This window comes from Amycolatopsis sp. NPDC114478 (assembly GCF_055633805.1).
Map to the genome: position 1 here is coordinate 1 of NZ_JBVKDO010000038.1, position 55,847 is coordinate 55,847.

General features: G+C 71.3%; 52 protein-coding genes (1 of these 52 running past the window's edge). 30 read left to right on the forward strand and 22 right to left on the reverse strand.

What is annotated here, in order from left to right:
- Nucleotides 1–230: 230 nt before the first annotated feature.
- The 3 genes from ACZ7OH_RS49025 to ACZ7OH_RS49035 all read right to left on the reverse strand — a co-directional run bounded on the left by ACZ7OH_RS49025 (nucleotide 231) and on the right by ACZ7OH_RS49035 (nucleotide 2,153).
- Nucleotides 231–503, reverse strand: a complete 273-nt coding sequence (locus ACZ7OH_RS49025) for a hypothetical protein (RefSeq protein WP_470287231.1) — start codon at nucleotides 501–503, stop codon at nucleotides 231–233.
- An 86-nt stretch (nucleotides 504–589) separates the two neighbouring features.
- Entirely contained in the window at nucleotides 590–1,366 is a 777-nt protein-coding gene (locus ACZ7OH_RS49030; RefSeq protein WP_470287232.1) for an exodeoxyribonuclease III, read from the reverse strand.
- 64 nt (nucleotides 1,367–1,430) lie between these two features.
- Complete coding sequence (locus ACZ7OH_RS49035; protein WP_470287233.1) at nucleotides 1,431–2,153, reverse strand: S1 family peptidase; 723 nt, start codon at nucleotides 2,151–2,153, stop codon at nucleotides 1,431–1,433.
- 164 nt (nucleotides 2,154–2,317) lie between these two features.
- On the opposite strand from ACZ7OH_RS49035, the gene uvrC reads away from it, so the two are divergent.
- From uvrC to whiA, 4 genes are read left to right on the forward strand one after another with little or no spacing between them, the layout of a single operon-like run.
- On the forward strand, nucleotides 2,318–4,273 hold the full coding sequence (uvrC, locus tag ACZ7OH_RS49040) for an excinuclease ABC subunit UvrC (protein ID WP_470287234.1): 1,956 nt from the start codon (nucleotides 2,318–2,320) through the stop codon (nucleotides 4,271–4,273).
- A 42-nt stretch (nucleotides 4,274–4,315) separates the two neighbouring features.
- Nucleotides 4,316–5,173, forward strand: a complete 858-nt coding sequence (gene rapZ / locus ACZ7OH_RS49045; protein ID WP_003101350.1) for an RNase adapter RapZ — start codon at nucleotides 4,316–4,318, stop codon at nucleotides 5,171–5,173.
- Nucleotide 5,174: 1 nt separating this feature from the next.
- Nucleotides 5,175–6,170 carry a gluconeogenesis factor YvcK family protein gene (locus ACZ7OH_RS49050; RefSeq protein ID WP_400893364.1) on the forward strand — a complete coding sequence of 332 codons (996 nt, stop codon included), beginning with the start codon at nucleotides 5,175–5,177 and terminating at the stop codon, nucleotides 6,168–6,170.
- A complete protein-coding gene (gene whiA, locus ACZ7OH_RS49055) occupies nucleotides 6,161–7,153 on the forward strand; it encodes a DNA-binding protein WhiA (RefSeq protein ID WP_086671216.1) in 993 nt (330 codons plus the stop codon). The genes ACZ7OH_RS49050 and whiA overlap by 10 nt, the downstream gene beginning before the upstream one ends.
- Before the next feature lie 393 nt (nucleotides 7,154–7,546).
- On the opposite strand, the gene ACZ7OH_RS49060 is transcribed toward whiA, so the two are convergent.
- Nucleotides 7,547–7,954, reverse strand: a complete 408-nt coding sequence (locus tag ACZ7OH_RS49060) for a DUF6086 family protein (protein WP_470287235.1) — start codon at nucleotides 7,952–7,954, stop codon at nucleotides 7,547–7,549.
- Between the two features lie 158 nt (nucleotides 7,955–8,112).
- On the opposite strand from ACZ7OH_RS49060, the gene ACZ7OH_RS49065 reads away from it, so the two are divergent.
- Nucleotides 8,113–9,117, forward strand: a complete 1,005-nt coding sequence (locus ACZ7OH_RS49065; RefSeq protein WP_470287236.1) for a glucosyl-3-phosphoglycerate synthase — start codon at nucleotides 8,113–8,115, stop codon at nucleotides 9,115–9,117.
- 42 nt (nucleotides 9,118–9,159) lie between these two features.
- Here ACZ7OH_RS49065 and ACZ7OH_RS49070 read toward each other — a convergent pair whose 3' ends face one another.
- On the reverse strand, nucleotides 9,160–9,510 hold the full coding sequence (locus ACZ7OH_RS49070; protein ID WP_470287237.1) for an ArsR/SmtB family transcription factor: 351 nt from the start codon (nucleotides 9,508–9,510) through the stop codon (nucleotides 9,160–9,162).
- A 118-nt stretch (nucleotides 9,511–9,628) separates the two neighbouring features.
- The gene (locus ACZ7OH_RS49075; RefSeq protein ID WP_470287238.1) at nucleotides 9,629–10,078 is read right to left on the reverse strand and encodes a MarR family winged helix-turn-helix transcriptional regulator; all 450 of its coding nucleotides are present in this window, start codon (nucleotides 10,076–10,078) and stop codon (nucleotides 9,629–9,631) included.
- Between the two features lie 62 nt (nucleotides 10,079–10,140).
- Here ACZ7OH_RS49075 and ACZ7OH_RS49080 point away from each other — a divergent pair, with 62 nt between their 5' ends.
- A complete protein-coding gene (locus ACZ7OH_RS49080) occupies nucleotides 10,141–10,509 on the forward strand; it encodes a VOC family protein (RefSeq protein ID WP_470287239.1) in 369 nt (122 codons plus the stop codon).
- Between the two features lie 69 nt (nucleotides 10,510–10,578).
- Here the strand turns inward: ACZ7OH_RS49080 and ACZ7OH_RS49085 are convergent, their stop codons facing one another.
- Nucleotides 10,579–11,991 carry an MFS transporter gene (locus tag ACZ7OH_RS49085; protein WP_470287240.1) on the reverse strand — a complete coding sequence of 471 codons (1,413 nt, stop codon included), beginning with the start codon at nucleotides 11,989–11,991 and terminating at the stop codon, nucleotides 10,579–10,581.
- Nucleotides 11,992–12,154: 163 nt separating this feature from the next.
- On the opposite strand from ACZ7OH_RS49085, the gene ACZ7OH_RS49090 reads away from it, so the two are divergent.
- Nucleotides 12,155–13,054 carry a helix-turn-helix transcriptional regulator gene (locus ACZ7OH_RS49090; RefSeq protein WP_470287241.1) on the forward strand — a complete coding sequence of 300 codons (900 nt, stop codon included), beginning with the start codon at nucleotides 12,155–12,157 and terminating at the stop codon, nucleotides 13,052–13,054.
- Here ACZ7OH_RS49090 and ACZ7OH_RS49095 read toward each other — a convergent pair.
- On the reverse strand, nucleotides 12,940–13,866 hold the full coding sequence (locus ACZ7OH_RS49095) for a sterol desaturase family protein (RefSeq protein ID WP_470287242.1): 927 nt from the start codon (nucleotides 13,864–13,866) through the stop codon (nucleotides 12,940–12,942). The two genes, ACZ7OH_RS49090 and ACZ7OH_RS49095, sit on opposite strands and share 115 nt — an antisense overlap.
- Before the next feature lie 69 nt (nucleotides 13,867–13,935).
- Here ACZ7OH_RS49095 and ACZ7OH_RS49100 point away from each other — a divergent pair, with 69 nt between their 5' ends.
- Complete coding sequence (locus tag ACZ7OH_RS49100; protein WP_470287243.1) at nucleotides 13,936–14,544, forward strand: TetR/AcrR family transcriptional regulator; 609 nt, start codon at nucleotides 13,936–13,938, stop codon at nucleotides 14,542–14,544.
- A gap of 810 nt (nucleotides 14,545–15,354) precedes the next feature.
- Complete coding sequence (locus tag ACZ7OH_RS49105) at nucleotides 15,355–15,723, forward strand: hypothetical protein (protein ID WP_400890033.1); 369 nt, start codon at nucleotides 15,355–15,357, stop codon at nucleotides 15,721–15,723.
- A gap of 45 nt (nucleotides 15,724–15,768) precedes the next feature.
- Here ACZ7OH_RS49105 and ACZ7OH_RS49110 read toward each other — a convergent pair whose 3' ends face one another.
- The 3 genes from ACZ7OH_RS49110 to ACZ7OH_RS49120 all read right to left on the reverse strand — a co-directional run bounded on the left by ACZ7OH_RS49110 (nucleotide 15,769) and on the right by ACZ7OH_RS49120 (nucleotide 19,872).
- Nucleotides 15,769–18,336: a PQQ-dependent sugar dehydrogenase gene (locus tag ACZ7OH_RS49110; RefSeq protein ID WP_470287244.1), complete on the reverse strand. Its 2,568-nt coding sequence runs from the start codon at nucleotides 18,334–18,336 to the stop codon at nucleotides 15,769–15,771.
- A 206-nt stretch (nucleotides 18,337–18,542) separates the two neighbouring features.
- Entirely contained in the window at nucleotides 18,543–19,394 is an 852-nt protein-coding gene (locus ACZ7OH_RS49115) for a coproporphyrinogen III oxidase (protein ID WP_470287245.1), read from the reverse strand.
- 40 nt (nucleotides 19,395–19,434) lie between these two features.
- A complete protein-coding gene (locus tag ACZ7OH_RS49120) occupies nucleotides 19,435–19,872 on the reverse strand; it encodes a PPOX class F420-dependent oxidoreductase (RefSeq protein WP_470287246.1) in 438 nt (145 codons plus the stop codon).
- Nucleotides 19,873–19,990: 118 nt separating this feature from the next.
- On the opposite strand from ACZ7OH_RS49120, the gene ACZ7OH_RS49125 reads away from it, so the two are divergent.
- Genes ACZ7OH_RS49125 through ACZ7OH_RS49145 form a run of 5 tightly spaced genes read left to right on the forward strand, consistent with a single transcriptional unit; the run spans nucleotide 19,991 to nucleotide 27,884 of the window.
- The gene (locus ACZ7OH_RS49125) at nucleotides 19,991–21,463 is read left to right on the forward strand and encodes a hypothetical protein (RefSeq protein ID WP_400890041.1); all 1,473 of its coding nucleotides are present in this window, start codon (nucleotides 19,991–19,993) and stop codon (nucleotides 21,461–21,463) included.
- Entirely contained in the window at nucleotides 21,463–22,263 is an 801-nt protein-coding gene (locus tag ACZ7OH_RS49130; RefSeq protein ID WP_400890043.1) for a hypothetical protein, read from the forward strand. Before ACZ7OH_RS49125 ends, ACZ7OH_RS49130 begins: the two co-directional genes overlap by 1 nt.
- An 11-nt stretch (nucleotides 22,264–22,274) precedes the next feature.
- Nucleotides 22,275–26,735 (forward strand): coiled-coil domain-containing protein, encoded by a 4,461-nt coding sequence (locus ACZ7OH_RS49135; protein ID WP_470287247.1) that lies wholly within the window; start codon nucleotides 22,275–22,277, stop codon nucleotides 26,733–26,735.
- Between the two features lie 37 nt (nucleotides 26,736–26,772).
- A complete protein-coding gene (locus ACZ7OH_RS49140; RefSeq protein WP_470287248.1) occupies nucleotides 26,773–27,561 on the forward strand; it encodes a TIGR03620 family F420-dependent LLM class oxidoreductase in 789 nt (262 codons plus the stop codon).
- Nucleotides 27,528–27,884: an ArsR/SmtB family transcription factor gene (locus ACZ7OH_RS49145; protein WP_470287249.1), complete on the forward strand. Its 357-nt coding sequence runs from the start codon at nucleotides 27,528–27,530 to the stop codon at nucleotides 27,882–27,884. Before ACZ7OH_RS49140 ends, ACZ7OH_RS49145 begins: the two co-directional genes overlap by 34 nt.
- Here the strand turns inward: ACZ7OH_RS49145 and ACZ7OH_RS49150 are convergent.
- Nucleotides 27,865–28,509, reverse strand: a complete 645-nt coding sequence (locus tag ACZ7OH_RS49150; protein ID WP_470287250.1) for a LysE family translocator — start codon at nucleotides 28,507–28,509, stop codon at nucleotides 27,865–27,867. The two genes, ACZ7OH_RS49145 and ACZ7OH_RS49150, sit on opposite strands and share 20 nt — an antisense overlap.
- Nucleotides 28,510–28,581: 72 nt before the next feature.
- On the opposite strand from ACZ7OH_RS49150, the gene ACZ7OH_RS49155 reads away from it, so the two are divergent.
- From ACZ7OH_RS49155 to ACZ7OH_RS49180, 6 genes are all read left to right on the forward strand, one after another.
- Nucleotides 28,582–29,760 (forward strand): winged helix DNA-binding domain-containing protein, encoded by a 1,179-nt coding sequence (locus ACZ7OH_RS49155; RefSeq protein WP_470287251.1) that lies wholly within the window; start codon nucleotides 28,582–28,584, stop codon nucleotides 29,758–29,760.
- A 960-nt stretch (nucleotides 29,761–30,720) separates the two neighbouring features.
- On the forward strand, nucleotides 30,721–31,725 hold the full coding sequence (gene gap / locus ACZ7OH_RS49160; RefSeq protein WP_103336099.1) for a type I glyceraldehyde-3-phosphate dehydrogenase: 1,005 nt from the start codon (nucleotides 30,721–30,723) through the stop codon (nucleotides 31,723–31,725).
- A 4-nt stretch (nucleotides 31,726–31,729) separates the two neighbouring features.
- Nucleotides 31,730–32,944 (forward strand): phosphoglycerate kinase, encoded by a 1,215-nt coding sequence (locus ACZ7OH_RS49165; protein ID WP_470287252.1) that lies wholly within the window; start codon nucleotides 31,730–31,732, stop codon nucleotides 32,942–32,944.
- Nucleotides 32,944–33,729, forward strand: a complete 786-nt coding sequence (gene tpiA, locus ACZ7OH_RS49170) for a triose-phosphate isomerase (RefSeq protein ID WP_470287253.1) — start codon at nucleotides 32,944–32,946, stop codon at nucleotides 33,727–33,729. Before ACZ7OH_RS49165 ends, tpiA begins: the two co-directional genes overlap by 1 nt.
- A gap of 127 nt (nucleotides 33,730–33,856) precedes the next feature.
- Entirely contained in the window at nucleotides 33,857–34,087 is a 231-nt protein-coding gene (secG, locus tag ACZ7OH_RS49175; RefSeq protein WP_086845181.1) for a preprotein translocase subunit SecG, read from the forward strand.
- A gap of 107 nt (nucleotides 34,088–34,194) precedes the next feature.
- Nucleotides 34,195–34,539 carry an RNA polymerase-binding protein RbpA gene (locus ACZ7OH_RS49180; protein ID WP_086671261.1) on the forward strand — a complete coding sequence of 115 codons (345 nt, stop codon included), beginning with the start codon at nucleotides 34,195–34,197 and terminating at the stop codon, nucleotides 34,537–34,539.
- 519 nt (nucleotides 34,540–35,058) lie between these two features.
- Here ACZ7OH_RS49180 and ACZ7OH_RS49185 read toward each other — a convergent pair.
- Both ACZ7OH_RS49185 and ACZ7OH_RS49190 read right to left on the reverse strand, forming a co-directional pair.
- Entirely contained in the window at nucleotides 35,059–36,258 is a 1,200-nt protein-coding gene (locus tag ACZ7OH_RS49185) for a sensor histidine kinase (RefSeq protein WP_400890058.1), read from the reverse strand.
- A gap of 291 nt (nucleotides 36,259–36,549) precedes the next feature.
- On the reverse strand, nucleotides 36,550–37,650 hold the full coding sequence (locus tag ACZ7OH_RS49190; protein WP_470287254.1) for an FAD-dependent oxidoreductase: 1,101 nt from the start codon (nucleotides 37,648–37,650) through the stop codon (nucleotides 36,550–36,552).
- 124 nt (nucleotides 37,651–37,774) lie between these two features.
- On the opposite strand from ACZ7OH_RS49190, the gene ACZ7OH_RS49195 reads away from it, so the two are divergent.
- Nucleotides 37,775–38,347 carry a TetR/AcrR family transcriptional regulator gene (locus ACZ7OH_RS49195; RefSeq protein WP_470287255.1) on the forward strand — a complete coding sequence of 191 codons (573 nt, stop codon included), beginning with the start codon at nucleotides 37,775–37,777 and terminating at the stop codon, nucleotides 38,345–38,347.
- 43 nt (nucleotides 38,348–38,390) lie between these two features.
- Here the strand turns inward: ACZ7OH_RS49195 and pgl are convergent, their stop codons facing one another.
- Genes pgl through tkt form a run of 6 tightly spaced genes read right to left on the reverse strand, consistent with a single transcriptional unit; the run spans nucleotide 38,391 to nucleotide 46,595 of the window.
- On the reverse strand, nucleotides 38,391–39,170 hold the full coding sequence (gene pgl, locus ACZ7OH_RS49200; protein WP_470287256.1) for a 6-phosphogluconolactonase: 780 nt from the start codon (nucleotides 39,168–39,170) through the stop codon (nucleotides 38,391–38,393).
- Entirely contained in the window at nucleotides 39,167–40,174 is a 1,008-nt protein-coding gene (gene opcA, locus ACZ7OH_RS49205; protein ID WP_470287257.1) for a glucose-6-phosphate dehydrogenase assembly protein OpcA, read from the reverse strand. The genes pgl and opcA overlap by 4 nt, the downstream gene beginning before the upstream one ends.
- Nucleotides 40,171–41,694 (reverse strand): glucose-6-phosphate dehydrogenase, encoded by a 1,524-nt coding sequence (gene zwf / locus ACZ7OH_RS49210; protein WP_470287258.1) that lies wholly within the window; start codon nucleotides 41,692–41,694, stop codon nucleotides 40,171–40,173. Before zwf ends, opcA begins: the two co-directional genes overlap by 4 nt.
- The gene (locus ACZ7OH_RS49215; protein ID WP_470287259.1) at nucleotides 41,691–43,313 is read right to left on the reverse strand and encodes a glucose-6-phosphate isomerase; all 1,623 of its coding nucleotides are present in this window, start codon (nucleotides 43,311–43,313) and stop codon (nucleotides 41,691–41,693) included. The genes zwf and ACZ7OH_RS49215 overlap by 4 nt, the downstream gene beginning before the upstream one ends.
- Nucleotides 43,314–43,321: 8 nt before the next feature.
- On the reverse strand, nucleotides 43,322–44,434 hold the full coding sequence (gene tal / locus ACZ7OH_RS49220) for a transaldolase (protein WP_470287260.1): 1,113 nt from the start codon (nucleotides 44,432–44,434) through the stop codon (nucleotides 43,322–43,324).
- Between the two features lie 58 nt (nucleotides 44,435–44,492).
- The gene (tkt, locus tag ACZ7OH_RS49225) at nucleotides 44,493–46,595 is read right to left on the reverse strand and encodes a transketolase (protein WP_470287261.1); all 2,103 of its coding nucleotides are present in this window, start codon (nucleotides 46,593–46,595) and stop codon (nucleotides 44,493–44,495) included.
- Nucleotides 46,596–46,878: 283 nt separating this feature from the next.
- Between tkt and ACZ7OH_RS49230 the strand changes: the two genes are divergently transcribed.
- The 6 genes from ACZ7OH_RS49230 (at nucleotide 46,879) to ACZ7OH_RS49255 (ending at nucleotide 52,289) form a co-directional block, all read left to right on the forward strand.
- Nucleotides 46,879–47,859, forward strand: coding sequence for a heme o synthase (locus ACZ7OH_RS49230; RefSeq protein WP_400890076.1), 981 nt, complete (start codon nucleotides 46,879–46,881; stop codon nucleotides 47,857–47,859).
- Nucleotides 47,860–47,936: 77 nt separating this feature from the next.
- Nucleotides 47,937–48,347, forward strand: coding sequence for a hypothetical protein (locus ACZ7OH_RS49235; RefSeq protein ID WP_470287262.1), 411 nt, complete (start codon nucleotides 47,937–47,939; stop codon nucleotides 48,345–48,347).
- Nucleotides 48,344–48,967 (forward strand): hypothetical protein, encoded by a 624-nt coding sequence (locus ACZ7OH_RS49240; RefSeq protein WP_470287263.1) that lies wholly within the window; start codon nucleotides 48,344–48,346, stop codon nucleotides 48,965–48,967. Before ACZ7OH_RS49235 ends, ACZ7OH_RS49240 begins: the two co-directional genes overlap by 4 nt.
- A gap of 274 nt (nucleotides 48,968–49,241) precedes the next feature.
- Entirely contained in the window at nucleotides 49,242–51,491 is a 2,250-nt protein-coding gene (locus ACZ7OH_RS49245; RefSeq protein ID WP_470287264.1) for a HelD family protein, read from the forward strand.
- A gap of 10 nt (nucleotides 51,492–51,501) precedes the next feature.
- Entirely contained in the window at nucleotides 51,502–52,062 is a 561-nt protein-coding gene (locus ACZ7OH_RS49250) for an FKBP-type peptidyl-prolyl cis-trans isomerase (protein ID WP_470287265.1), read from the forward strand.
- 5 nt (nucleotides 52,063–52,067) lie between these two features.
- Complete coding sequence (locus ACZ7OH_RS49255) at nucleotides 52,068–52,289, forward strand: cold-shock protein (RefSeq protein ID WP_470287266.1); 222 nt, start codon at nucleotides 52,068–52,070, stop codon at nucleotides 52,287–52,289.
- Here ACZ7OH_RS49255 and ACZ7OH_RS49260 read toward each other — a convergent pair.
- Nucleotides 52,279–53,247, reverse strand: a complete 969-nt coding sequence (locus tag ACZ7OH_RS49260) for a quinone oxidoreductase family protein (RefSeq protein ID WP_470287267.1) — start codon at nucleotides 53,245–53,247, stop codon at nucleotides 52,279–52,281. The genes ACZ7OH_RS49255 and ACZ7OH_RS49260 overlap by 11 nt on opposite strands.
- A 79-nt stretch (nucleotides 53,248–53,326) precedes the next feature.
- On the opposite strand from ACZ7OH_RS49260, the gene ACZ7OH_RS49265 reads away from it, so the two are divergent.
- Nucleotides 53,327–53,641, forward strand: coding sequence for a hypothetical protein (locus tag ACZ7OH_RS49265; RefSeq protein WP_470287268.1), 315 nt, complete (start codon nucleotides 53,327–53,329; stop codon nucleotides 53,639–53,641).
- Nucleotides 53,638–54,498, forward strand: a complete 861-nt coding sequence (locus ACZ7OH_RS49270) for an ATP-grasp domain-containing protein (RefSeq protein ID WP_470287269.1) — start codon at nucleotides 53,638–53,640, stop codon at nucleotides 54,496–54,498. The genes ACZ7OH_RS49265 and ACZ7OH_RS49270 overlap by 4 nt, the downstream gene beginning before the upstream one ends.
- Here the strand turns inward: ACZ7OH_RS49270 and ACZ7OH_RS49275 are convergent, their stop codons facing one another.
- On the reverse strand, nucleotides 54,499–54,660 hold the full coding sequence (locus ACZ7OH_RS49275; RefSeq protein WP_470287270.1) for a hypothetical protein: 162 nt from the start codon (nucleotides 54,658–54,660) through the stop codon (nucleotides 54,499–54,501).
- Between the two features lie 165 nt (nucleotides 54,661–54,825).
- Between ACZ7OH_RS49275 and ACZ7OH_RS49280 the strand changes: the two genes are divergently transcribed.
- Nucleotides 54,826–55,847, forward strand: partial view of a hypothetical protein gene (locus ACZ7OH_RS49280; RefSeq protein WP_470287271.1) — the 5' portion only. Its footprint extends 112 nt past the window's final position; only the first 1,022 of its 1,134 coding nucleotides appear in the window; it begins with the start codon at nucleotides 54,826–54,828; the stop codon falls past the right edge of the window.

Genomic DNA, 55,847 nt, shown 5'->3' on the forward strand with positions numbered 1-55,847 from the left:
CGGCAAGTCGCCGCGACGTTCCCGCTGACTTCTTCGGGGTGGCGAAGGACGGCCAGGCGCCGGTTCGCGCGCCTGACCAGGTCCTTCTCACTCCACACTCGCTCAGCCATGGGCCTCCCTCGATCAAGGGGCCCAGACTGTCAACAACCTCAGTCAGTTTTAGAGCTAGCCGCGGCGGTTCCTGTCTCGCTCGGGTCGCCGACTGCGGTGCCCGGCTGTGGCGACGGTGGTCACCACAGCCACGGCAGCACATTCTCGGTGAGCTTGTGAGCGATCGCCACTGCGGCCGCACAACTCGCACCGGTGAGTGCGAACCGGCGGCCTCGGCGCGGCGGCCGCAGCGCCTGGGCGCGTTCTCGCCAGTCGAGGACGCGCCGGACCCCGGGATCGAGGTCGAGCAGGAACCTGCTGACGACCTCGCCGGCACGTCGCCGCCGGACGCGCCGGGTTCCGCCGCGCGGAACGGGGCCGGTCGTGCTCGACCGCCAAAGTCGTGATCTCACGTTGTATGTAAGTCGTTCTGCCGGGCGAAACGACGATTGCCCGCCCAGATGGACCAATCGGCGTTGGACGACCTACTCGGAGTGGGTCAGAGGTCCAGGTCCACCACGATCGGGGCGTGGTCCGACGGGCCCTTTCCCTTGCGGGCGTTGCGGTCCACATAGGAATCCGTCACCGCGGACGTGAACGCCTCGTTGCCGTACACCAGGTCGATCCGCATCCCCTTGTTGTTCGGGAAGTTGCCGGCCCGGTAGTCCCAGTACGTGAACGGGTGGTCGTACTTCAAGGGCCGCGGGAACACGTCCGACAACCCGAGGTCCCGCAGGCGGGCCAACGCCTCCCGCTCCGGCTTCGTCACGTGCGTCGACTCCGCGAACACCGCGATGTCCCACACGTCCGCGTCGGTCGGCGCCACGTTGAAGTCACCCAGCACCGCGAAGGGCGCAGAAGACAGCTCCGAAGAAACCAGCGACCGCAACGCCTCCAGCCACTCCAGCTTGTACGCGTAGTGCGGGTTGTCCGGCTCACGCCCGTTGGGCACGTACACCGACCACACCCGCACGCCGCCGCAAGTGGCGCCGATCGCCCGCGCCTCCGCGGCGTCTTCGAACGACGGCTCGCCCGGCAGCCCGCGCACCACGTCGGACAACCCCACGCGCGACACGATCCCGACGCCGTTCCAGCGCCCGAGCCCGTACGCCGCCACCTCGTACCCGAGCGCCTCGACCTCGGCCAGCGGGAACTTCTCCGTCGTGGTCTTCAGCTCCTGCAGGCACAGCACGTCCGGCGCCGTCTCCTCCAGGAAGCCCAGCACCCGGGGCAGGCGGGGGACGATGGAGTTCACGTTCCAGGTGGCGATCCGCATGCCCGCGAGCATCCCACACGCCACCGACAAAACCGGGGCGGCGCCGAAGCGCCGCCCCGGGAGCTCACACGCCCGCGGTCGTCCGGATCCAGGACCGGCTCGACGCCACGCTCGCGTAGTTGTTCGTCCCGCGGGTGTTGGTCCCGCTCTGGTTCTGGACCGTCGACGCGACGCCCACCTGCACGCCGCCCGACACCTGGGGGCCGCCCGAGTCGCCCTTCCACGCCGACCCGTTGATGCCGACGCTCTGGATCGCGCGGCCGCCGTAGGCGTCCGTCGAGCGGCCGGTCACCTGGACGTTCGCCGTCTTCAGGGCCGACGCCGGCGGACCGGTCGGGGTGGTGCGGCCCCAGCCGTAGAGCTGGTTGGTGCTGCCCGTCGACGGGTCCGCGCTGCCCAGCGTGATCGGCGCCGCGCTCGTCGCCGACGCCAGGTGCAGCAGCGCGATGTCGCCGTTCGGGGACTCGTACTCCCCGTCGACCGCGATCTCGGTGCCCGAGAACAGCGTGTTGCTGCCGACCTTGACGTGCATGCCCGAGCCGTCCTGGTCGAGGCAGTGCACCGCCGTCATCACCCAGTGCGCGGCGATCACCGTGCCCGAGCAGTTGAAGCCCTGGAAGTCGCGCCCGGGTGTGTTCACGTAGACCTGGGCGCCCCAAGACACGGTGGGGGCGGTCGTGCCGCCGACGATGTTCGGCTGGACGCCGGCGGAAGCGACGGCGCCACCCGCGAGGGTCAGCGCGACGGCGGCCGTGCACGCGGCGCCGAGGGTACGAAGAGAGCTCACGGAGGTGATCCTTTCGGACGGGGCCCGATCGGGCCGGTCGGAAAGTAACCACCGGCTCACCCGGGGCGACACCTACCGAAGTCGGAATCGGACGAACACCCTACTTCCGGCGGGGCGGCCGGGGGCGCGCGAGAACTGTCGGTGGCGGCAAATAGGCTGGGGGAGTGGCTGACCCGACCACCTACCGTCCCTCGCCGGGGAGCATCCCGGATGCCCCTGGCGTGTACAAGTTCCGCGACGCGACCAAGCGGGTCATCTACGTCGGCAAGGCCAAAAGCCTGCGCAGCAGGCTGAACTCCTACTTCGCCGACCTTTCCGGCCTGCACCCGCGCACGCGCCAGATGGTGACGACGGCGGCGAGCGTCGAGTGGACCGTCGTGACCACCGAGGTCGAGGCCCTCCAGCTCGAGTACAACTGGATCAAGGAGTTCGACCCGCGGTTCAACGTCCGCTACCGCGACGACAAGAGCTACCCGGTGCTCGCGGTGACGCTGAACGAGGAGTTCCCGCGGCTGCACGTCTACCGCGGCGCGCGCAAGAAGGGCGTCCGCTACTTCGGGCCGTACGCGCACGCGTGGGCCATCCGCGAGACGCTCGACCTGCTGCTGCGCGTCTTCCCGGCCCGCACCTGCTCGGCCGGGGTGTTCCGGCGGCACGGCCAGATCGGCCGCCCGTGCCTGCTCGGCTACATCGACAAGTGCTCCGCGCCGTGCGTCGGGCGCGTCTCCGCCGAGGAGCACCGCGACATCGTCGAGGACTTCTGCGACTTCCTCGCCGGCAAGACCGACGTCATGATCAAGCGGCTGGAAGCGGAGATGGCGGCCGCGTCCGCGGAGCTCGAGTTCGAGCGCGCCGCCCGGCTGCGCGACGACCTCGGCGCGCTGCGCCGCGCCATGGAGAAGCAGGCCGTCGTGCTCGGCGACGGCACGGACGCCGACGTCGTGGCGTTCGCCCACGACGACCTCGAAGCCGCCGTCCAGGTCTTCCACGTGCGCGGTGGCCGGGTCCGCGGCCAGCGCGGCTGGGTGATCGACAAGGCCGAGGAGATGGACGTCCCGGCGCTCGTCGACCACTTCCTGACCCAGTTCTACGGCGACGAGGCCGAGCTGGACGCCCGCGACGACGTCGACGCCGGGCCGGTCGTCCCGCGCGAGGTGCTGGTGCCGGAGCTGCCCGCCGACGCCGACGCGGTCGCGGAGTGGCTGACCGGCCTGCGCGGCTCGCGGGTGCAGCTGCGGGTGCCGCAGCGCGGCGACAAGAAGGCCCTCGCGGAGACGGTCGAGCGCAACGCGGGGGAGGCGTTCACCCAGCACAAGCTGCGGCGTGCCGGCGACCTGACGGCCCGGTCGGCGGCGCTGACCGAGCTGCAGGAGTTCCTGGCCCTCGACACCGCGCCGCTGCGCATCGAGTGCATCGACATCAGCCACATCCAGGGCAGCGACGTCGTGGCGTCGCTGGTCGTCTTCGAGGACGGGCTCGCGCGCAAGTCCGAGTACCGGCGCTTCGCGCTGCGCGAAGCGGCCGAAGAGGGCGATGTGGCGTCGATCGCCGAGGTCGTGCGCCGGCGCTTCCACCGCTACCTCAAGGAAACGGCGGAGGAAACGAGCACGCCCGGCCTCGACCCGGAGACCGGCCGGCCGAAGAAGTTCGCCTACCCGCCGAACCTGCTGGTCGTCGACGGCGCGGGCCCGCAAGCCACGGCGGCGGCGGACGTGCTGGCGGAACTGGGCATCACCGACATCTCCGTGATCGGGCTGGCCAAGCGGCTCGAAGAGGTGTGGCTGCCCGCCGACCCCGACCCGGTGATCCTGCCGCGGACGTCGGAGGGGCTGTACCTGCTGCAACGGCTGCGCGACGAGGCCCACCGCTTCGCCATCACCTACCACCGCGAGAAGCGCTCCAAGCGGCTGCAGACGTCCGAATTGGACAGTGTGCCCGGGCTGGGGCAGGCTCGCCGCACCGCGCTGATCAAGCACTTCGGCTCGGTGAAGAAGCTCAAGCAGGCCCGGATCGAAGAGATCGAGGCGGTGCCCGGCTTCGGCAGGCGCACCGCGGAGGCCGTGGTCGCCGCGCTGGCCGGGGAGTCCGGTGCGGGCAACGGCACACAAGCAGGGGAGTAGGGAAAGACAGTGAGTGCGCAAGAGGAGATCCGCGGGTCCGGCATGGAGGTCGCGGTCGTGTCCGGGTTGTCCGGGGCGGGCCGCAGCACGGCGGCCAAGTGCCTGGAGGACCTGGGCTGGTTCGTCGTCGACAACCTGCCCCCGGAGCTGATCGCGACGATGGTCGAGCTGGGCGCGCAGGCGCGCGGCGCGATCACGAAGGTGGCCGTCGTCATGGACGTGCGCTCGCGCGCGTTCACCGACGACCTCGCCTCGGTCATCAAGGACCTCGACGCGCGGGGCTACAAGCCGCGCGTGCTGTTCCTGGAGGCGACCGACGCGGTGCTGGTGCGGCGCTTCGAAGCCGTCCGCCGCGGCCACCCGATGCAGGGCGACGGCCGGCTGGCCGACGGCATCACGGCGGAGCGGACGCTGCTGGAGCCGCTGCGCGAAGAGGCCGACCTGGTGCTCGACACGTCGTCGCTGTCGGTGCACGACCTGCGCGCCAAGATCGAGGACGCGTTCGGTTCGGAAGCGAGCACCCAGACCCGGGTCACCGTGCTGTCCTTCGGCTACAAGTACGGTCTGCCGATGGACGCCGACCTGGTGATGGACGTCCGGTTCCTGCCGAACCCGTTCTGGATCCCGGAGCTGCGCGAACACACGGGCCTCGACGGCGAGGTCCGCAACTACGTCCTCTCGCAGGAGGGCGCCGAGGAGTTCCTGGACCGCTACCACCAGCTGCTGCGGCTGATCGGCGCCGGCTACAAGCGCGAGGGCAAGCGGTACCTGACGCTCGCCGTCGGCTGCACCGGCGGCAAGCACCGCAGCGTGGCGCTGTCCGTGGAACTCGCCCAGCGTCTGTCCAAAGAGGACGGTATGGCCGTGAAGGTGGTGCACCGCGACCTTGGTCGTGAATAACGTGCGGGCGGTCGCCCTCGGGGGCGGCCACGGGCTGCACGCCACGTTGTCCGCGGTGCGGCGGGTGACCCCCGACGTCACCGCGGTCGTGACCGTGGCCGACGACGGCGGATCGTCCGGCCGGCTGCGGCGCGAGCTCGGGCTGCTGCCGCCGGGCGACCTCCGGCAGGCCTTCGCCGCGTTCGCCGCGGAAGACGGCGGCACGCTGTGGGCCGAGGTGTTCCAGCACCGCTTCGGCGGCGACGGCGCGCTGGCCGGCCACGCGGTGGGGAACCTGCTGCTGGCCGGGCTGTTCGAGGTGCTCGGCGACCCGGTCGCCGCGCTCGACGAGGCGTGCCGGCTGATCGGCGTCTCGGGCCGCGTGCTGCCGATGTCGCCGGAGCCCCTCGAAATCGAGGGGCAGGTCAGCGGCCTGGACAGCGAGAACCCGGCGGCGCTGCGCACGATCCGCGGGCAGGTCGCGGTGGCGTCGACGCCCGGGCAGGTGCAGCGGGTGAGCCTGCGCGCGCCCGGCGGTTCGGGGCGGCCGCCGCTGGCGTGCGAGGAAGCCGTCGAAGCGGTGCTGAACGCCGACGTCGTCTTCCTCGGTCCGGGCTCCTGGTTCACCAGCGTTTTACCTCATTTGCTGGTGCCGGGCCTGCACGACGCGCTCGTGAAAACCACCGCGACGAAGGTGCTCGTGCTCAACCTTGTCCCCCAGCCGGGGGAAACCGCGGGATTCTCGCCGGAGCGGCACCTGGACGTACTCTTCGAGCACGCGCCCGATCTGCGGGTCGACGCGGTGATCGCGGACCGCGATTCCGTGCCCGACCCGGCGAATCTCCGGCGCGCGGCGGAACGGCTCGGGGGCCGGGCCCACCTGGGGGCGGTGGCCGACCCCGAAGTGGCGGGACGGCATGATCCTGATGCGCTCGCGTTGTGCATGCGGGAGGCTCTCGGTCTCGGCGGAGAGCACGGGGGAGGAGCGAAAGGCAGGGAGGGGCAGCAATGGCGATGACCGCCGCGGTGAAGGACGAGCTGAGCCGGCTGGAGATCACGAAGATCGGGCCGCGCCGGGCGGAGGTCGCGTCACTGCTCCGCTTCGCCGGCGGGCTGCACATCGTGGCCGGCCGGGTGGTCGTGGAGGCGGAGCTGGACACGGGCTCGGTCGCGCGACGGCTGCGCAAGGAGATCCACGAGCTGTACGGCCACCATTCGGACGTCCACGTCATCACCGCCAGCGGCGGCCTGCGCAAGGGCACCCGGTACGTCGTGCGCGTGGTCAAGGACGGTGAGGGCCTGGCCCGCCAGACCGGGCTGATCGACCAGCGCGGCCGCCCGGTGCGCGGGCTGCCCGCGGCCGTGGTGTCCGGGGGAGTGGCGGACGCGGAAGCGGCGTGGCGGGGCGCGTTCCTCGCACACGGTTCCCTGACGGAACCGGGCCGGTCGTCGTCGCTCGAGGTGACGTGCCCGGGCCCGGAGGCGGCGCTGGCCCTGGTGGGGGCGGCGCGCCGGATGGGCATCCAGGCGAAGTCGCGTGAGGTCCGCGGAGCCGACCGGGTGGTGGTCCGCGACGGTGACGCGATCGGCGCGTTGCTGACCCGCCTGGGCGCGCACACGAGCGTCCTGCAGTGGGAAGAGCGCCGGATGCGCCGCGAAGTCCGCGCGACGGCCAACCGCTTGGCGAACTTCGACGACGCGAACCTGCGCCGCTCGGCCCGCGCGGCGGTCGCGGCGGCGGCCCGGGTGGAGCGAGCCCTGGAGATCCTCGGCGACACGGCCCCGGACCACCTCCTGGCGGCGGGCAAGCTCCGGCTGTCGAACCGCCAGGCATCGCTGGAGGAGCTGGGCCAGCTGTCGGACCCGCAGATGACGAAGGACGCGGTGGCGGGCCGCATCCGTCGCCTGCTGGCGATGGCGGACAAGCGGGCGAAGGACCTGAACATCCCGGACACGGAGTCCGCGGTCACGCCGGAGATGCTGGAAGAAGAGGACGCCTGACGAGGTCGCGCAGCCACGGCTCGGAAATGGCCGGCTCGCGCTCGAGCACCCGGGCCAGCCGTTCCCGCACCGCCAGTCCGCGCGGTCGTCGGCGGCCCAGTCCACTTCGGCCGGGTCGAGGCGGCCGGAGAACCAGCTGTCGTCGACGCGGTCGACAGCGGCAGCAGGTGCAGCCACTCCGGGTCCGGCTGGGCGCCGCCGAGCAGGTCGAACACCGAGTCGGCGGACCGGCCGACGAAGTACAGCTCGCCGTCCCCGGACCGCGCGAGCACCTTGGCAGCGCACTCGACGAGGGCGCCGAGGAACCACACGTCCGGCTCGGGCAGGCCGTCCACCAGCGAGCCGAGGTGGCCGGGCGCACGAGGTCCCAGCGGAACGGCCGGTTCGGCTCGATCACGCCGGCATCGCCCGCGCGTAGCCGGCCATCAGCTCGGCGAGCCGGTCGGGCCCGGCGGCTCCGCCACCCGGGATGTCGCGGGACGACACCGCCGCCGGCCCGTCGAGCGCGGGCAGCGCGAGCCCGGCCCGGCGCGCCAGCACGGCCGCCGTCGCCACGAACCCCTCCAGGAGCGCCCGCTGGATCGGGTGCGAGGTCGCGCGGTACTCGGCGACCAGCGCGTCGGTGAACTTCGCGAAGGCCGCGCCGTCGATCGGGTGGTCGTCGGGGTCGCCGGGGGTCGCCCCGATCCCCGACGGCCCGGCCAGCGGGACGAACGCCTCTGCGAGGCGCGTGAACACCGTGGCGGGCCCGTGGGACGGGTTCCACACGTCCTGGCCGTCGATGCTGAAGTACTGGCTCATCGGCGGCGAGCCGAGGCCGTGGGGCCGCGCCGGTCAGCCGGTTTTGGGCCCGTCGCGTTAACCGGGCGCCCCACTTCGTAACACCGCGGTAGCACCCCGGCGCCGTCGCCGAAACGCGGCACCCCGAACCTCGGAGACGAACGAGGGAAGGGGACAGCATGCGCAACGCTCACCCACACGTGACGCCGGAGGTCGGCACCTGGCTCGCCCGGCGCAGCAGCAAGGCGGGGGACTGGACCGTCGACGACCTCGTCGCCGCGAAGCGGGGCACCACCGTGTCCGTCGTCATCCCGGCCCGTGACGAGGAAGCCACCGTCGGCGCGATCATCGCCGCCATCCGGGACGAGCTGCAGGGCCGGCTCGTCGACGAAATCCTGGTCGTCGACAGCCACTCCACCGACGCCACCGCCGAAGTCGCCGCCGCGGCAGGAGCCCGGGTCGTCGCGCAGGACGCCGTCTTCCCCGGGCTCCCGGCGTACCAGGGCAAGGGCGAAGCGCTCTGGAAGGGCGTCGCCGCGACGACCGGTGACCTGGTCGTCTTCGTCGACGGCGACCTCCACGACTTCACCACGGACTACGTCACCGGGCTGCTCGGCCCGCTGCTCACGGACCCGTCCGTCGCCTACGTCAAGGGCTTCTACCACCGCCCGCTCGGCACCGAGGCGGACGGCGGCGGCCGCGTCACCGAGCTCGTCGCCCGGCCGCTGCTCAACATGTTCTGGCCGGAGCTGGCCGGGTTCGTGCAGCCCCTCGCCGGCGAATACGCGGGGCGGCGCGAGGTGCTGGAGAGCGTCCCGTTCGTCGTCAACTACGGCGTCGAGATCGGCCACCTGATCGACCTGCTGGAGCTGCGCGGCCTCGACGCGCTCGCCCAGGTCGACCTCGGCCACCGCGCCCACCGGCACCAGAGCACGCAGGCGCTGGGCCGGATGTCCGGGCAGATCATGCAGACGTTGTTCGACCGCCTGGAGCACTACGGCCGCCTGGTCACCGCGATCCCGCCGGCGACGCTGCTCGCGCAGTTCCGGCGCGGGTCGTCGGAGAGCGGCGTCGAGCGCGAGCTGGTGCTGACGGACCTGACGTCCCCGCGGCAGCCGCCGCTGGCGAGCCTGCCGGCCGCGGTGCGCCCGGAGAACGCCCTCGACCTGCGGGACACGGCGTGACGTCCGCGGCCGGCTGACCACCGGCACACCGGCTGCCGGCGCCTAAGCCACGCCGGCCGAAAGCGATCCGAGCTCCTGTCCGAACGATTCGATGAACGAGGCGATTCGTTCTTCGTCACGTCGGTAGTGGGTCCACTTCCCGACGCGCGTCGCCCGCACGAGACCCGCGCGTTCCAGCACCGCCATGTAGGCGGAGACGGTGGACTGCGCGAGCCCGGCCTTGGCCTGGATGTGGCTGACGCAGACGCCGACCTCGCGCGGGTCGACGACGGCGGCGTCGACGGGGAAGTGCTCCTCCGGTTCGCGCAGCCACTGGAGCACCTCGAACCGCACCGGGTTGGCGAGCGCCTTCAGGGGCTCGAGCAGGGCCGCGATGTCGCCTGTCACGGGCATGTCTGGGCCGGCCTTCCGTGCTGGTCATGAACGTATCGATGATATCCGATGCGACGGGCGCACGCGACCTCCGCGCCCGCGGCGGGTGTCTTCTCCGGGACTTTCCCGAGGGGCGGTTTCATCGGGTCTCGCGCAGGGAGCGGATCATGCTCTGCAGGCTCCGGAACGCGGCCGCCTGCTCGGCCCCGGTCATGCCGCCCAGCATCCGGTCCTCGACGGACCGGACCGCGGCACTCGCCTTCTCCAGGCTCTTCCGGCCGCGGGGTGTGAGCCGCGTGGGCAGCGCCTTCCCGACGGGTGCCTCCGCGGGCCTGGTCACGTAGCCGTCTCGCTCCAGGGTCTGGAGCAGCACGTTCATCGTCTGCCGGGTCACGAACGCGCCGCGCGCGAGCTCGGAGTTCGACAAGCCCGGCCGTTGCGCCAGCAGCTCGAGGCACGAGTAGTGCGTCACGCTCATCCCGAGCGGCCGCAGCACCTCCTCCATGGCCGCGCGCAGCGCGCTCGACGCCTCTTTCAGCAGGTAGCCCAGTGACGTCTTCAGGTCGACGCCGGGCTCGTCTTGACTCATGTCAGTATTCTGACATAGGGTGGTGCGTGTCAGAAGACTGACACGAAAGGGAGGACCACCCCATGCCCGTCACCGGCCCCGACTTCATCTCGCTCCAGGCGCGCGACCTCAAGGCTTCGCAGGCGTTCTACGAGCAGTACCTCGGCCTCGTCCGATCCCCGGCCGGCCCGCCGCACGCCGTCGTCTTCGAGACGAAGCCGATCGCGTTCGCCCTGCGCGACGTCGTGCCGGGCACCGATCTCGCGTCCGTCGCCCAGCCCGGCATCGGTGCCGCGATCTGGCTCCACGCCACCGATGTCCAGGCCATTCACGACGCGCTGGCCGCCGACGGCCACCCGATCGTTTCGGCGCCGATCGACGGCCCGTTCGGCCGGACGTTCACCTTCGCCGACCCCGACGGGTACCAGGTCACGCTCCACGACCGCGCTTGACCGGCGGCTCGCGCCGAAAACCGGTCGAGGCCCCCGTTCCGAGCACGGGGGGCCGACCCGCTCACCCCGTCACCGCGCGGCGGACCGATCGCCGCGCAGGAACAGAGCGCTGGTGACGAGGCCGAGGAGCACGATGGCAGCGTTCACCGCGATCGCCGCCTTCAGGCCGCCGAGGATGGCCGTGGCTCCGGTGCCCGCCGCGGCGGACGTGACCACCACGCTCATGATCGGCGTGCCCATCGTGATGCCGACCTGCTGGGTCATGGTGGCGAGGCCGGTGGCCAGGCCCTGTTCGTGGTCGGCCAGCCCCGAAGTGGCGGTGACCATGAACCCCACGATCACGAGCATGTTGCCGACGCCGCCGGCGAAGCTGGCGACCAGCATCAGCGCCATCCACGAGCGGTCGTCGCCGAGGCCGAGCAGGGCCGCGGTGAACACCGTCTGCAGGATGCCGCCGATGATCAGCGTCCGCTTGCTGCCGACCTTGCCGATGACCTTCGGGGCGAAGACGCCGCCGGTGACCGTGCCCAGGCCGAGCACGCCGAAGGACAGGCCCGCGGCGAGCGGGGAGAAGCCGAGCACTTCCTGCAGGTAGAGGGTCAGCGGGAACACCAGCGAGCACTCGGTGAGGAACGCGATCAGGCCCGCGACGTTGCCCCAGGCCACCGACCGCTTGCGGAGCACGGTGAGCGGCACCAGCGGCGCGGGCACCTTGCGCTCGACGGCGTAGAACAGCACCAGCAGCACCACACCGGCCGCCAGTGAGCCGAGGACGGTCGCCGAGCCCCAGCCCTCCTCGCTCGCCTGGGTCAGCCCGAAGATGATGGCCAGCAGGCCGAGCGTCACGGTGATGGCGCCGGGCACGTCGAGCTTCGGGCGCTCGTCGGGCCGGGACTCCTTGATCACCGTTGGGGCGATGAGCAGCACGGCGATGGCGACGGGCACGTTGATGAAGAACGCCCACCGCCACGACAGCAGGTCGGTCAGCACGCCGCCGAGGATGGCGCCGGCGGTGAAGCCGCTGGACATCAGCGCGCCGTTGAGGCCGAGCGCCTTCTGGCGCAGCGGGCCCTCCGGGAACGACACCGTCATCAGCGACAGCGCGGCCGGCGTCACGGCGGCGGTGGCCAGGCCCTGGAAGATGCGGGCGACGATCAGCATCTCCGGGTTCTGCGCGAGGCCGCCCAGCACCGACGCCGCGCCCAGGACGACCAGGCCGCCGAGGAACAGCCGACGCCGGCCGAACAGGTCCGCGACCCGGCCGCAGAACAGCGTGAAACCCGCCGCGCACAGCGCGAACGCCGTCGCGATCCACTGCAGGTGCCCCAGCGAGAAGCCGAGGTTGCCGCCGATCACCGGGAGCGCGACGTTCAGGATGGCGAAGTCCACGGCGAGCATGAACTGCGTGGCGAGCAGCAGGACGAGCACCAGCCGCAGCCGGGGCGTGAGCCGGGCGGGTGCCTCGATTTCGGTGACGGACACGGGAGTCCTTCCAGCGGGGTTCGTCGGTCACCGAGAACGATCGTCGGGACCCGGAACCCCAGCCAGAACCCCGGTCGGCCCCGTCCGCACGAGGGTGGTCACGACAGCACCAGGCTCATCGCTTCCGGCCCGGGCATCATGGGGGTGAGTACCGGAGGTGTCCATGGCAGCCCCATCCGAGCTGGGCGACTTCCTCAAGTCGCGCCGCGCCGCGCTGCGTCCCGAGGACGTCGGCATCACGCCGCACCCGGCCCGCCGCCGCGTCACCGGCCTGCGCCGCGAGGAGCTGGCGACGCTCGCCAACGTCAGCATCACCCACTACACCCGGCTCGAGCAGGGTCGCGCCGGCAACGCCTCCGACAGCACGCTGGAGGCGATCGCGCGCACACTGCGGCTCACCGAAGACGAGACGGCCCACCTGAAGGACCTCGCGCGGCCGGCCCCGTCGTCCCGTCGTCCGGCGCCGCCGCGGGTGACCCACGCGAGCGCGTCGGCCCGGCAGCTGCTGGGGGCGATGACCCACGTCCCGGCCGTGCTCATGGACCGGCGGGGCGACGTCCTCGCCTGGAACCAGCTGGGCCACGCGCTGCTCGCCGCCCACCTCCCGCCCGGGAGCCCGGACGACCCGGCGACCCGGCCCAACCTGACCCGGATGCTGTTCCTGGACGAGCGGTACCGCGCGCTGTACCGGAACTGGAGTGAGCAGGCGGAGCTGGCGGTGGCGTCGCTGCGCCTGGTCGCCGGGCGCCACCACGACGACCGCGCGCTCGCCGAGCTCGTCGGCGGGCTCACGATGAACTCCGACGAGTTCGCGAAGCTGTGGGCCCGGCACCCGGTGCGCACGTGCACGTCCGGCGTGAAGCTGCTACGGCACCCGGTGGTCGGCGAGGTGGAGCTCAGCTTCGAGAACCTCGTCATCCCGGGCACGTCGGGCCAGCGCCTGATCGCCTACACGGCCGAGCCCGGTTCGCCGTCGGAGACGGCGCTGAAACTCCTGGGCAGCGCGTCGGCTCCGGCGCCGGTCGTGGTGCGGGGCGCCCACCCGGGCGGGCCGAGCACGTAGCCCGCGCGGGCGCGCCACGTCTTGGCCGCGCGCAGGTCACGCAGGATCGAGCCGTACTCGTGGAAGCCGACCTTCAGCAGGTTGTACGTGCCGATGTTCTTCGTCAGCCCGTACGTCGGCCGCTTGCCCTCGGGCACGAAGCTGCCGAACAGGCGGTCCCAGATGATCAGGATGCCGCCGTAGTTGGCGTCCAGGTACTCCTCGTCGCTGCCGTGGTGGACGCGGTGGTGCGACGGGGTGTTGAAGACGTACTCGAACCAGCGCGGCAGCTTGCCGACTTTCTCGGTGTGCACGAAGAACTGGTAGACGAGGTCGATCGACAGGCCGGTCAGGATCATCCACGGCGGGATCCCGCACAGCGCCAGCACCGACCAGAAGGGGAGCTGGAAGTACGGCGTCCACTTCTGGCGCAGCGCGGTCGAGAAGTTGTAGTGCTCGCTGGAGTGGTGGACCTGGTGGCCGGCCCACAGCAGCCGGACGCGGTGGCTGGCGCGGTGGTAGGCGTAGAAGACCAGCTCCTGGCCGAGCAGCATGAGCACCCACGTCCACCAGTCGCGCGGGTCGAACTCGACCGGCGCCAGCTCGAACAACGCGGCGAAGACGACGAGCATCACCAGCCGGAACAGCGCGTTGACGCCGACCGCGACGGTGCCCATCAGCATGCTCGTGCGGGTGTCGGCGACGCTGTAGCCGACGACGTTGTCGTCGTGGCCGAGCACGTGCACCGCGACGATCTCCATCGCCACGAACAGCACGAACACCGGAATCGCGAACAGCACGGGGTCGCGCAGGTGCGCCAGGAACTCGGCCACGTCGCCTCCTTGATCTGACCTGACGGTAACTTACCCTCGGGTCACTTTACGCACGGTAGGCTCTCGCGTGTGACGGAGTCAAGGGCGGTCGGGACCAAGGGGATGCCTCGCGAAGAGCGGGAGGCCCAGCTCGTCGTGGCCGGCACCGAGGAGTTCGGCCGGGCGGGCTACGCGGGCGCGTCGATGGTCGAGATCGCGCGCCGGGTCGGCGTCACGAAACCGTTGCTGTACCAGTACTTCGGCTCGAAGGACGGGCTCTACCTGGCCTGCCTGCACCGCGCGGGCGACCGGCTGACCGAAGGCGTCGCGACGACCATGGCGGCCGGCGGCGAGCCCGACCAGATGCCGCTGAAGGTGCTCTCGGCGATCTTCACGACGTTCGACCACGACCGCTACGCGTGGCGCCTCCTGCGCGACGAAACCGTCCCGGCCACGGGCGACATCGCGGCCTCGGCGGCGGACTACCGGCACCGCCTGGACGCGTTCGCGCTGCTGGGCGCGACGCAGCTGATGACCTCGCGCGGGCTGGCCGACCCGGTCGACATCGAGGCTGTCGCCCAGGTCTGGACCGGCGTGGTCGACTCGCTGATCAGCTGGTGGATCGACCGCCCGGACGAAGACGCGGCCGCGATGACGGCCCGGTGTGCGCGGATCATGGCGGGTCTGTTCGGCTGGTGATCCCGCCGTCCGCTCATCCCCGAACGTCACCGCGGCCGCGGACGGCGTGCGCCCCGGCGCTTCGAGGGGATCGTCCTCCGCCGCGCCTAAGATTGCCGGGAAGGCCGTGGCCTGCTGCAAGGCGTTGTCGTGGCGCCCGTCCGGCGTCGGCGATCCAGCCGACGCGGTCCACGCCCGCCCGCTCGAACGTCCGGCGCGCCACCCAGCGTGCGCTGAGCGTCGGCCGAGGCCGCGACGGCGGCACCGGCCAAACCGCGCTCCCGCTGCGCGAATTGCCGGAGAAACCCCGGCCGCAGCGCCAGGATCCGCTCATCCGGCAGGCTGCCGCCCCATTCGCGCGGGAGCCGGTCCGGTTCCACCTTCGCGCGAGCGTCCCACTGGCGCGATTCCCAGGCTTCGGCGGTGGTGGCAGCTTCCGCGCGAAGTCGTGCCAGTACGCGGCGGCCGCGCTGTGCTGCCGGACCACCGCGTCGGGCGCCGGGGAGCGGGCCGGAACTGCGGCAGGTAGCGGTCCCGCCCGGCGTCCATCCCGGTGGCGCCGTAGCGCCGCGGTAGCCGCCCGGCGCCAGTCCGAGGTCTCACCGGTCCTCGCCGCCGTCGCTGGGGACGTAACTCTGTCCACAGTGGACGTAAACGTCGCCGTGCACCACGGTTCGCATGGCAGGGGCCACCGATAGGTTCCGTTTGGCCGCTTATGTCCGGTATCCTGCCCACGCAGAGTGGAGTTCACGGATTGGCTGCCCGAACGGCGTAGCGAAACCGCTCCCGTTCGCGATTAATCAGGGAAGCCATCGCGTCGAGAGGTGTCCCATGCCCGAACCAGCCGCTCCCCTCCCGGCCGATCCCCGCCTCGCCGCGCGGTTCACCGAGGACCTGCTCGACGGCTGCCGGGTCCTGGCCAAGGACTACGGCTACCGGCCGGCGCAGTTCGAGCGCATGGTCCGCGAGCACGGCGGCGTCGAAGCGGCCCGGCTCCTGCTGCGCGGCGCCGGCACCGCCGGCGGGTTCACCGTCCTCTGGGAGAAGAACCAGCTCGGCCGCAGCTCGGAGGCGACGATGCTCCGCACGGAGTACTCGGAGCTGTTCACCCCCGACGAGCTCCTGCTCGCCCGCCGTCGCCTGGAGGAACATGGCTTCGACGTCGACGCGCACCTGCGCACGCTCACCGAACAGGGGTGAGGGCGGCAGGGGTGACCGGCGCCGCTCCGGTCACCCCTGCCGCGGCTACTGGGCGGCTGCGCTGGACTTGCCGCGCAGCACGACGTTCGCCGTCGACGCGCCCTTGATCGCCGTCTCGATCTGGGCCATCGTCGAAGACGAGCTCAGGCCGGGGACCGTCGCGGTGTTCAGGGCGTAGAGGGTGAACGTGTACGGGTGGCTCGACCCGCCTGGGCAGGGGCCGAAGAACTGCTGTGCGGTCGCCCCGCTGCCCATCGCCTTCTGTTTCGCGCCACCCTGGTTCGGCACGGGGTAGCCCGCGGCGAGTCCTTCCGGCAGCGACGTCGTGGCGGCCGGGATATCCCAGATCGCCCAGTGCAGCTTGTTCCCGCTGTTGGCGACGTCGGCGAACACGATCGCGTACGCCTTCGCACCGGTGGACGCGCCCCACGCGAGCGGCGGCGACGGGTCCTGGCCCGCCGTGTGGTCGCCGGCGCAGGTGTACTTGTCCGGGATGGTCCCGTTGTCGGCGAACGCGGAGCTGGCCAGCTTGAAGCCACCCGGCGTCGAGCCGCCGGGGAACTTCAGCCGGACGATCACGTTGTCCAGCACCGACGGCGTCCCGCCGTTCTTGTCGTTGTTCGTCGACGTCACCCACAGCCCGCCGTCCGGCGACTTCGTGACCGAGCGCAGCCGGCCCCAGCGGCCGGAGAACAGCGCCGACACGGTGCCGACGCCGGTGCCCGCGGAGTTGATCTGCGTGGCGAACAGCTGCCCGCCGGTGACGGCGGCGATGTAGATCCAGTCGTTGACGATCTCGATCCCGGACGGGCCCGCCTGCGACGTCGGCCAGGTCTTCTTCGGCGCGATGAAGCCGCTGCAGCTGCCGATCGTGCCTTCGCAACTGGGCCAGCCGAAGTTGCCCCCCTTCTGGATCAGGTTGAGCTCGTCCTGGCTGCTCTCGCCGAACTCCGTCGCCCACAGCTGACCGCGGGAGTCCCAGGCCAGACCCTGCGGGTTGCGGTGGCCGTAGCTCCAGACGTACCGGGCGTTGCCGCCGGTGGCGTAGAACGGGTTGTCGGACGGCGCCGAGCCGTCGGGGTTGAGCCGCAGGATCTTCCCGTTGAGCGAGCTCTTGTTCTGCGCGTTGTCGCTGTTCTTCGCATCGCCCACGGTGGCGTAGAGCTTGCCGTCCGGGCCGAACTTGATCCGGCCGCCGTTGTGGTAGCGGTTCTTCGCGATCCCGGTCAGCACCGGCGTCGACGTCGAGGACAGCGTGCTGCCGTCGTAGGTCATCTTGACGATCCGGTTGTCCCCGGATGCCGTGTGGTACAGGTAGATCGCGTGGTCGCTCGACCAGTTCGGCGAGATCGCCAGGCCGAGCAGGCCGCCTTCACCGCTGGTCGTGACCGCGCCCGGCACCTTGCCCAGCGTCGTCTTCTGGCCGGACGGCGTCACGAGCACGACCTCGAACCGGTCCCGTTCGGTCACCAGCGCGTTGCCGTTCGGCAGGAAGTCCACCGACCAGCCGAGGTCGACCTTCGCGATGTCCTTGTCGTACTCCGGGATGCCCCCTGCGCCGCCCGGAGCGGACGTCTTGACGGTGACCGCGTTGCTCGCCGCGGAGCTGTTGCCGTTGGGATCGCGCGCCTTGACCGTGAAGGTGTACGAGGAGCTGGGGTTCAGGTCCGTGACCGTCGTCCCGAGGGACGTCGTGGTCGCGACCTTCGTGGCGCCCTGGTAGACGTCGTAGCCCGCGATCGTGCCGCCGTCGTCGGTGGAAGCGTTCCACGCCAGGGAAACGCTGTTCGCGGTGACGCCGGTGGAGCGCAGGTTGCCCGGCACGGACGGCGGAGTGGTGTCGTTGCTGGGCGGCGTGGTGAAGGTGACCACGTTGCTCTGCTGCGACGGGTTGCCCGCGGCGTCGAACGCGCCGACCGAGATGTCGTAGGCGGTGTTCGGCGTCAGGTTGTCGACGGTCGCGCTGGTGGTGTTCCCGTCGACGGTCTTGAGGACGTTGCCGCCGCGGTTGATCTCGTAGCGGACGACGCCGACGTTGTCGGTCGCAGCGGTCCAGGTGAAGGTCGCCGCGGTGGGCAGGATGTTGCTCGCCTTGAGGTTCGACGGCGGCGTCGGCGGCTCGGGGTCGACCGGCGAGACGAAGGTGTCGGTGAGCTTGTCGGCGTTCGGCCCGCCGTTCGCGGTGGTCGCGGTGGTGCGGACCTTGTTGACGCCGGCGGTCAGCTGGACGGTCGCCGTGACGGTCTTCCACGTCGTCCACGCGCCGGTGCCGGGGAAGTCGACGGTGCCCTTGTCCCCGCCGTCGACGACGAGCTTCACCGGGCGGTTGTCGGCGGTTCCGTTGGCGTAGCGGAAGGTCAGGGTGTGCGTGCCCGCCTGCGCGGCGTTCACGGAGTATTCGACGTAGCTGCCCACGACGTTGTCGAAGTTGACGAACCCGGTGCCGGAGTAGCCGGCGTGGTTCGATTCGACGACGCCTTGGGAGATCACGGCGTTTTCGGACTCATAATCGGTGTCCGCTGCGAAAGCGCTTACCGGACTGAGCGCGGTGAGGCCGAGCGCCGCGACGGCGGTACCGGCCAGTACCACGCGCCACGGTGGACGGGGTGCCACTGGGAGCCTCCTGCGTGGGTCGGGGGACAGGGGGTGACCGGGGCGGAACTGGTCGGCGGACCACCGGACTCGGACCTAATAGTTAGGAAAGTTTCCTATCTATAGGGACAGATCTCACACCCTCCGAGCGGGCCGTGTCAATACTCGACACGGGCGCTCACCCTTGGTGAAGAAGGGTTTCCCGCTGACCGGTGCGCGCTCGCGCGTCAGCCGGCGATCCGGGTGTCCGACGCCGCGGTTTCGCCCGCCCAGTCGCGCGGTTCGAGGAAAGCGGCCAGCTCCGCTTCCGGGCTCCCCGGCTCCGGCGCGAACCCGGAGTCCCACCGGACCAGCGGCGGCAGCGCCGTCAGCACGGCCTCGGCGTCGGCCCGCGTGGCCGACGCGGCGTGGAAGAGCGCGGACTCCACGAACCGGCCGCGGCGGTGCAGCTGCCACTGCCGCTCGCGCTCGCCGTACGGCAGCTCCCGCCGCCGGCGGACGATCGGGAGGTACGCGGGCGCGATGGCGGCGATGCCCGCCGCCGTGAACGCCGCGCCGCGCCGCCAGCCGTGCGGCCCGGACGGGCTGAGGTGGTCGAAGGCGATGCCGCCGATCCCGTGCGGCTCGGCGCGGTGCGGCAGCCGGAACCGGTCGTCGGCGGCCCGCTTCGCCTGCGCGTGGAACGCCGGGTCGAGCGTGTCGCAGTGGGTCTTGAGCACCCGGTGGAAGTGGGTCGCGTCCTCGGCGAAGCCGTAGCACGGCAGGAGTTCCGCGGCCCCTTCGAACCACCACGCGTCCCCGGATTCGCAGTACCGGAAGGCCGCCCGGAACGCGGGAACCCTTGGGTTGCGCGGGTGCAGCACGACCGACAGCCCGGTGGCGAAGAAGTCGCTGTCGTCGGCCGACGTCACCGAGATCCCGGCGCGTTCGAAGACCTCGCCGTCCTCCAGCAGCCGTACCCGGCCGCGGCCGAAGCGGGCCCCGCCGTCCAGCCGTTCCAGCTCGGCGACCAGCTCGCGCCGGCCGGAGCTCAGGATCGCCTTGACGGCGTCACGTCTGTCGTCCTCACCCGGAAGCATGACCCCCACCCCCGCGGGCGAGAGTACCAGCGAAACCAGGTCAGCCGGCGATTTCGGCCCGCGCGACGACCTTGGTGATCTTCGCCCGGACGAGCGATTCCTCGGGGACGGCGTTGCGCTTCCCGTACTCCTCGCCGCGCTCGGTGCCCATGTACCGCGCCCCCAGGCGGGTCGCCCACTCGAGCATGTCGTCGTAGTCGTGGGTCAGCCGCGCCTCCGCGCTGAACTGCACGTACGAGTACGGCGGCTTCTGGTCGTCGACCGCGAGGGAAATGCGGCCGTCGCGAGCGATGGCCTTCCCCTTCAGCGTCTCCGTGCCGGTCGTGAAGATCAGCTCGTCGCCGTCCGGGCCCTCGTTCAGCAGGAACCACACCGGCGTCACGAGCGGGGCGCCGTTGGCCCTGACCAGGCCCAGCATGCCGGTCCGGGTGCCTTCGGACGCGAACTTCCACCACTCTTCGCGGCTCATCTCACGCATGTGAGCGACGTTAATACAAACACTGCGACGCGTCAGCGTCACCGTTGAGGGTGGTGGTGGGGGCATGGATGGAGTCACCCGCGCGTGCGCAGAGGGTGGCCGACTAGCCTGGCCTGCTGTGCGAGACGACACCGGGGGAACAGGACTGGCCGACGAGGGGCTGACGCGCCGCCTCAAGGCGCTGGCCTGCACCGCGCCGCTGCACGACCTGGACGCGCGCAAGGCGAAGCTCGACTGGGCCGACGCCACGATCTACCAGATGGCCGAGATCGCGCTGCACACGATCGACCAGGTCACCATCGCCATGGACTTCGACACCGGCGCCGGCCACGACCAGGTCATCGACCGGCTGCTGCCCTTCATCGCCCAGCAGGCGCCGTCGCGGATGCCCGAGGAGCACGTCCGCGTCGCCAAGTGGGTCCTGGACAACCTGATCAACGTCGGGACGACCGACCGCGGCTTCCGGCGCGTCTACGGCTCGATCGGGCCCGGCGGCTACCAGCGGCGCCAGTTCGACTTCAAGCTGCTCGTCGAGCTGGCCGCGCCGGACGGCGAGGTCTACCTCCGCGCCACGGACGAGGCCATCAACGTCCTCGTCGGCGCTCTCGACACCGACGTCGAGTCCGCCCAGATCGCCGCCGAGGTCAAGCTCGAGAACCTCATCAACCGCGGTCGCCTGGCCGACGCGAAGCTCGCCGCCGAGCAGGCCCGCTACCGGACCGTCCAGTACGGCGAGACCCTGCGGGCGAAGCTCGACGCGACCCGCCGCGACGTCCGCTCGGTCGACTGGGAACGCGAGGTCCCGGAGCTGCTCGACAGCGCGCTCAGCCACATCGAGGCCCGCTTCCGCGCCGAGAACGCCATCCTCAAGAACATCACCACCGCCCGCGACGAGACCGAGGACCTCGACCGCAAGCGCCGCGCCGCCGAGCTCGTCGACATCGTCGGCGACTGCATCCGCCGCCACACCCGCCTGCAGTCCCGGCTCGCCGACGCGGGCGCGGTGTTCCGCGCCGAGCAGGACCGCCAGCAGTTCTCCGGGCCGCCCCAGCGCGCGACGCTCGACCTGTTCGGCCAGCTCCTCGTCCCGACGCTCGGGCTGCCGCTGGCCGACGCCGTCGCCCCCGTCGAGCACTTCTTCCACGCCGCCGCCGGGATCACCGCGCCAGTCGTGCCGTCGCTGTCGTCGCTGGTCTCGCTGCTCCTGCGCCCCGCGCCGGAACGCGACCAGCTCGTCGGGGAGATCCCCGAGCCGGAGCTGATGCCCGCGGAGACCACCGACCGCTTCGGCGACGACGTCTGGCGCGCCGCCGACGAGCTCCTCGACCTGCCCGAGGTGCCGCGCCGGCTCTCCGGCCTGCTCGAAGAAGCCCGCCGCAGCCGCCAGCCCGGCCTCGCCGCCCTGGTCGCGCTGCGCGCCGTGCACGCCTACAGTCCCGGGGTCGGCGCGGCCCGCCGCCAAGGCGACCGGCACGTGCTGCTCGCGGTCGACGACGGCACGCTCCTCGACGACCCGGAGTTCGGCGGCGCCGACCTGCTCCTGTCCACCGCCGCCGTAGAGCGTGCCGACGAAGAAGAGGAAGTCGCGTAATGGCGCTGTCCCACAGCAGCGTGGACGCCGAAGCCGCGGCCCGGCTGGTCGCCTTCGGCATGCGGCCGAAGCAGCTGCCCGCGCGTGACGTCGTCTACGGCGACCTCGTGCGCCGCTACGGCGAGGACAACGCGTTCAAGGCCCTCACCCACGCCGTCGCCGCCGGGCTCGGCCTCATGGTCCTCGAGGTCAACCAGCAGGCCGGCGCGGTGCTGGCGGCCACCGACGAGTCCGTCTTCGAGATCAAGATGGACTCCTACGCCCGCCAGGCCAAGATCCGCGAGCGCCGCGACACGGAGAAGGTCCTGCACGGCCTCATCCACCTCGCCACCGCCGCGCTCGGCTACCCGCGTCCCGACGACCTCGCCAACGACACCTACATCGGGCGCGTCAGCGTCGAGCAGGTCGACGCGATGGTCCGCGAAGCCGCCCGGATGCTCGACGAACGCGCCGCGCAGGCCGAGGCCAACAACGACCCCCTGGCCGACGCGCCCGAGCTGGAACAGGCCTGGCGCGCCTACACCCGCCGGCCCGCGGCCGCGGCCACCAAGGACGGCCGGCTGGCCGCCGACACCACCCGCGGCATGGTCTCCCGCGCGCTGCGCTTCCTCGCCGAACAGGGCTTCCTGGTCCCGGTGAGCGACGAGCAGGGCGGCACCTACCGGACCACGCCGCGCTACCAGATCCAGGTGCGGGAACTCGCCGCCGACGCCGCCTTCGACGACTTGCTCGCGCTCGACGTCGTGGCCGTCGCGAACGCCGGGGGCACGCTGCGCGCGACCTCGTCGGACACGCTGTAAAAGGGGAGTAGATGTACGAGCTTTCGCGGGTCCGCCTGCATTCCGTGGGCCCGGCGGGTGCGCGCTACCAGGACGTCGTGCTCGACTTCAGCGGCGTCGGCGCGAAGATCACCGCGCCCCAGCAGGACGCGCTGTTCAGCGCCGGCATCCACGCGACCGGGCCGGCCGAGCTGCGCCGCCCGTCGCCGGCCAGCGTGCTGTTCCTGGAGAACGGCGGCGGCAAGTCCGTGCTGATCAAGCTGATCTTCTCGGTGATGCTGCCCGGGCGCCGCCAGGTCGTCGGCACCACCAGCACCAAGGTGCTCGAGAAGTTCGTCGCCGCCAAGGACGTCTCGCACGTCGTGCTGGAGTGGCTGCACGTCGAGAGCGGGCACCGGATCATCACCGGCAAGGTCTCCGAATGGCGCGGGCACGTCGTGTCCGCCGACTCCGAGAACCTCGCCGACTCCTGGTACTGCTTCCGCCCGACCGCCGCGCTGGGGCTCGATTCGCTGCCGATGACCCAGGACGGCCGGCTGCTCACCATGTCCGGCTTCCACGACAAGCTCGCCGCGGCCCAGCTGGCCGAGCCGGAGCTGGAGCTGTCCTGGACCCGTCGCCACCACGAGTGGACCGGCCGGCTCGACACGCTCGGCCTCGACACCGAGCTGTTCCGCTACCAGCGCGCGATGAACGCCGGCGAGGGCGAGGCGGCGGACGCGTTCGCGTTCGGCACCGACGACGCGTTCGTCGAGTTCCTGCTGCGCGCGGTGATCTCCGAAGAGGAGCCGAAGGACCTCGCCGAGGTCGTCGCGACGTATGCGCACAACCTGGCGCAACGCGGGGATCTCCTGGCGGAACGCGACTTCGTGGCCGGCGCCCTGGACCTGCTGGGCCCGCTGGCCGCCGAAGAAGGCGTCGCCGCGGAGTCGCGGAAGATCGCGGAGTCCGCGAAGGCCGACATGGCCGCGCTCGCCGCCCGCGTCGTCGCGCGCAACGAACTCGAGAACGCGCGGCTGTCCGGGCTCGAGGACCACGTCACCGAGGTCAAGTCCGCGGAGAAGCTCGCCGAGGGCGACCACCGGCGGCTCGCCGCGGCCGTCACCGAGCTGCGTCGCTTGGTCGCGGTGCTGCGCCTGGACGAAGCCCAGGAGGTCCGCAAGCGCGTCGACGCCGAACTCGCCGCGGCGAAGACCGAGGCCGAGGCGTGGCGCGAGACGGCGACCGTGCTCAACCAGCTGAACTCGGCCCGCAAGGCGAAGGACCTGCGCGAGCTGGTCGGCAGCCGCGAGGAGAAGGCGCGGCCGGCGCTGAAGGCGCGCAACGACGCCGCTTCGGCGCTCGCACGCGGGTTGCACGCGCTGGCGCAGGACGCCCAGCGCCAGGCCGACAAGGCCGAGGCGCACGCGGGCGCGTTGCGGGCCGAAGCCGAGAAGGCGCAGACCGAACGCGACGAGGCCGCCAACCTCGTCGCCGGTCGCCGGGCCGAGGCGCGCGGGCTGACCACCCGGATCACTGAGCTGCGCGAAGAAGTCCAGAACGCCGTGCGGGCCGGGCTGCTGCCGTCGGGGGCCGACGTCGCCGAGGCGTCCCGCGCCGCCCGCAGTGCCGCCGAAGCGGCCACCGCCGAACTCGCGCGGCGCGAGCAGGAACTCGACCGCGTCGCGACGGATCTCCAAGCGGCGCAACGGGCCGTGAACGAGGCCCACCAGCTCGCGGGCACCACCCAGGACCGCTTCGAGCGCGCCACCGAGGACCTCGACCGCGCCCACCGCCGCACCGACGCGCTGGCCGCGGAGGGGCGGCTGATCGAGTTGCTGGGCGCGGACGACGTCGCTCTCGAAAGCGACCTGCCGGTGCTGCTGGAACGGCTGCGCGAGGCGAGCGCGGCCGTCGAGAAGGAGCAGACCGCGCTGCGGATGGAGGAGTCCGCCGACGAGCGCGCGCTGGCGGCGCTCGGGTCCGGTGGGCTGCTGCCGCCGCCGGAGGACGTCCAGGCCGCCCTCGACGCGCTGGAGGAAGCCGGGATCACCGCGTGGTCCGGCTGGCGTTATCTGTCCAAACTGGACGCCGGGCGGCGTGCCGAGGTGCTGGAGACCTTGCCGCAGCTGGTGTCCGGCGTGCTGCTGAACGACGCCGCCCACGTGGACCGCGCCCGCGAGGTGCTCACGAAGCGGCGGTTGCTGCCGAGCGCGACCATCGCCGTGGGCACCACCGAAGCACTCCTGGCCGAGGCGCCCACCGCGCCCGGCGTCGAGTTCCTCGTGCCGCCGAACCCCGCGATGTACGACGAAGAAGCCGCCGACGCCGAGCGGGAAGCCGTCGCGCGGCGGCACACCGAGCGGCAGCGGCGGCTGGAGTCGTTGTCCGCCAAGCTGTCCGCGGACGGCGCGTTGACGTGGAAGCTCACGACCTGGCGCGAGGACTACCCGCCCGGCGCCGTCGCGACCCTGGCCGAGCAGGCCCAGGCGGCCCGCACCGCGCGCGAGACCGCGCGCACCGCACTGGAGCAGGCCGACGCGGAATTCGCGCGGTTGAGCGAAAAAGCGGCGTCGCTGCGCGAGCGCGTCCCCGAGCTCCGCGCGGCCGCGACCGAAGCCGAGGAGAAGGCGCGGCGGCTCGGCGAGCTGGGTGCGCGCAGCGCGCGGATCACCGAGTGGACCGAAGACGTCGAGCGCGCCACCGAGGTCGCCGAGCGCGCCGACCTGCAGGCCGCCGACGCGGCGGGCAAGGCCGCGCGGCTGCGCGAGCAGGCGGGGGAGGAGCAGCGCACCGCCGACGGCCACCGCCGCACCGCGACCACCGCGCGCGCCGAACTCGCCGAGGTGCCGGGCGCGGCCGACGCCGCCGAAGGCCCGGTGCCGTCGGAACCGGTCGACGCGCTGCGGCGGACGTACCTGTCGGCGTCCGAGTCGTACGCGAAGGTCGAGGTCGGCAGCGACCTGCGGGCCGAGCTGGAACAGGCCGAGTCCGCCGACGCGGCCGCGGGATCGGCCGTGGAGTCGCTGGACGAGGCGGTCCGGGCCCGCGCGGCCGAGCTGCTGGAGACACCGGACGGCTCCGACGCGTCCGCCCGCGCGGCCGCGCTGGCGCGCGCCCGCCGCGTCGTCGACGGCCTGGAAGACGAGCGCACCGAAGCCATCGGGCTCGTCTCGACGCGGCGCGCCGAGCTGGACGCGCTGCCGCTGCAGAACGGCGTCAACGGCGAGAAGCCGCGGGACATCGAGCACGGCCTGGAGCTGATCGACGCGGCCGGCCTGGAGGCGTCGGCCGCCGCGCGCAAGTGGGAAGAGCTGCAGGAACGCCGGGCGGCCGCGGAGGCGACGCTGGAGTCGGCCCGCAGTTCGGCGTCCGGGTTCGCGCTGCTCGCGGAGTCGATGGCCCACCTGGTCACCGACACGGACGCGGACGCCTACGACGGCGACGTCGAGACCGCCCGCGCCCAGCACAGCCGCCTCAACGCGACGCTCGGCCAGGCGCAGGAAGCCGCCGACGCGGGCGACCGCCGGGTGCGCGCGGCCGCGGACCAGCTCGCGCAGTACGCGACGGAGAAGCGGTTCGAGAAGCTGAGCACGCCGGTGCGCCAGCAGGTCATCTCGGTCAAGCGCGACCAGCTCCCGGCGCACGCCGCCGAGTGGGCGGAGGCGCTGCGGCCGCGGCTGCGGTCGCTCACCGACGACCTCGCGCAGATCGACCGGCACCGCGGCGGCATCATCACCCGCCTGCAGGGCATGGTCGACGGCGCGCTCCGGACGTTGCGCTCGGCCCAGCGCGTCTCGCGGCTGCCCGACGGCCTCGGCGACTGGTCCGGGCAGGAGTTCCTGCGCATCCGGTTCACCGAGCTGGAGGACAACGCGCTCACCGAGAAGCTCGGCGAGGTCGTCGACGAGGCCGCCGTCGGCAAGACCGCGGACGGCCGGGACGTCAAGCGCGACGGGCTTTCCCTGGTGCTGCGCGGGGTCCGGGCCGCGGCGCCCAAGGGCTTCCGCGTCGACATGCTCAAGCCGGACTCGGTGCTGCGGACCGAACGCCAGCGCGTCTCGGAGATCCGCGACGTCTTCTCCGGCGGCCAGCAGCTGACCGCGGCGATCATCCTCTACTGCACGCTGGCGGCGCTGCGGGCCAACAACCGCGGCAAGGTCCGCAACCGGCACTCGGGCGTGCTGTTCCTGGACAACCCGATCGGCCGCGCGTCCGCCGGGTACCTCCTGGAGCTGCAGCGTGCGGTCGCCGAAGCACTGGGCGTGCAGCTGATCTACACGACGGGGCTGTTCGACGCGGGCGCGCTGTCGGAGTTCCCGCTGATCGTGCGGCTGCGCAACGACGCCGACCTGCGGGCGGGCCGCAAGTACCTGTCGGTGGACTCGACGATCCGCAGCTCCCTGGACGACCTCGGCGACCCCGACGGCGTCGCGCGGCTTTCGGCGACCCGGATGTTCACGCGGCCGGCCGAAGCGCCGGCGGATTCCGCTGAGGACGAACAAACGGCGTGACGGGAACATCTTCCGGAGTTCCGTGGTTGCCGGGCGCATGACGAACCTGGGGGCGCTGGGCGCCACGTTGGGCACGACCGGGCCGGAGACCGTCGCGGCCGCCACCGAGCTGGAGGAGCTGGGGTACGCCGCGCTCTGGCTGCCGGGCGGGCAGGGCAGCAACCTGCCGCTCATCACCGACGTGGTCCACGGGACCGCGAAGATCCCCGTGGCCAGCGGCATCCTGCCGGTCGACCGGGTGCCGGCCGCCGACGTGGCCCGGGCGTACGCGGACCTGCCGGCGGGGCGGTTCGTCGTCGGCCTCGGTGGCGCCCACGTCCCGCGTCCGCTGGCCACGCTGAACGACTACCTCGACGAGCTGGACGAGACCGTCCCCGCGTCCGCGCGGATCCTTTCGGCGCTCGGCCCGAAGATGCTGGAGCTGGCGCGGGACCGTGCGGCCGGCGCGTACCCGTTCCTGGTGACGACGGACTACGTCGCTTCGGCGCGTGAGATCCTCGGTGCGGGGAAGCAGCTGATCGTGCTGCTGAACGTCGTCCCGGAGTCCGACGTGTCGGCGGCCCGCGAACGCGCCCGTTCCGGTTCCCTGCGGTTCCTCGCCGGGATGCCGGGTTACGCCAACAACTTCCGGCGCATGGGCTTCACCGACGCCGACATCGCGGACCTCTCGGACACGCTGGTCGACGGCCTCACGGTGCACGGCGACCTCGACGCGGTCGTCGCCCGCCTGCGCGAGTACCGGGCGGCGGGGGCGGACCAGGTCGTCGTCCCGGCCGGTGACCTGCCCCGCGAATGGTGGCCGGCACTCGCGGAGGCCGTGCGGTGACCTCGGCGCGGGCCCGTGGCCTCACCCACGGCGTCCCGGCGGAGGTGTCCTTGCAGGACGCCCTCGCCGCGGTCGCCGACCCCGTGCGTCGCAGCATCCTGCGCTCGCTCGCCGAGGTGCCGGAGTGGTCGAAGGCGTGCGGCACGTTCGACCTGCCGGTGGCGAAGGCGACGCTCAGCCACCACTTCGGGGTCCTGCGCGCGGCGGGGTTGATCGAGCAGCGCGACGAAGGCCCGCGGCGGCTGAACCGCTTGCGGCGTCCCGAATTCGACGCCGCGTTCCCGGGGTTGCTGGACCTGGTGCTCAGTCACCCCGGCCGGTGAACGCCAGCGTCGTGCCGAGGCCGATCATCACGAGCCCGCCGGTGCCGCCGACCATCTCCAGGCGCTTCGGCGAGCGGGCGAACCACGCGCGGGCCGTGCCCGCGACCAGCGCCCACGCGCTGTCGGTGGCCAGCGCGATCGCCGGCAGGCACAGGCCGAGCAGCAGCATCTGCGCGGGCACCGATCCGACGGCCGGGTCGACGAACTGGGGCAGCAGCGCGGCGAGGAACACGATCGACTTCGGGTTCGCGAAGCCGACGACGAACCCGTCGCGCAGCACGGTGACGACCCGGCCGGGCGTCGCGCGCACCCGGGCGGCCATGGCCTCGGTCAGCTTCCGGCGGTGGCGGAACGCCTGGATGCCCAGGTAGACGAGGTAGATCGCGCCGGCGATCTTGATGGCGGTGAAGACCGCGGCCGACGTCGTCACGAGCGCGCCGAGGCCGAACGCGACCGCGACGACCTGCGTGTAGACACCCGCGGAGTTGCCCACGACGGTGAGCAGGGCGTCGCGGCGCCCGACCGTGAGCGCGCGGCTGATGGTGAACAGCACGCTCGGCCCGGGAACGACGACCATGAGGAACGTCAGCGCGGCGAAGGCCGCGAAGTGCGCGCCGGAGACCATTTCGTGAGGCTATCCCCGGGCCGGACCGGGCGACCAGCGGTTTTTGTCGGTGGGCGGTGGTAGGTATTGCGGGTGCCTCCGACGATCAGCACCTCGCAGCGCCGGGCCCGCCTCGCGGTCCGCCACCACCTGGCCGCGCCGGCGGCCACGGTCACCGACGCCGTGGCCGGGGTGGTGGCCCTGCACGCCACCGACCCGGCCACGGTCCACCTGTCGGCGTCCGCGCGGCTCGCGTCTCCAGGCGTTTCCCTGGTGGAGCAGGCGTTGTACACCGACCGGACGTTGCTGCGGCTGCTCGGCATGCGCCGCACGGTGTTCGTGACGAGCCTCGACACGGCGGCGCTCGTGCAGGCCGCGTGTTCGGCGGACATCGCCGTCAAGCAGCGGAAGCTCCTCGAACAGCACCTCGGGCAGCAGGGGTATCCCGAGAACGTGCCGGAGCCGGGGAAGTGGCTGGCGGAGGTCGAGGAGTCGGTGGAGGCGGCGTTGCGCGCCCGCGGTTCGGCGACGGCGCAGCAGCTGAGCGAGGACGAGCCGAGGTTGCGCCAGCAGCTGCTGATGGCGGCCGGGAAGCCGTACGAAGCGATCGGCAACGTGACGAGCCGGGTGCTGTTCCTCTTGGCGGCCGGTGGCCGCATCGCCCGCGGCCGCCCCCGCGGCAGCTGGCTCAGCAGCCAGTACGTGTGGCACCCGCTGGACGCCTGGGTGCCGGGGCTGCGGTCGTGGGACCCGGAGGAGGCCCGGGCGGAGCTGGCCCGCCGCTGGCTGCGCGCGTACGGCCCGGCGCCGGTGGCGGACCTGCGCTGGTGGACGGGCTGGACGGCGACGCAGACGAAGAAGGCATTGGCTGCGGTGTCTCCGGTGGAGGTGGACCTGGAGGGAGTACCCGGCGTGGCCTTGGCGGACGACCTTTCGCCGGTGCCCGAGCCGTCGCCGTGGGTGGCGTTCTTGCCGGCGTTGGACCCGACCCCGATGGGCTGGCAGGAGCGAGAGTGGTTCTTGGGTCCGCACAGGCCGGCGCTGTTCGACCGCAGCGGCAACATCGGCCCGACGGTGTGGGCATCCGGCCGGATCATCGGAGGCTGGGCACAGCGAGCATCGGGGGAGATCGCGTACCGGCTGTTGGAGGACGTGGGGTCGGAGGTCGCGGAGAGGGTGGAGGCGGAGGCGGATCGGTGTGCGAGTTGGTATGGGGAGGTCAGGGCGGTGCCGCGGTTCCGGACCCCGCTCGAACGCGAGTTGACGGCGTAGGGGAGGGGCTGCCGGTCAGGTGGGATGACGGGCCGGGCCGAGCCGCGCTGAGGTCGGGCCAAGCCGGACCAGGCTGGGCTGAGGTCGAGCCGGGCACAGCCGAGCCCAACCAAGCTAAGCCTGGCCGGCCGAGCCGGGTCCCGCTGAGCCGAGCCGAGCCGCGCTGAGGTCGGGCCGAGCCAAGCCGAGCTCGGGCCGAGCCGGGCCGAGCCGAGGTCGGGCTGAGGTCGGGCTGAGTCGAGCCGAGTCGCGCTGAGGTCGGGCGCAACCGGGCCGGGCCGGGGTTGAGCCGGCCCGAGCCCAGCTCGGCCGGGATGAGCCGGGTAGAGCCCAGCCGAGCCGGACCGGGCCGAGCCGCGCTGAGGTCGGGCCAAGCCGGACCGGGCTGGGCTGAGGTCGAGCCGGGCCCAGCCAAGCCCCACCAAGCTAAGCCGAGCCGGGTCCGGCTGAGCCGAGCCGCGTCAGCCGAGCCCAGCTCAGCCGAGCTGCGTTGCGGCCCATGGGCCGCGAGTGCCTGCCGAGGTGACTCGCGCCGAGCCAAGCCCGCCCCGAAACTGTGCCCGCGGCCGCCCTCTCCTATCGCTGGATCGGTCGAGTCATAGACCTCACGCCGCCCCCGAAAGCCGCCCCGAGCCCTTCTCCCAACCAGCCTTTCACCACCCAATCCCACCCAGCGACTGAATCGTTACAGCACCCAACCAGACCCACCAAGACCCGCCCACCCGCACCCACCTCAGCCAGCCGGAACCGGTCCCGCGAACAAAACCGAAACCCCCGACCGACCCACCCCCGAAACCCCACCCACACACCCCCGGCTTCTTAATCGATTCTTGACCCGTTCGCCAAGTGGTGGAAGTCTCGTCAGGGCAGTCAGGGACGCGCGCGCCCGCACGCTAGGGTTGCCGCGAGCCCGCAAGTCACGGCCGGGTCACCCGGCCGATCCCCAGAGGAGTGGCAGCAGTGACCGTTCGCGTAGGTGTCAACGGCTTCGGCCGCATCGGCCGCAACTTCTTCCGCGCCGTGCAGGCCAGCGGCCACGACATCGAGGTCGTCGCGTTCAACGACCTCGGCGACGTCGCGACCATGGCCCACCTGCTGAAGTACGACTCCATCCTGGGCCGGTTCCCGGGTGAGGTCAGCGTCAGCGACGAGGGCATCGTCGTCGACGGCAAGACCATCAAGGCCCTCGCCGAGCGCGACCCGGCCAACCTGCCCTGGGGCGACCTGGGCGTGGACGTCGTGGTCGAGTCGACCGGCTTCTTCACCAACGCCGACGCCGCCAAGGCGCACATCGCCGGCGGTGCCAAGAAGGTCATCATCTCCGCGCCCGCCAAGGGCGAGGACCTCACCATCGTGCTCGGCGTCAACGACGACAAGTACGACGGCTCGCAGAACATCATCTCGAACGCCTCCTGCACCACCAACTGCCTCGGCCCGCTGGCCAAGGTCCTGCAGGACGCCTTCGGCATCGAGCAGGGCCTGATGACCACGATCCACGCGTACACGCAGGACCAGAACCTGCAGGACGCGCCGCACAAGGACATGCGCCGCGCCCGCGCCGCCGCGCTGAACATCGTGCCGACCTCGACCGGCGCCGCGAAGGCCATCGGCCTCGTCCTGCCGGAGCTGCAGGGCAAGCTGGACGGCTACGCGCTGCGCGTCCCGGTGCCGACCGGCTCGGCCACCGACCTCACGGTCACCCTGACCAAGGCCGCGACCCTCGAAGAGGTCAACGCCGCCTACAAGGCCGCCGCCGAGGGCGCGCTGTCGGGCTACCTGCGCTACAACGAGGACCCGATCGTCTCGTCGGACATCGTCACCGACCCGGCGTCCTGCATCTACGACGCGCCGCTGACCAAGGTCATCGGCAACCAGGTCAAGGTCGTCGGCTGGTACGACAACGAGTGGGGCTACTCCAACCGCCTCGCCGACCTGGTCAAGCTCGTCGGTTCGAAGCTGTCCTGAACAGATGAGCGTCAAGAACCTCGACGACCTGCTGGGCGACGGCGTTCAGGGCCGGTACGTACTCGTGCGGTCCGACCTGAACGTCCCGCTCGACGGGGAGCGCATCACCGACGACGGCCGGGTCCGCGCCGCGCTGCCGACGATCAAGAAGCTCGCCGACGCGGGCGCCAAGGTCGTCGTCACCGCGCACCTCGGCCGCCCGAAGGGCGAGCCGGACCCGAAGTACACCCTCGCGCCCGTCGCGAAGCGGCTCTCGGAGCTGCTCGGCGCCGAGGTCGCGCTGGCCGGTGACCTGGTCGGCGAGTCCGCGAAGGCGCTGACCGGCGGCCTCGCCGACGGCGGTGTCGTCCTGCTGGAGAACGTGCGCTTCGACGCGCGCGAGACCAGCAAGGACGCCGTGGACCGCTCCGAGCTGGCCGCCGAGCTGGGCGCGCTCGTCCCGGGCGGCGCGTTCGTCTCCGACGGCTTCGGCGTCGTCCACCGCAAGCAGGCCTCGGTCTACGAGGTCGCGTCGGTCCTCCCGGCGTACGCGGGCGGCCTGGTGCTGGCCGAGCTGGACGTGCTGAAGAAGCTCACCGACGACGTCCAGCGGCCCTACGTGGTCGTCCTCGGCGGCGCGAAGGTGTCCGACAAGCTCGGCGTCATCGCGAACCTGCTGACCAAGGTCGACCGGCTGCTCATCGGCGGCGGCATGGCGTACACCTTCCTCAAGGCCCAGGGTTACGAGGTCGGCCAGTCGCTGCTGCAGGCCGACCAGCTCGACCAGGTCAAGGGCTTCCTCGCCGAAGCCGAGAAGCGCGGCGTCGAACTGGTCCTGCCGGTCGACGTGCTCGCCGCGACGGAGTTCTCGGCCGACGCCGAGCACGAGGTCGTTGACGCCACCGCCATCCCGGCCGACCGCCAGGGCCTCGACATCGGCCCGAAGAGCCGGGAGCTGTTCGCCGGCAAGCTGGCCGACGCCAAGACCGTGTTCTGGAACGGCCCGATGGGCGTGTTCGAGTTCGAGGCCTTCTCCGGCGGCACCCGGGCCGTCGCGGAGGCGCTCGTGAAGAGCGACGCGTTCACCGTGGTCGGCGGCGGCGACTCGGCGGCGGCCGTCCGTCAGCTCGGGCTGCCCGAGGACGGCTTCTCGCACATCTCCACCGGCGGCGGTGCCTCGCTGGAGTACCTCGAAGGCAAGGAACTGCCGGGCGTCGTGGCCCTGGAGGAGAAGAACTAGTGGCACGCAAGCCGTTCATCGCCGGCAACTGGAAGATGAACCTGAACCACCTCGAGGCGATCGCGCTCGTCCAGAAGATCGCCTTCGCGCTGCCGGAGAAGTACTACGCGAAGGTCGACGTGGCGGTGCTGCCGCCGTTCACCGACATCCGCAGCGTGCAGACCCTGGTCGACGGCGACAAGCTGTCGCTGACCTACGGCGCCCAGGACCTCTCGCCGCACGACTCCGGCGCCTACACCGGTGACATCTCGGGCGTGATGCTCGCGAAGCTGGGCTGCAAGTTCGTCGCCGTCGGGCACTCGGAGCGGCGCGAGTACCACGCCGAGACCGACGAGCTGGTCAACAAGAAGGTCAAGGCCGCGCTCAAGCACGGCATCACGCCGATCCTCTGCATCGGGGAGAAGCTCGAGGTCCGCGAGGCCGGCGAGCACATCCACCACACCACGACGCAGCTGATCGAGGGCCTGAAGGGCCTCAAGGCCGAGCAGGTCAAGGACGTGGTGGTCGCGTACGAGCCGGTCTGGGCGATCGGCACCGGCAAGGTCGCCTCCTCGGCCGACGCCGAAGAGGTCTGCAAAGCCATCCGGGCGACCCTCCAGGAGAAGTACGGCGACGAGGTCGCTTCGTCCGTCCGGGTGCTCTACGGGGGGTCGGTGAAGTCGGGCAACATCAGCGAGCTGGTGGGCTGCGAGAACATCGACGGTGCCCTGGTCGGCGGAGCGAGCCTCGACGGCGAGGAGTTCACGAAACTCTGCGCACTCGCCGCGGGCGGGCCGCTGCCCTGATCGAGGCCACGACCGGGTAGCCTGTGTATCCGGTCCGTCACACAGCAGTGGACGAGTCCAGGGGTACGGTGGTGGTCGGAAACGACCATGCCGTACCCCTGCATTCTCCTAGAGCCCAGAGGATGACATGAAGCTGTTCCTGCAAATCCTGTTGATCGTCACCAGCGTCTTCCTGGTGGTCGCGGTGCTGCTGCACCGGGGCCGGGGCGGTGGCCTGTCGTCGCTGTTCGGCGGCGGGATGCAGTCGAGCCTGGCCGGGTCGAGCGTGGCCGAGAAGAACCTCGACCGGATCACCCTGCTGCTGGGCGCGGTCTGGCTGATCAGCATCGTGGGCCTGGGTCTGCTGCTCAAGGTGTGAGGCGTCCGGCGTTCCACCGTCGATCGCGACCGGGTCACGACGGGGGAGCGCAGCGATTCGGCGTGCCTATTGGGGGGCGCGCCGCCGATTCCTAGGTGTGAGGATTCATGGTTGGCGGTAACGCGATTCGGGGCACCCGGGTGGGTGCCGGTCCTACGGGCGAATCGGAACGAGGAGAATCGGCGCCGCGGCGCCGGGTCGGCTACTGGTGCGCCAACGGCCACGAAGCCCGGCCGTCGTTCGCGCTCGACGCGGAGATCCCGGACGAGTGGGACTGCCCCCGCTGCGGCCTCCCCGGCGGGCAGGACGAGAAGAACCCGCCGGCCGCACCACGGACCGAGCCGTACAAGACACACCTGGCGTACGTGAAGGAGCGGCGCAGCGACGCCGACGGCGAGGCCATCCTGGCCGAAGCCCTCGAGCGCCTGCGCCAGCGCCGGGAGATCATCTAACTTCGGCGGCCGAGAGCCACCCCGGGGCCACCTCGGGGTGGTTTTTCGCGCGTTCCGGACGTGAGCAGCCCCGTTTTCCAACCCAAGCGGACATGGTTCGTCGCGGCGAGTTGACGGACGAGGCGTGGGCGGCGATCGAGCCGCTGCTGCCGCCGCGGCAAGGCGGCGGCCGGAGACGGTGATCGTGGACAAAGCGTATTCGCATCCCGCGACCCGCCACGCGATGCGGGAGCGATCGCCCACCGCGCCGCCTACTACCGGGCCGAACTCACTCCTGGTGCCGGGCGCCGGGACTGCCGAATCCGCGCGGCAAGGCCTTTCGGCCATGGAGGACGCTTTCCGCGCCTGAGCAGCCCCCGATTTCCACGCTACCGGCGACCCCCGATAGTTCCGCACGGAAAAAGCCGCGAACGGCGAATCCCGGCCCATTCAGTCCGGAATCCGCCGTTCGCGGCTCCATCGAATCCGAAATCGTCGTACCCCGCCGATAAACTGGATACCGGGGGCCGGCGGCCGCCCTCAGCGATCCAGCGGGTAGCGGGCCCGGACGCGGAACCCGCCGTCCTCCGTGCCGGACGTCTCGAAACTCCCGCCCAGCAACCGCGCCCGCTCGGCCAAGCCCGTCAACCCGTGGCCGCCCGAGGGCAGGGCCTCCGCCGTTCGGCGGGCGCGCTCGTTGCGGACCTCGATCTTGAGCGCTCCGTGCTCACCCTGGATGCGGATCGTCGCCGTCGCGCCCGGGGCGTGCTTGTGGACGTTCGTCAGGCACTCCTGGACCGTCCGGTACGCCGCCGCCGAGACCTGGTTCGGCAGCGCCTCCGGCAGGTGCTCCACCGACAGGTGCACCGGGACCTCCGAGGTCCGGATCAGCCGGTCGAGGTCGTTGATCCCGGGGCGCGGGCCGTCGTCGTCGGCGCCCGCGCGCAGCACGCTCAGCAACGACCGCAGCTCCTCCAGCGTCCGCTTCGACAGCGTCCGGATGACCTGCGCGGTCTCCTGCGCCCGGTCGTCGGTCGACTGGGCCTGCAACGCGCCGGCCTGCATCGCGATCAGCGTGATCTGGTGCGAGACGACGTCGTGCATCTCGCGCGCCAGCCGGGCGCGCTCCTCGGCGCGGACGGCGTCGGCGTGGAAGCGGCGCTCGCGGTCGCGGCTGGTGGCCAGCTCGGCGAGCTTGTTCGAAACCTCGGCCCGCGCGCCGATGAGCAGGCCGATCGCGATCGGCATGCCGGCGACGAGGACGCCGTAGATGCCGTCGAGGATGTGCTCGCGCCAGCTGAGCTGGGCGAAGTCCTCCAGCGGCCACTGGACGAACCGGCAGCACCACACCAGCGCCGCGCCGACCCACGTCTGCCAGTGCAGCTGACGGCGGGTGGCGAGCATCCCGAGCGTGATCATCGACGCCAGCTGCGCCCAGCCGGCGAGGAAGCCGGGGACCGCGACGAGCACGGCGAGGAACGGGAACTTCCGGCGGAACACCACCGCGAGGCACGCGGCGCCGGAGAGCCAGATCGAATAGGGCTGGGCCTTCTCGGGGATCACCAGCCACACGTCGAGCACGGCCAGGATGACCGCGGCCGCCTCGATGGCGAACGTGACCACAGCGGGGCGCGGCACCGAGCCGAACAGGCTCAACCCGCGCTTGCGCACCCGCTCGGCGGCCGATGGCCCCGAGCCGGCGATCGAGATGCCTGGAATCGAGAGTCCCTCTGTACTCATCGCTGGCGACCCCATTCGTCTTGTGGACTTGTTGGTGAGAGGTGCTCAGGGCCCGATCGGGACGCGCAGCAACGGACAAATGTGCGGATGCTAACGAGGTGGCGTACGAAGACGGTAAGTTTCACCCGTTGTCGGAGTTACGGCGTCCGAATTCCGTAGTCGACTACTCCGTCCGGGGTATGACGGCGGAAGGGTGCTACCAAGAGTGGGAGTACTGCTCCGTACTGTGCACCGAGACGACCACATCGTGGGAATCATGTTACCCACGTGTGGTCGTCCGGCAAGGGGTCATCAGGCCGCCATGGACCGGAGGTCGTCGCCGAGCAGGTCGTGCAGGCCTGTGGCGCACGCCTTCGCCGTCTCGATCGACCTCGGCAGCATCCCGGTCTCGTAGGTCCGGACAGCTTCGTCGACGCTCGGCGCCGTCGCCAGCGCGGTGGCGAGCTCGGTGCCGTCCAGCAGGGCCAGGTTCGCGCCGACGCCCAGCGGCGGCATCAGGTGCGCGGCGTCGCCGAGCAGCGTGAGCCCCGGGGTGTGGGTCCAGGCGTGCGGCACCGGGAGGACCTGCAACGGCCGGTGCGTGAACCCGCCGTCGAGCTCGTGCAGGAACGCGAGCACGCTCGGGTGCCAGTCGGCGTAGCGCTCGAGCAGGTGCGTACGCACCGCCGCCGTGTCGGCGAAGTCGAGCCCGGTGGCCCAGTCTTCGGGCGCGTAGAACGTCGCGTAGCAGCGGATGTGGCCGGTGCTGGTCCGCTGCGCGACGAGCGCGTTGCCGCCGACCTTCGTCATCAGCGTCCCCTGGCCGGTGAGCGCGGCCAGGGCAGGGTGGCGGTGGTCGGCATCGTCGAGGCCGAACTCGACGAACGTGACGCCGCTGTACTCGGGCCGGACGCCGGTGAGGGCGCGGCGCACGCGGGACCACGCGCCGTCCGCGCCGACGACCAGGTCGAAGTCCTGGTCCGCGCCGTCGGCGAACGTCAGGCGCGCGCCTGCGCCGGTCTTGGTGACGTCGGCGATCGGACGGCCCCAGCGGACCGTGCCGGGGGAGAGGGAGTCGAGGAGGAGGCCGCGGAGCTGGCCGCGGTCGATCTCCGGGCGGAAGTCGTCGCCCTCGGCGGGGCTCTCGTCGAAGACGGTTTCGCCGGTGCGCGGGTCGACCGCTCGCATCTGCTGGCCTTCGGGGCGGGCCAGTGCGCGGAACTGTTCGTGCAGCCGCGCGGTGTGCATGGCGACCTGGCCGGTGTCGCCGTGGAGGTCGAGCGTGCCGCCCTGGGGGCGGGCGTCGGCCGAGGCTTCCTGTTCGAAGACGGTGACGTCGATGTCGTGGAGCTGCAGGACACGCGCACAGGCGAGCCCGCCGAGGCCGGCGCCGACGATCGCGATGGAGTTCATGGCTTCCCCCTGGAAGTGGGTGTCGCCGGCGGGTCCGGCGGCCTGTCCCTAGAAAAGCACAGTGACTCAAAAAGTGCAACGACTCAACTTTTGAAGTGAGTCAACCATCACGTAGGCTGGGCGCATGACCGAAGTGATCGGACGCCGCGAGCGCAAGAAGGCGCAGACCCGGCAGGCGCTGGCCGACGCGGCGCTGGAGCTGTTCCTGGAGCGCGGCTACGACGAGGTCGGGGTGAAGGAGGTGGCCGACGCCGCCGACGTCTCGGTGACGACGTTGTTCAAGTACTTCCCCAGCAAGGAAGCGCTGCTGTTCGACCAGGACGACGACATCGAGGCGGCGCTGGTCCTGGCGGTCCGCGGCCGGCCGCAGGGCCATTCGATCGTGGACGCGCTGCGCGAGCACATGCTGCAGGACAGCGCGGACGGCGGCCCGAGCCCGGAGTTCATCCGGCTGATCGAGAGCACGCCGGTCCTGCGCGACTACGCCCGCCGGATGTGGATGCGCCACGAGACGGCGCTGGCGAGGGCGATCGCGGAGGAGGTGGAGGCCGCGGAGGACGACGTGTCGTGCGCGGCGCTGGCCCGGTTCGCGCTGGCCTCGCGAGAACTGATCCTGGCGGCGAAGAACCCGCGCCGGGCCGCGGAGGAGATCTTCGGCCGCCTGGAGCGCGGCTGGCGCGTGAAGCAAGACGAATAGAGAAGGCCCCCTCGGCGAACCGAGGGGGCCTTCGAGAACGAACTCAAGCCGTAGGCGGCTGGTACACCTTCGTAAGCTTCCCGGCCGCGGCCCGATCCAGCAGCCACAACGTCCGGCGGTGCCCGCGAGCCCCGGCCACCGGCAGCTGGACCTCACCGGCTCCCGACAGCGCCAACGCCACCGCGTCCGCTTTCGCCGCCCCGGCCGTCATCAACCACACGTCCTGGGCACGCCGGATAGCCGGCAGCGTCAACGTAATCCGCGTCGGCGGCGGCTTCGGGCAATTGCGCACCGCCACCACCGACCGCTCGGTCTCGTACACCGCCGGCGACTCCGGGAACACCGACGCCGTGTGCCCTTCACCGCCGAGACCCAGCATCATGATGTCGAACGACGGCACGTCGCCGTGGTCCTCCGGGCCGGCCTGGGAAGCCAGCACCGAAGCGTAAGCCTCCGCCGCCGCATCGGGATCGTCCCCGAACTCGCCGTCGGACGCCGCTATCGCGTGGACTCGCTTCGGGTCCAGCGGGACGTGGTCGAGCAGGGCCTCGCGGGCTTGCTTCTCGTTCCGCTCGTCCGAATCCGCCGGGACGAACCGCTCGTCGCCCCAGTAGATGTCCAAGCGGGACCAGTCGATCGCGTCGCGGGCCGAGGACTCCCTCAGCTCCGACAGCACCGCGATGCCCGTGCCGCCGCCCGTCAGCACCAGCGACGCCGAGCCCTTGGCCGCCTGGACGTCCACCAGCCGCGTGACCAGCCTGGCCGCCGCGGCGGCGGCCAGGAGGTCCTGGTTCGCGTAGACGACTACTTCCGTTTTGCTCATTTCTTGGAACCGGAAGCAGCCGAACCGGCCGCCGCGGCCGGCGAAGTGACGTCCGCCTTGGGCGGCGCGCCCGTCTTGCCGTTCGTGCCCGACGTGATCTTGCCCAGGCCGTGCAGAGCCGCTTCGTAGACCTCGTCCGGGTCGAGCCGGCGGAGCTCCTCGATCAGGCAGTCCTGCGTGCTGCGCCGCTGCAACGCGATCCGGCGGGTCGGCTGGCCCGGCTGGGTCAGCGTGCCCACGCGGCCGTCCGGGCGGTGCAGCTCCACCGGGCCCGAGCGGCGGTCGAGCGTCACCGAGATGATGCCCGCCGCGCCCGAGCTCTTGACCCGCTTGACCGGCACCTTCAGGTACTCGGCCAGCCAGGCCGCCAGCAGCTCGGTCGACGGCGAGTCGGCCTCGCCGGTCACCGTCGCCGCGGTGACCTTCTCGAAGGGCGGCAGGTCCAGCGCCGAGACGAGCTGGGCGCGCCAGTGCGTCAGGCGCGTCCAGGCCAGGTCGGTGTCGCCCTCGGTGTACGCCTTCGCCCGCGTGGTCAGCGACTTGACCGGGTTCTTCTCCGCCGCCGAGTCGGTGATCCGGCGCTGGGCCAGCTCGCCGAGCGGGTCCTTGTCCGGGTCCTTCGGACCGGCGCCGGGCCACCAGCACACGATCGGCGCGTCCGGCAGCAGCAGCGGCACCACCGCGCTCTGGCCCTGCCCGACCAGCTGGCCGTACAGGCGCAGCACGATGACCTCGCTCGCGCCGGCGTCGCCGCCGACCCGGATCTGGCCGTCGATGCGCGGGGCGGCCGTGCGGGCGCCCTTGGCCACCACGATCACCCGCGACGGGTGCTCGCGGCTCGCGCCGTTGGCCGCCTCTATGGCCTCTTCCAGCTTGGCGTCGTCGTCGGCCACGATCACCAGCGTCAGGACGCGCCCCAGCGCGACCTGCCCGCCCTGTTCGCGGATCTCCACCAGCTTCTTGTTGAGTGCCGAAGTCGTGGTGGACGGCAGGTCGATGATCACGGGCGCCTCCATTTCCGGCCGGTGCGCTCCAGCATTTCGTCGGCGGACGGCGGGCCCCAGGTGCCCGGCGGGTACTGCTCCGGCGACCCTTCCTTGGCCCAGTTCTCCAGGATCGGGTCGAGGATCTTCCAGGAGAGCTCGACCTCTTCGTTCACCGGGAACAGCGACGGCTCGCCCAGCAGGACGTCGAGGATCAGGCGTTCGTAGGCCTCGGGGGAGGACTCGGTGAACGCGTGCCCGTACCCGAAGTCCATCGTGACGTCGCGGACCTCCATCGTGGTCCCCGGTACCTTCGAGCCGAACCGCAGCGTGATGCCCTCGTCCGGCTGGACCCGGATGACCAGGGCGTTCTGCCCCAGCTCCTCGGTGGACGTCGAGTCGAACGGCAGGTGCGGCGCCCGCTTGAACACGATGGCGATCTCGGTGACGCGGCGGCCGAGCCGCTTGCCGGTGCGCAGGTAGAACGGCACCCCGGCCCAGCGGCGGCTCTGCACCTCGAGGGTCACCGCGGCGTAGGTCTCGGTCTTCGAGTCCTTCGCGAAGCCCTCTTCCTGCAGCAGGCCGGGCACCTTCATGCCGCCCTGCCAGCCGCCGGTGTACTGGCCGCGCGCGGTGGTCTTGTCGAACGGCTCGACCGGTTTGGTGCCCGAGAGCACCTTGATCTTCTCCGCGCGCAAGGCCCGCGGTTCGAACGACAGCGGCTCCTCCATCGCGGTGAAGGCGAGCAGCTGCAGCAGGTGGTTCTGGATGACGTCGCGGGCCGCGCCGATGCCGTCGTAGTACCCCGCGCGGCCGCCGAGGCCGATGTCCTCGGCCATGGTGATCTGCACGTGGTCGACGAAGTTGGCGTTCCAGATCGGCTCGAACAGCTGGTTGGCGAAGCGCAGCGCCAGGATGTTCTGCACCGTCTCCTTGCCGAGGTAGTGGTCGATGCGGAACACCGACTCCTCGGGGAAGACGTCGTTGACGATCGCGTTCAGCTCTTCGGCGCTCTTGAGGTCGTGGCCGAACGGCTTCTCGATGACCACGCGCCGCCAGGTGTTCTCGTCGGCGTGCGCCAGCCCGGACCGGGCCAGCTGCTTGGTCACCACCGGGAACGCACCGGGCGGGATCGACAGGTAGAACGCGGTGTTGCCGCCGGTGCCGCGTTCCTCGTCGAGGTCCTTGATCGTCTGCGCGAGCCGGTCGAAAGCGTCGTCGTCGTCGAAGGTGCCCTGCACGAACCGGATGCCTTCGGCGAGCCGGTTCCACACCGACTCCTTGAACGGCGTCCGCGCGTGCTCCTTGACCGAGTCGTGCACGAGCTCGCCGAAGTCCTGGTGCTCCCAGTCGCGGCGGGCGAACCCGACGAGCGAGAAGCCGGCAGGCAGCAGCCCGCGGTTGGCCAGGTCGTAGATGGCGGGCATCAGCTTCTTGCGGGCCAGGTCGCCGGTGACCCCGAAGATCACCAGGCTGGACGGCCCGGCGATGCGCGGGAGCCGCTTGTCCCGCGGATCGCGCAGCGGGTTCTTCCACGTCATGCGCCGACCTCCTGTACCGCGCGGACGACGGCCGCGAGGCCCGCGGCACGGTCGGTCAGGTGCAGGCGCAGCACCGGGCGGCCGTGCTCGGCGAGCACCTGGCCGTCACCGAGTGCCTGCGCGTGCTGCAGCTGGCCGAGGGTGTAGGGCCGGTCCGGCACGTCGAGATCCCGCTCGACCGCGCCGGTCAGCTGCAGGAAGACGCCGTTCTGGTGCCCGCCCTTGTGGTACTGGCCGGTGGAGTGCAGGAACCGCGGTCCCCAGCCGAACGTCGTCTGCAGCCCGGTGCGCTTGGCGATCTCACCGCGCAGCAGGGACGCCGAGGCGTCGTCCAGGCGGTCGAGGTAGGCCTGGACCGCGATGTAGCCCGCTTCCGGCGCCGAAGCGAAGAACGCGCGGAGCACGTCGGCGAGCTTTCCTTCGGTGACAACGCCTTCGGAGCCGAAGATCTCGACCGGTCCATCCACATTGGACGGCTTTTCGCCGCCCTTCAGCTTCTCCGGGTCGTCCAGCAGCGCGCGGGCCGCCTTCTTGGCCGCTTCCACGTCGGGCTGGTCGAACGGGTTGATCCCGAGCAGCCGCCCGACCAACGCCGTGGCGAACTCCCAGAGCAGGAACTGCGCGCCCAGCGAGCCGGTGACCGAGAGCTTCGCCGCGCCCTGCGGGCTGCCGACCGCGGTGGGCGTGGCGTCGGACTTGGCGTCGGCGAAGCCGGGCGCCTCCGGGCCCTCGACCGCGACCGGCAGCAGGCCGGTGCCCTGCTTGCCGGTGGACTCGGCGATCAGCTGCTCCGCCCAGTCCGGGAAACCCTTGATGCCCGAACCGGTGTCGGCCAGTACGACCTTCTCGGCGCCCGTCTCGTGCGCGGCGGCCCAGGCGGCGGCCAGCTTGACCGCCGGGTTGTCCGCCGAGTCCGCGGCCAGCTCGTCGGCCACCGAGGCGGCCTGGTCGAGCAGCCGGGCGACGTCCGCGCCGGCGAGACCGGCCGGGACGAGCCCGAACGCCGTCAGCGCCGAATAGCGGCCGCCGACGTGCGGGTCGGCGAGGAAGGTCTTGCGGTAACCCTCCTTTTCGGACAGTGCCTGGAACGGCGAGCCCGGGTCGGTGACGACCACGATCCGCCGCGCCGCGTCGATGCCCGCGTCGGTGAACGCTTTCGCGAAGATCCGCCGGTGGCTGTCGGTCTCGACGGTGCCGCCCGACTTCGACGACACCACGATCACCGTGCGCTCGAGGTCGCCGGCCAGCGCGTCGGCGACCTGGCCCGGGTCGGTGGTGTCGAGGACGGTCAGCGCGACGCCGTCGGTCGCGGTGATCACCTCCGGCGCCAGCGACGAACCGCCCATGCCGGCCAGCACGACGCGGTCGACGCCCTCGGACCGCAGTTCGGTCCGCAGCGCCTCGATCTCGCCGATCAGCGGCCGCGACGACTTGTGCAGCGTCGTCCACGACAGCCGGATCGACGCCTCGGCTTCGGCCTCCGGCCCCCAGAGCGTCGCGTCCTGCGCCGCCAGCTTCGACGCGACCTGGTCGTTGACCAGCTGCTCGGCCAGCGGCGCGGCGCGCTCCGCCAGTGCGGCGTCCACGATCTCGACGCCGGTCTTCTCACCTGTCGTCATGTCGTGCTTCAGCCCTTCGCCTGCTCGAGCTGCCCTTGCACGGTCTCCAGAAGCTCGGTCCACGACTTCTCGAACTTCTCGACGCCCTCGTTCTCCAGCACCAGGAACACGTCGGTGATGTCGATGCCGACGGCCTCGAGCTTGTCGAAGACCTCCTGCGCCTCGGCGGCCCGGCCGGTGACCTGGTCACCGGTGATCTGGGCGTGCTCGGCGACCGCGTCCAGGGTCTTCTCCGGCATCGTGTTGACGGTGTCCTTCACCACGAGCTGGTCGACGTAGAGCGTCGGGGAGTAGTCCGGGTTCTTCACGCCGGTCGACGCCCACAGCGGACGCTGCGCGTTCGCGCCGTCGGCCGCGAGGGCCTTCCAGCGGTCCGTCGAGAGGCGCTCCTGGAAGGCCGCGTAGGCGAGCCGCGCGTTGGCGACGGCGGCCTTGCCGCGCAGGGCCTTGGCCTCGTCGGTGCCGATCGCGTCCAGGCGCTTGTCGATCTCGGTGTCCACCCGGGACACGAAGAACGACGCGACCGAGTGGATCCCGCGCAGGTCGTGGCCGTTGGCCTTCGCCTGCTCGAGGCCGGCGAAGAAGGCGTCGATGACCGCCTTGTACCGCTCGACGGAGAAGATCAGCGTGACGTTGACGCTGATGCCCTCGGCCAGGGTCTTGGTGATGGCCGGCAGGCCCTCTTCGGTGGCCGGGATCTTGATCAGCACGTTCGGCCGGTCCACGGTCTTCCACAGGTCCTGCGCCTCGACGACCGTCTTGTCGGAGTCCTTGGCCAGGCGCGGGTCGACCTCGATCGACACGCGGCCGTCGACGCCGTTCGTGGCGGTGTAGACGTCGCGGAACAGGTCCGCGGCGTTGCGCACGTCGGTCGTCGTCAGCTCCCGGATGGTCGCCTCGACGTCGGCGCCGCGGGCGGCGAGCTCCTTCGTCTGCTCGTCGTACGCCTCGCCCTTCGACATCGCGTTGGCGAAGATCGTCGGGTTGGTCGTCACCCCCACCACGTGCTTGTCGCGGATCAGGGCGGCGAGGTTGCCGGTGTTCAGGCGTTCACGCGAAAGGTCGTCCAGCCAGATCGATACGCCGGCCTCGGACAGCTGCGCGAGCTTGTCGGTGCTCATAAGGTGCGCTCCTCGATTGAGGGTGGGTGGTGGGGATGAGGCGGCACTGTCATCCCCTTCAGGAATTCTTGGTGTTCTGGATCGAGCGGCGCGCGGCCTCGACGACTGCTTCCGCGGTGAAACCGAACTCACGGAACAGTGTGGCGGCATCGGCGGAGGCGCCGAAGTGCTCGATCGAAACGTTCACCCCGGCGTCACCGGTGAAGCGGTGCCACGACTGGGCGATGCCCGCCTCGACGGACACGCGGGCCTTCACACCGGCCGGGATGACGGATTCGCGGTAGGCCGCGTCCTGCGCGTCGAACCACTCGACGCACGGCATCGAGACGACGCGCGCCTTCACGCCGTCGGCCTCGAGGGTCTTCTTCGCCTCGACGGCGAGCTGGACCTCGGAGCCGGTGGCCATCAGGATCACGTCCGGGGTGCCGTCCGAGTCCACCAGGACGTAGCCGCCCTTCGCGACGCCCTCGGCGCTGGTGCCCTCGAGCACCGGCACGTTCTGGCGGGTCAGCGCCAGGCCGGACGGGTGGTGGATGTCCTCCAGCACGGCCTTCCACGCGTACGCGGTCTCGTTGGCGTCCGCCGGGCGGACGACGTTGAGGCCCGGGATCGCGCGCAGCGCGGAAAGCTGCTCGATCGGCTGGTGCGTCGGCCCGTCCTCGCCGAGGCCGATCGAGTCGTGCGTCCACACGTAGGTGACCGGCGCCTTCATCAGCGCGGCCAGCCGGACCGGCGGGCGCATGTAGTCGGAGAAGATGAGGAACGTCGCGCCGTACGGGCGGGTGCCGCCGTGCAGCGCGATCCCGTTGAGGATCGAGCCCATGGCGTGCTCGCGGACGCCGAAGTGCAGCGTCCGGCCGTACGGATTGGTCTGCCACATCTCGGTGGCGGCCTTCTCGGGACCGAACGAGTCGGCGCCCTTCATCGTCGTGTTGTTGCTCTCGGCCAGGTCGGCCGAACCGCCCCACAGCTCCGGGAGCGGCTCGGCGAGGGCGTTGAGCACCTCACCGGAGGCCTTGCGGGTCGCGATGCCCTTGGCGTCCGGCTCCCACTTCGGCAGGTTGTCGGCGAAGCCCTCGGGCAGCGTGCGGGTGGCCATCCGGTCCGCGAGCTTCTTGCGCTCGGGGTTGGCCTTGGCCCAGGCCTCGTACTTCTCCTGCCACTCGGCGTGCGCGGCCTTGCCGCGCTCGAGCGCCTGGCGGGTGTGCTTGAGGACGTCGTCCTCGACCTGGAACGACTGCTCCGGGTCGAAGCCGAGGATCTTCTTGACCGCGGCGACCTCTTCGGCGCCCAGCGCGGCGCCGTGCGCCTTGCCGGTGCCCATCTTCTTCGGGGCCGGGTAGCCGATCACGGTCCGCAGCGCGATGAAGGACGGCCGCTGCGTCTCGGCCTTCGCGTTCTTGATGGCCTCCTCGATCGCGACGACGTCCTCGCCGCCCTCGACGACCTGGGTGTGCCACCCGTAGGCCTCGTAGCGCTTCACGGTGTCCTCGGACAGCGCGATGTTCGTGTCGTCCTCGATCGAGATCTTGTTGTCGTCGTAGAAGACGATCAGGTTCCCCAGCTCCTGGCGGCCCGCGATGGACGAGGCCTCGGAGGTGACGCCCTCTTCGATGTCGCCGTCGGAGGCGATCACGAAGATGTGGTGGTCGAAGATGCTCTCGCCGGGCGCCGCGTCCGGGTCGAGCAGGCCGCGCTCGCGGCGGGCCGCCATCGCCATGCCCACGCCGTTGGCCAGGCCCTGCCCCAGCGGGCCGGTGGTGGTCTCGACGCCGTCGGTGTGGCGGTACTCCGGGTGACCCGGGGTCTTGGAGCCCCACTTGCGCAGCTGCTTGAGGTCCTCGAGCTCGAGGCCGTAGCCGGCGAGGAACAGCTGGATGTAGAGCGTCAGGCTCGAGTGGCCGGCCGACAGCACGAACCGGTCGCGGCCCGGCCAGTGCTGGTCCGCGGGGTCGTGACGCAGCGTGCGCTGGAAGAGCGTGTAGGCCAGCGGCGCCAGGCTCATCGCGGTGCCGGGGTGGCCGCTGCCACAGTTTTCGACCGCGTCGGCGGCGAGCACCCGGACGGTGTCCACGGCGCGGGTGTCGGTCTCGGTCCAGTCGGCGGGGACGTTACGCCGGAGGAGTGGGTTGTTCTCGCTGGTAGTGGCGGTTTCGGACACTGAACTCCAACTCCCGGTCATGATGGTTGCGGCTGGTCTTCCTCGTTCCGGTTACCCGTACGCGCGGCTACTTATCTCAATCGATCCCGAAGGGACGATATTCCTGCTCGCGGCCATGCGCAGGGGCAATCGCGGCCCGTCGCGGCCAGCCTAGTGCTTGGGCCGGTCGAGGACCCGCGATCACCCACGGGATTCACCACGTCTAACATCGTTCGAGGGTTCAGACCGGCGTTCCACCACGGCTTCCGGCACGGACCCGCCCGAACCTGACGCAGGGAGTGAAATGTCGTTGGTGAACGCTGCGCACGGACGCAGTGAAGACACCAGCGCCGTGCACCCGACCGGTGATCGACCGCACGGTGACCGGCGAAGCCTCCGCCGGGTCGTCGGCGCCTACGCCGCGCTGGCGAAGCCGCGGGTGATCGAGCTCCTCCTGGTCACCACCATCCCGGCGATGTTCCTCGCCGGCCGTCAGATCCCCTCGCCGTGGCTGGTCCTGGCCACGCTGGTCGGCGGGACGATGGCCGCGGGCAGCGCGAACGCGCTCAACTGCGTGATCGACGCGGACATCGACAAGGTGATGAACCGCACGAAGCGCCGCCCGCTGGTGAAGGACTCGGTGCCCCGCCGCGGCGCGCTGATCTTCGGCTTGGTGCTGGGCGTCGCCTCGGCCGTGGTGCTCTACTTCACGGTCAACCTGCTGTCGGCTGTGCTGGCCGTGGCCACGATCCTCTTCTACATCTTCGTCTACACGCTCGGCCTGAAGCGGCGCACGTCGCAGAACGTGGTCTGGGGCGGCGCGGCGGGCTGCATGCCGGTGGTCATCGGCTGGGCGGCCGTCACCGGCACCGTGCAGTGGCCGGCGTTCGTGATGTTCGGCGTCATCTTCTTCTGGACGCCGCCGCACACGTGGGCGCTCGGCATGAAGTACCGCGACGACTACGAGCGCGCGGGCGTCCCGATGCTGCCGGTGGTCGCCACCGCCCAGCACGTCGCCCGCCAGATCGTCATCTACTCGTGGGTGATGGTGGCGTGGACGCTGCTGCTGCTCCCGGTGACGTCCTGGCTGTACGGCACGTTCGCGATCCTCGCGGGCGGCTGGTTCCTCTTCTACGCGCACAGCCTCCAGGCAGCGGTGCGGCGCGGTGAAGAGACGAAGCCGATGGCGCTGTTCCACCGGTCGAACACGTACCTGATGATCGTGTTCGTGGCCTTGGCGGTGGACTCGGCCATCGGCCTGCCCACCCTCGGCCTGCCGTTCTGAGCCCGGCGGAGTTCTTCGCCGACGTCATCGAGTCCGGAACCGTTCTGGGCGCCGCCCCCACGTGGTCACCCGAGCGGGTGGCGGAGCTGCTCGGCGACGACTACGGCGAAAATCGGTCGAAGCGCGGCCTCTGGCGCGACCACGGCTTGGTCGAGTTCTTCTGGGAGCGGAACAAGGGGCGCTGGGAGGGGACCCACTTCTCGGTCCAGGCCCACCGGCTCCGGTACGCCGAGCCCGAGCTGGTCAACCGGGTGATCCGCGATCGCTACGGCGCGTTCCCCGGTCCGGTGACGTTCGACGAGGTCAGCACGCTGCTCGTCGAGCGAGGTGTGCCGCTGCGGGAGGTGCCCTACCCGGCGGAAGCGGGCGAGCTGCGCGCGTACTGGCAGCCGGAAGCGCACATCGTGGTCTCCGTCGTCGAGGGGTCGTACTACGGCCGTGCCGGCGACCTCTACCGCGTCGCGAATTCGAGCACCGGTATCCCGTGAGCACCCCGATGCTCAAGAAGATCGGGGTCGGCGTGGTCGCGGTAGCCGTGTTCGGGCTACTGGCCCTCCTCGGCCGCGGCAAGGTGCCGCTCGACACGAACGAGCTGCTCGGCACGGCTTGCGCCATCCCGTCCCGCATCACGGCGGTCCCGGGCGCGCCCGACGCGGCTCCCGGCGGCGGTGGCCTCCGCGTCGTCGAGCAGGGAGCCGGGACCGTGGTCGAGAACACCAGCGCCCAGTTCGCGTACCGCATCCCGGTGACCGCCGGCTCGACGCGCGCCGAGGTACCGCTGCTCGCGCCGGGGCAGCGCACCGCCGTCGCGGGGGCTGGGCCGGTGACGTTCGGCCCGGTGGTGTGGCTGGCCCCGGAAAGCCTGGGCGGCTACACGCCGGTCACCGCCACCCCCGTCCCGGGCGGGGTTCGCTACACGTCGGCGAACTGCCGGGCGCTGACCAGTCGCGGAGCGGTGGTGCTTCACCGCGTTGAAACCGGCCGGATCTCGCAGAGCGAGGAGCTTCCGGCGGCGAGTGTGTCGTGCGCGCCGGGGGAGAAGGTGCTGCCGGCGGTGCTCCCGCCCGGCAGCGAGGTCTACCCGTACTGCGCCCTCGGGGCGGAATAGCGGAACTCTCGGTGTGCCTGCGAACACTGTGCGAGACTTCCGCAAGGGTGTCCTGGCGCCGTCGTCTCCTCGGCGCGATCGTCTTCGCTGCCGGGGGTGAACTGCCCCGGGCCGGCGAGGCCACGCCGGGCGGGGCTGCGACTTCCCCGACCGCGTTTCCCCCGGCCCACAGGCTCGCACCGAGGTCTACCCGTACTGCGCCCTCGGGGCGGAATGATCGCGCTGCGGGGGCCGTTAGACTCGGTTGGCTCTTTTTCCTTGAGGCGAAAGCAGGATGCTCTTGTCCGTCTCCTCGGACGACTTCTCCGCCGAGCTCGCCCGCGAGCAGGCGTACGTCACCACCCTCTACGCGAAGCTCGACGCCGAGCGCGTCGACGCCCAGCGCCGCCTCGACGAGACCTTGCAGCTGGCCGGGGGCACCCCGCAGGCCCGCACCGAACGCGATGTCGCCACGACGCTCTACACCGACCGGCTCGCCCAGCTCGGCTCCGTCGAACAGGGCCTCGCCTTCGGGCGGCTCGACTTCGTCCCCGAAAGCGCCGAGGAGACCACCTACATCGGCCGGCTCGGGCTGTTCGACGAGGACGACGACTACCGGCCGCTGCTCGTCGACTGGCGGGCGCCCGTCGCGCGGCCGTTCTACCTCGCCACCGCGGCTTCACCCGAAGGGGTCCGCCGGCGGCGGCACCTGCGGTCGCTGACCCGCAAGGTGACCGGCTTCGACGACGAGATCCTCGACCTCACCGCCGCCGACCAGGGCCAGGACCTCGGCCTGGCCGGCGAAGCCGCGCTGCTGGCCGCGCTGGAACAGCGCCGCACCGGTGAGATGAGCGACATCGTCGCCACCATCCAGGCCGAGCAGGACCGCATCATCCGCGCCCCGCTCGGCGGCGTCATGGTCGTCCAGGGCGGCCCCGGCACCGGCAAGACCGCCGTCGCGCTGCACCGCGCGGCCTACCTGCTCTACACGCACCGCCAGCAGCTCACGACGCGCGGCGTGCTCGTCGTCGGGCCCAACAGCACGTTCCTGCGCTACATCGGCCAGGTGCTGCCGTCGCTCGGCGAGACCGGCGTGCTGCTGGCCACCATCGGGCAGCTCTACCCGGGCCTGGACGCCGACGGCGTCGAATCCCGCGAGACGACCGAGGTCAAGGGCCGGCTCGTGATGGCCGAGGTGCTGGCCAACGCCGTGCGCGACCGCCAGCGCGTGCCCGAGCCGGTCATGGAGATCGAGTACGAGCACGACGTGCTGCGGCTGGACCGCAAGACCTGCACCGACGCCCGGACCCGCGCCCGCCGTTCGCGGCGGCCGCACAACCCGGCGCGGCGCCTGTTCGTCTCCGACGTCCTCGACGCGCTGACCCGCCAGGCCGCCCGGAAGCTGGGGGAGGACCTCCTGGACGGTCAAGACCTGCAGGACATCCGCGCCGAGCTGGCGGCCGATGACAACGTCGCCGCCGCGCTGAACGAGTTGTGGCCGGTGCTGACCCCGGAAAGCGTGCTCGACGACCTGTTCGCCGACCGCGAACGGCTCTCCGGCGCGGCCCGCAAGCTGCTGTCCCCCGAAGAGCGTGCGCTCCTGGAGAGCGGTCGCGACACCCGCTGGACGCCGGCCGACGTGCCGCTGCTCGACGAGCTGGCCGAGCTGATCGGCGTCGACGACACCGAAGCCCGCGTCGAGCGCAAACGCCGTGAGCGCGAGAACCGCGCGTACGCCGAGGGCGTGCTCGACATCCTCGAGCAGGACGAAGAGATCATCGACGAAGAGCTGCTGCGCGTCTCCGACGTCCTCGACGCCGAGCTGTTCGCCGAGCGGCAAGTCGCGCGCAGCGAGCTGACCGCCGCCCAGCGCGCCGCGCAGGACCGGACGTGGACCTTCGGGCACGTGATCGTCGACGAGGCCCAGGAGCTGTCGGCGATGGACTGGCGGCTGCTCATGCGCCGGTCGCCGAACCGGTCGATGACGCTGGTCGGCGACGTCGCCCAGACCGGCGCGGCCGGGGGTGCGCGGTCGTGGGGCGAGGTGCTCTCGCCGTACGTCGAGAACCGGTGGCGTCTCGAAGAACTGACCGTGAACTACCGCACGCCCGCCGAGATCATGGCCGTCGCGGCCCAGGTTCTCGCGGAGGTTTCGCCGGAGCTGTCGGCGCCGTCTTCGGTGCGGGAGACCGGGGTGCCGCCGTGGTCGGTGCGCCCGGCGTCCCTGGCCGCGGAGCTGCCCGGGCTGGTGGCGCGCGAGCTGTCCGAAATGGACGGTGGCACGGTGGCGGTCCTGGTCCCGGGCGGTCGCTTCGACGAGGTGTCTTCGTGGCTTTCCGACCACGACGAACGGCTGAGCGTGCTGACCGTCGAGCGGTCGAAGGGCCTGGAGTTCGACTCGGTGGTGCTGGTCGCGCCGGACGAGGTCGTCGCGGGTTCGCCGCGCGGGCTCAACGACCTGTACGTCGCGCTGACGCGCGCTACGCGGCGGCTCGGCGTGGTCGCCACGGGTGACGACGTCCCGGCACTCTCCGTGCTTGGCTAGGGTGCCTCGCATGCAGAAGATCGGGAAGATCGTGGTCGTCGCCGCGGCGGCGCTGTCGCTGGCGGCGTGCGGCCAGCAGGCCAAGACCCAGGCCGCCGCCCCGGCGGGACCTTCGGTGCCGCCGTCGTCGGACGCCGCCCAGGCGCCCCAGAGCAAGGGCCGCGAGTGCACCGCGGACGACATCAAGACGACGGGGAAGTTCGGCGAGGTGCCGACGATCACCATTCCCGACGACTGCGACCCGCCGAAGAAGCTGATCACGAAGGACCTGTCCGAGGGCACCGGCGCCGGGGCGAAGTCCGGTCAGAAGCTCAAGATGAACTACCTGCTGGTGACGTGGTCGGACAAGCAGAAGCTGGACAGCTCGTTCGACCGCGGCCAGACGTTCGACCTGAACCTCGGCGCGGGCGAGGTCATCCCGGGCTGGGACCAGGGCCTGGAGGGCATCAAGCAGGGCACCCGCCGCCTGCTGATCATCCCGCCGGACCTGGCGTACGGCCAGGGCGGCCAGGGCATCAAGCCGAACGAGACGCTGGTCTTCGTCACCGACGCCGTCTCGGTCGCTTCGTAGCGGTCGTGGCCACCCACCGCGGCCGCGTCCGCGAATGGCACGCCGAGGAAGGCTGGGGGGTCGTCGAAGCACCGGGCTTCGACGACCCCGTCTGGGTGCACTTCTCGATGATCGAGGCCCCGCCGAACACGTTCCGGGAACTGCACGAGGGTGCCGAGGTCGAGTTCACCGCCGAGCGCGCCGAGCAGGACGGCTACCACTGGCGCGCCGTGTGGGTCAGGGAATGAGCAGGAGCTTGCCGGTGGTGCGGCGGCCCTGCAGGTCCTCGTGGGCCTTGCGGGCGTCGGCCAGCGGGTACTTGCCGCCGATCCGGACGGTCAGCTCGCCCGCCTGGATCGCGTCGAACAGCTCCTTCGAGCGCCAGTCGATCTCCTCGCGCGTCCGCGTGTAGTGCGCCGACGTCGGGCGGGTCAGGTACAGCGAGCCGCCCGAGTTGAGGCGCTGCGGGTCGATCGGCGGGACCGGGCCGCTGGCCGCGCCGAACAGCGCCAGCAGGCCGCGGATCTTGAGGCTGGCGAGGCTGCCGTCGACGGTGTCCTTGCCGACGCCGTCGTAGACCACGTCGACACCCTCGCCGTTCGTCAGCTCGCGGGCGAGCTTCGCGAAGTCGTCGCGGTCGTAGCGGATCACGTCGTCGGCGCCGGCTTCGCGGGCGAGCTTCTCCTTCTCCTCGGTCGACACCGTCCCGATCACGCGGGCGCCGCGCGCCTTCGCCAGCTGGGTCAGCAGCAGGCCGACGCCACCCGCGGCCGCGTGCACCAGCACGTCGTGGCCGGGCTTGACCTCGAACGTCGAGGCGACCAGATAGTGCGCGGTCATGCCCTGCAGCATGGTCGCGGCCGCCGTCTCCAGCGAGACACCTTCGGGTACCTTCACGGCGATCGACGCCGGGATGACCGTGCGTGCGGCGTAGCTGCCGAGGGCGCCCTGCCAGGCGACGCGGTCGCCGGGCGCGAAACCGGTGTCCGCGCCCGCCTCCACGACCGTGCCCGCGCCCTCGAGGCCGAGAACGAACGGCAGGTCGATGGGGTAGATGCCCTGCCGCTGGTAGGTGTCGATGTAGTTGACGCCGGCCGCGGCGACGTCCACCAGCAGCTCGCCGGCCTGCGGGGCCGGGACGTCCACTTCGGCCGCTTCGAGCACTTCCGGGCCGCCGGTCTTCGTCACCTGCACTGCGGTGGGCATGCGTCCTCCTCGGGTCGGGTTCTCCCGGTGCAACTATGGCCGACGCCACGCTGTTCCGCGTTCCGGCTCTCCTTTGGTTATGGTTCGGTACGTGTCCGAAACATCTGAAGCTGTCGTCCCGCCGACCAGCGCGCAGCTGGGCGCGGCCCGCAAGTTCGTGAAGGCGCACGGCAAGCCGTCCCGCGCGGTGGTGGAGAACATCGGCCGGGCCGGCGCGCGCGTCGTGCTGGTCGGCGCCGACGGCGCGCTGGGCGACGTCGTGGTGCCCTCGGTGGCGACCGGCGAGGCGCTGGTCGAATCGGTCGAGGACCTCGCACCAGCCACGTGGGACGCGGAGACGGTCAAGCAGACGAAGATCGGCCCGGAGCACCGCCGCAAGATGGCGGGCCGGTGAGCCCCAGCGCGATCCTGGTCGGCTGCGCGGAGCTCCCTTCGGGCGACGGCGACGACGACGCCGTGGTGCCCGCTTTGTCTTCGCTGGGCTTTTCGGTGGCGTGGGCGGCCTGGGATTCCGACGCCGACTTCGCGTCCGCCGACGCCGTGATCCTGCGGGCGACCTGGGACTACGCGGCGCGACGTGAGTCGTTCCTCTCGTGGTGCGAGTCGGTGCCGGCGCTGTTCAACCCGGCGGCGGTGGTCCGGTGGAACACGGACAAGTCGTACCTGGTCGAGCTGCTCGACGCGGGTGTCGCGGTGGTGCCGACGGTCTTGGTTTCTCCTGGCGACCCGGTTCGCTTCCCGTCGTCGGACTTCGTGGTGAAGCCGTCGGTGGGCGCGGGTTCCCGAGGCGCGGCGCGGTTCGCCGCGGGTGCCGATGCTTCCGCGCACGTGGCCGCCCTGCACGCCGAGGGCCACACGGCGCTGATCCAGCCGTACCAGTCCAGTGTGGACACCGACGGCGAGCTGGCGTTGGTGTACCTGGGCGGAATCTATTCGCACGCGTTCTCCAAGGGTGCGATGCTGGGCTCCACAATGGACTCGTCGGGCCTGTACCTGTCGGAGAAGCTGGCTCCGGCGTCGCCGCCCGCGGACGCGGTGGCGCTGGCGGAGGACGTCCTGGACGCGGCATCGGCGTTGCTGGGCATCCTGCGCGCGGAGCTGCTGTACGCGCGGGTGGACCTGGTCCGCGGCGCGGACGGCAAGCCGTTGCTGCTGGAGCTGGAGCTGACGGAGCCATCGCTGGGCTTCCGCCAGACGGACCCGGCCGCGGCGATGAGGTTCGCGTCGGCGGTGCGGCAGCAGCTGGCGTAGTCATCGCACGGCGGCCAACGCGAGGGCGACGATGGCGCCGATCGTGGTCACGGCGATCGAGCCGGTGAGCAGGTAGAGCCCGCCGATCCCGCTCAGGCCGACTTTGATCAGTTCCCGCAGCCCGCGGCTTCGCGTCGGCTCGCTTGTCCTTTCCTCGGTCACTGTGCTACCCCTTTATCGGTGTACTAGTACTCCCAGGCGATGGTGACCGGCGACGGGCCTGGCCGGGAATGATCTTTTGTTTCCGGACCGGATTTTTCGTTGTCGCCGTGCTTTTCCTCGTTGTCGGGAATTGTCGATCTTCGTCGCGGGGTAGCGGAGGGCGTCATGACGATCGGGATGGGCAGCGAACCAGGAGACGTCGCGGCTTCGCCCGCGGAAGTCGAAGCCGCGCTGCGCTGGCTGGCGAAACGCAAAGACGGCGAGCCGCTTCACTTCTTCCGCGACGCGACCGAGAACCCGGCGGGCGAACCGGCGGCTGTGCTGTGCCCCCTGGTGGCGCCGACTGCGTCGTTACCGCCCGAGTTGCGCGCGTACGCCGTGTGGGGCCTGCTGGTCGACGAGATCGGCGCGGCCGCGAACTCTCGCCGCCGCACCACGTTGATGGCGGCGTTCCGGGTCCCGCCGGCGCCGGACGGTACCGCTTGGCAAGCGACGCTGGGCGACCGCTTCCGGCAGTTGATGCTGCTGCCGGGCGTCTTCGGCGATCCGCCGCCGACCACCCCCACGCCGATGCATCAAGCCTGGAGGTTGTCGCTCGCGGCGCTGGCGGCCTCGCTGGCGGAGAAACTGGCGGCCGGTCGGGACTGGCCGGTGTACATCGACATCGGCCGGGCGGCGGTGGAGCGGGGTGTCTGGCGGGCAAGAGCGGCCTCGCGAGGGGCGCAGCCGGTGTTCATCGAACGCATGCTCATCACCGCGGTGATGCACCGCCGGACGATCCGGCGCCGCATCACCGAGCGCGACATCATCGCCTGTGAGGACGGAGTTGACGGCTACGACACGCGTGCGTTGATCGGATGGGCTCACGATTCGGCGGAGCTGCCTGTGACCGCCTTGTGGGCGTGCCGCGTGGTCGCTTCGCCGAGGGCGCACACAGGCGACCCGATTCAGGCGCGCTTGAGCTTTCGCCGGACGCTGCGGAAGGGCGAGCGCTACACGTTCGTTTCCGAGGCGCTCGACGGGCAGCTCGAAGAGGAACGCAGGTGGGTCAACGTCGACATCGACCACCACGGCATCGAGCCCGGCGGGTTGACGATCCAGCTGACCTTCGACGCGAAGCAGCTGCCCGAGGCGTGCTGGTGGTACGCGGAACAACTGGAATACGAACGGACGCGGCAACCGCCGGA

Coding starts and splice junctions, on each gene's coding strand:
- ACZ7OH_RS49030 (WP_470287232.1), bottom strand. CDS start 1,366: ATGCGGATCGCCACCTGGAACGTGAACTCCATCGTCCCCCGCCTGCCC.
- rapZ (WP_003101350.1), top strand. CDS start 4,316: ATGGAGGTCGCGGTCGTGTCCGGGTTGTCCGGGGCGGGCCGCAGCACG.
- whiA (WP_086671216.1), top strand. CDS start 6,161: ATGGCGATGACCGCCGCGGTGAAGGACGAGCTGAGCCGGCTGGAGATC.
- ACZ7OH_RS49060 (WP_470287235.1), bottom strand. CDS start 7,954: ATGAGCCAGTACTTCAGCATCGACGGCCAGGACGTGTGGAACCCGTCC.
- ACZ7OH_RS49065 (WP_470287236.1), top strand. CDS start 8,113: ATGCGCAACGCTCACCCACACGTGACGCCGGAGGTCGGCACCTGGCTC.
- ACZ7OH_RS49070 (WP_470287237.1), bottom strand. CDS start 9,510: ATGCCCGTGACAGGCGACATCGCGGCCCTGCTCGAGCCCCTGAAGGCG.
- ACZ7OH_RS49075 (WP_470287238.1), bottom strand. CDS start 10,078: ATGAGTCAAGACGAGCCCGGCGTCGACCTGAAGACGTCACTGGGCTAC.
- ACZ7OH_RS49080 (WP_470287239.1), top strand. CDS start 10,141: ATGCCCGTCACCGGCCCCGACTTCATCTCGCTCCAGGCGCGCGACCTC.
- ACZ7OH_RS49090 (WP_470287241.1), top strand. CDS start 12,155: ATGGCAGCCCCATCCGAGCTGGGCGACTTCCTCAAGTCGCGCCGCGCC.
- ACZ7OH_RS49105 (WP_400890033.1), top strand. CDS start 15,355: ATGCCCGAACCAGCCGCTCCCCTCCCGGCCGATCCCCGCCTCGCCGCG.
- ACZ7OH_RS49115 (WP_470287245.1), bottom strand. CDS start 19,394: ATGCTTCCGGGTGAGGACGACAGACGTGACGCCGTCAAGGCGATCCTG.
- ACZ7OH_RS49120 (WP_470287246.1), bottom strand. CDS start 19,872: ATGCGTGAGATGAGCCGCGAAGAGTGGTGGAAGTTCGCGTCCGAAGGC.
- ACZ7OH_RS49130 (WP_400890043.1), top strand. CDS start 21,463: ATGGCGCTGTCCCACAGCAGCGTGGACGCCGAAGCCGCGGCCCGGCTG.
- ACZ7OH_RS49135 (WP_470287247.1), top strand. CDS start 22,275: ATGTACGAGCTTTCGCGGGTCCGCCTGCATTCCGTGGGCCCGGCGGGT.
- ACZ7OH_RS49140 (WP_470287248.1), top strand. CDS start 26,773: ATGACGAACCTGGGGGCGCTGGGCGCCACGTTGGGCACGACCGGGCCG.
- ACZ7OH_RS49145 (WP_470287249.1), top strand. CDS start 27,528: ATGGTGGCCGGCACTCGCGGAGGCCGTGCGGTGACCTCGGCGCGGGCC.
- ACZ7OH_RS49150 (WP_470287250.1), bottom strand. CDS start 28,509: ATGGTCTCCGGCGCGCACTTCGCGGCCTTCGCCGCGCTGACGTTCCTC.
- ACZ7OH_RS49165 (WP_470287252.1), top strand. CDS start 31,730: ATGAGCGTCAAGAACCTCGACGACCTGCTGGGCGACGGCGTTCAGGGC.
- secG (WP_086845181.1), top strand. CDS start 33,857: ATGAAGCTGTTCCTGCAAATCCTGTTGATCGTCACCAGCGTCTTCCTG.
- ACZ7OH_RS49180 (WP_086671261.1), top strand. CDS start 34,195: ATGGTTGGCGGTAACGCGATTCGGGGCACCCGGGTGGGTGCCGGTCCT.
- ACZ7OH_RS49185 (WP_400890058.1), bottom strand. CDS start 36,258: ATGAGTACAGAGGGACTCTCGATTCCAGGCATCTCGATCGCCGGCTCG.
- ACZ7OH_RS49190 (WP_470287254.1), bottom strand. CDS start 37,650: ATGAACTCCATCGCGATCGTCGGCGCCGGCCTCGGCGGGCTCGCCTGT.
- ACZ7OH_RS49195 (WP_470287255.1), top strand. CDS start 37,775: ATGACCGAAGTGATCGGACGCCGCGAGCGCAAGAAGGCGCAGACCCGG.
- pgl (WP_470287256.1), bottom strand. CDS start 39,170: ATGAGCAAAACGGAAGTAGTCGTCTACGCGAACCAGGACCTCCTGGCC.
- zwf (WP_470287258.1), bottom strand. CDS start 41,694: ATGACGTGGAAGAACCCGCTGCGCGATCCGCGGGACAAGCGGCTCCCG.
- ACZ7OH_RS49215 (WP_470287259.1), bottom strand. CDS start 43,313: ATGACGACAGGTGAGAAGACCGGCGTCGAGATCGTGGACGCCGCACTG.
- tal (WP_470287260.1), bottom strand. CDS start 44,434: ATGAGCACCGACAAGCTCGCGCAGCTGTCCGAGGCCGGCGTATCGATC.
- ACZ7OH_RS49230 (WP_400890076.1), top strand. CDS start 46,879: ATGTCGTTGGTGAACGCTGCGCACGGACGCAGTGAAGACACCAGCGCC.
- ACZ7OH_RS49245 (WP_470287264.1), top strand. CDS start 49,242: ATGCTCTTGTCCGTCTCCTCGGACGACTTCTCCGCCGAGCTCGCCCGC.
- ACZ7OH_RS49250 (WP_470287265.1), top strand. CDS start 51,502: ATGCAGAAGATCGGGAAGATCGTGGTCGTCGCCGCGGCGGCGCTGTCG.
- ACZ7OH_RS49260 (WP_470287267.1), bottom strand. CDS start 53,247: ATGCCCACCGCAGTGCAGGTGACGAAGACCGGCGGCCCGGAAGTGCTC.
- ACZ7OH_RS49265 (WP_470287268.1), top strand. CDS start 53,327: ATGGTTCGGTACGTGTCCGAAACATCTGAAGCTGTCGTCCCGCCGACC.